The organism is Streptomyces sp. NPDC002676 (assembly GCF_053592455.1).
The window spans coordinates 275123-332793 of sequence record NZ_JBSFVT010000007.1 but is presented as its reverse complement, the minus strand read 5'-3'; the positions used below and the strand labels follow the sequence as shown (position 1 = coordinate 332793).

The following is a 57671-nucleotide window of genomic DNA, read 5'->3' as shown; positions in this document are numbered from 1 at the left end:
AAGCTGCTCCGGCGGGACTCCTTCGCCCCCGCCGCCCCCCGGCCCGTTCTCGCTGCTCACGCTTGCATTCTTACCAAACACCACTGACAAACGACCCTGGGAGCGGCGCCCGGGCACACGAGACGCCGAGGCCCGGCCCCCCGAAGGGAAGCCGGGCCTCGGTGAGAGATCCGTGTGGGGCCTACAGGCCCACGGCCTTGCGCAGGGCGTCCACGCGCTCCGTGCGCTCCCAGGTGAAGTCCGGCAGCTCACGGCCGAAGTGGCCGTACGCGGCGGTCTGGGAGTAGATCGGGCGCAGCAGGTCGAGGTCGCGGATGATCGCGGCCGGACGCAGGTCGAAGACCTCGTCGATGGCCTTCTCGATCTTCTCGGTCTCGACCTTGTTGGTGCCGAAGGTCTCGACGAACAGGCCGACCGGCTCGGCCTTGCCGATGGCGTAGGCGACCTGGACCTCGCAGCGGGCGGCCAGGCCGGCCGCGACGACGTTCTTGGCGACCCAGCGCATCGCGTAGGCGGCCGAGCGGTCCACCTTGGACGGGTCCTTGCCGGAGAAGGCGCCGCCACCGTGGCGGGCCATGCCGCCGTAGGTGTCGATGATGATCTTGCGGCCGGTGAGGCCGGCGTCACCCATCGGGCCGCCGATCTCGAAGCGGCCGGTCGGGTTGACCAGCAGGCGGTAGCCCTCGGTGTCCAGCTTGATGCCCTCGTCGAGGAGCGCCTTCAGCTCCGGCTCCACGACGAACTCGCGGATGTCGGGGGCCAGGAGGGACTCCAGGTCGATGTCCGAGGCGTGCTGGGAGGACACGACCACGGTGTCGAGGCGGACGGCCTTGTCGCCGTCGTACTCGATGGTGACCTGCGTCTTGCCGTCCGGACGCAGGTAGGGGATGGTGCCGTTCTTGCGGACCTCGGACAGGCGCGCCGACAGGCGGTGCGCCAGGAAGATCGGGAGCGGCATGAGCGTCGGGGTCTCGTCCGTCGCGTAGCCGAACATCAGGCCCTGGTCGCCCGCGCCCTGCCGGTCCAGCTCGTCTTCGTCGCCCTCGACGCGGGACTCGTACGCCGTGTCGACACCCTGCGCGATGTCCGGGGACTGCGCGCCGATGGACACCGAGACGCCGCAGGAGGCGCCGTCGAAGCCCTTCTTCGAGGAGTCGTAGCCGATCTCCAGGATCTTGTTGCGGACCAGGGTGGCGATGTCTGCGTAGGCCTTGGTCGTGACCTCGCCGGCCACGTGCACCAGGCCGGTGGTGATCAGCGTCTCCACGGCGACCCGGGAAGTCGGGTCCTCACGCAGAAGCGCGTCGAGAATCGTGTCGCTGATCTGGTCAGCGATCTTGTCGGGGTGACCTTCGGTCACGGACTCCGAGGTGAACAGGCGACGGGACACAACGCTCCCTGGGGTTGCAGCGGCTGCTGGCTGATCATTGACGGACGACACGGGGGGCTGCGCCCGGCGTCGTCCGGGAACAGTTTATCGGTCGCACACGGCCGCCGGCCCACGTGTCTCGCCTCTTGGGAGCGCTGTGACCTGCGGCACGGGCATTCTGCACAATCGCGAGGGGCCTTGGCCAGAGCTACTACGCGACATTGCCTGGCGCAAAAGAGAGGCCGAATGGCCGGGAAAACGCGACCCGGACGGCTGGACCGCGTCAGCCCAGGCGGGCGACGACGAGGTCCCAGACGATGTCGGCAAGCGCTTCCTTCGGGCCGTGCGGCACGGGCGTGTCGCTGCCGTCGGCGCCGAGCACGACCGCCTCGTTCTCCTCGGCACCGAAGGTCTTGCGCTCGCCCACCTCGTTGACCACGAGCAGGTCGCAGCCCTTGCGGGCGAGCTTGGCCCGGCCGTTGGCGAGGACGTCGTCGGTCTCGGCGGCGAAGCCGACGACGACCTGCCCGGGGCGGGCGCGCTCGGCCGAGATCTCCGCGAGGACGTCCGGATTCCGTATCAGCACGATCGGGGCGGGATCCTCGCCGTCCTTCTTCTTGATCTTCCCGGTCGCGTACGTCTCCGGGCGGAAATCGGCCACGGCCGCGGCCATGACGACGGCGTCGGCGTCCGCCGCGGCCTTGAGGACGGCCTCGCGGAGCTGGACGGCGGTGCCGACCGGGACGACGTCCACGCCGGCCGGGTCGGGCAGCGTGGTGTTGGCCGCGATCAGCGTCACCCGGGCACCGCGGGCCGCGGCCGTGCGGGCGAGGGCGTAGCCCTGCTTGCCGGAGGAGCGGTTGCCGAGGAAGCGGACCGGATCGAGGGGCTCGCGGGTGCCGCCCGCGGAGACGACGACGTGGCGGCCGGCGAGGTCGGGCGTGGTGACGCCGCGGGCCAGCACGCGGCGGCAGACCTCGAAGATCTCCGCCGGGTCGGGGAGCCGGCCCTTGCCGGTGTCGACGCCGGTGAGACGGCCGACCGCGGGCTCGATGACGACCGCGCCGCGCCGGCGCAGGGTGGCCACGTTCTCCTGGGTGGCCGGGTGCTCCCACATCTCCGTGTGCATCGCAGGCGCGAAGACGACCGGGCAGCGGGCCGTGAGGAGGGTGTTGGTCAGCAGGTCGTCCGCGAGGCCGTGCGCCGCCTTGGCGAGCATGTCGGCGGTCGCCGGGGCGACCACGACCAGGTCCGCGTGCTGCCCGATGCGGACGTGCGGGACCTCGTGGACGTCGTCCCAGACCTCGCTGGAGACCGGGTTGCCGGACAGCGCGGACCAGGTGGCGGCGCCGACGAAGTGCAGGGCGGAGGCGGTGGGCACCACGCGCACGTCGTGGCCCGACTCCGTGAACCTTCTCAGCAGCTCACAGGCCTTGTACGCGGCGATGCCGCCACTGACCCCCAGAACGACCCTCGGCTTGTCCACCGTCTCTCCCCGGACTCGAAAACCTGGCACACCCATGAGACACCACAGGCCCGGCAACCTGCTGCCGGGCCTGTGGATAAGTCAACCGCGATCCGAAAGTACTACTGCGCGGGGCCCTCGATGGCCTCGGACGTCAGCAGACCCGCGTTGATCTCGCGCAGGGCGATCGAGAGCGGCTTCTCGTGGACGTGGGTGTCGACGAGCGGACCGACGTACTCAAGGAGGCCCTCGCCGAGCTGCGAGTAGTACGCGTTGATCTGGCGGGCCCGCTTGGCCGCGTAGATCACGAGGCTGTACTTGGAGTCGGTGGCCTCAAGCAACTCGTCGATCGGCGGGTTGATGATGCCCTCGGGCGCGGTGATGGAAGAGGACACGCTCTACCTTCCGAAAGAGGGGAAAAGATCAGACACAATCACACAACGTCCATCAAGGCTAGCAGCTCGCGAGCCACGCCCTCGACGGAGGTGTTGACCAAGGTCACGTCGAACTCCGGCTCGGCCGCCAGCTCGGTCCTGGCCGCCTCCAGGCGACGCTCGATGACCTCGGGCGGCTCGGTGCCCCGGCCGGTGAGCCTGCGCACCAGCTCGTCCCAGGAGGGAGGAGCCAGGAACACCAGCTGGGCGTCGGCCATGGACTCACGGACCTGCCGGGCGCCCTGGAGGTCGATCTCCAGCAGGACGGGCTCGCCGTTCTCCAGCCGCTCCAGCACGGCCGCGCGGGGCGTCCCGTAACGGTTGCCGGCGAACTCCGCCCACTCCAGCAGCTCACCGTTGGCGATCAGCTTGTCCATCTCCTCGTCGGTGACGAAGAAGTAGTGGATCCCGTTCCGTTCGCCGGGGCGGGGCTTGCGGGTGGTGGCCGACACCGAGAGCCAGACCTCGGGGTGTTCCTTGCGCATATGGGCGACGACCGTGCTCTTGCCGACCCCCGAAGGGCCGGAGAGCACGGTCAGCCGCGGACGTTCACTCATGCAGCGATTATTCCAGCAATCCCGGAGTGCCCGGGACTCCAGGTCCGGCGGGACCCGGACTCAGGAGCTGGCGCCGCCGAACTCACGCTCCAGGGAAGCGATCTGGTTGGAACCGAGACCGCGCACACGGCGGCTCTCGGAGATGCCCAGACGCTCCATGATCTGCTTGGCGCGGACCTTGCCCACGCCCGGCAGGGACTCCAGCAGGGCGGAGACCTTCATCTTGCCGATGACGTCGTTCTCCTGGCCCTGCTTGATGACCTCGTGCAGGGAGGCGCCGGAGTGCTTGAGTCGATTCTTGACCTCGGCCCGCTCCCGGCGAGCCGCGGCGGCCTTTTCGAGCGCGGCTGCGCGCTGTTCAGGGGTAAGGGGCGGAAGAGCCACGCCTACGTCACCTCGGATGTCGAACTGTCGGATACGGACCGGTGAGGAACCTAGTCGCCCCACACCTGGTGAGCCACGAGCAACACGCTTCGCCCGTTCTCTGCTCGGAGACTAGCGGGCAAGTGCGCCAGAGTCAGCGAGAACAGCGGAAAAGTCCTGGTCAGCCTCCGTCAGGCCGGACATTTCAGACATACTGCCCTCGATTTGAGAATGTATTCACCCTCAAGTCACTCCCGCAGGTCGCCCCGCGCGGACTCAGGCCGCGCCGACGGCGGTCCGGATCTCCTCGGCGAAGCGCTCGGTGGCCGCGCGCAGCGCCCCGACCTCGGGACCGTGACGCAGCACACCCCGGCTGACGTTCGGAACGACGTTGCGCACCGCCGACCCGAAGACCTTGGGCAGATCGGCCGCCGTCGCCCCCTGCGCCCCGACGCCGGGAGCGAGGAGCGGACCGTTGATGCCGAGGTCGTACGACGACAGGTCGCCGACCGTGGCGCCCACGACCGCCCCGAAGGAGCCCAGCGGCTCCTCCCCCGCGTTCTCGACGGCCAGGTGGGCCAGCATGGTCGCGCCCACGTTCCGGCCGTCCGCGCGGACGGCGTGCTGGACCTCGGGACCCTCCGGGTTCGAGGTCAGGGCCAGCACGAACAGCCCCGCACCGCTCTCCCGGGCCAGCGCGACGGCCGGGCTGAGCGAGCCGTAGCCGAGGTAGGGCGAGACGGTGAGGGCGTCGGAGAAGAGCGGGGCGCCCGGGCGCAGGAAGGCCTCGGCGTAGCCGGCCATGGTCGAGCCGATGTCGCCGCGCTTGGCGTCCATCACGACCAGCGTGCCGGCCTCGCGCGCCTCCTGGACCGCCTTCTCCAGGACGGCGACGCCGCGCGAGCCGAACCGCTCGAAGAAGGCCATCTGCGGCTTCATGACGGCGACCCGGTCGGCCACCGCCTCGACGACCGTGCGGCTGAACCGCTCCAGACCGGCCACGTCGTCGTTCAGGCCCCACTCGGCGAGCAGGGAGGCGTGCGGGTCGATGCCGACGCACAGCGGGCCGCGCTCGTCCATGGCGCGGCGCAGCCGGGCGCCGAAAGGCTCCAGGGCGCTCATGCGGTCTTCCTCACGTCGGCGCCGACCGCGTCGGCGAGGGTGGCGTACGGGCTGGTGCGCAGACGCGCGGCGAGGCCCTTGTGGATCGCGCGGGACCAGAAGGGGCCCTCGTAGATGAAGGCGCTGTAGCCCTGCACCAGCGTGGCACCGGCCAGGATGCGCTGCCAGGCGTCCTCGGCGGTCTCGATGCCGCCGACGCCCACCAGGGTGATCCGGTCGCCCACGCGCGCGTACAGGCGGCGCAACACCTCCAGGGAGCGCTCCTTGAGCGGGGCGCCGGAGAGACCGCCGGTCTCCTGCACCAGCGAAGGTCCGGATTTCAAACCGAGGCCCTCGCGCGCGATGGTGGTGTTGGTGGCGATGATGCCGTCCAGGCCCAGCTCCACCGCCAGGTCGGCGACGGCGTCGATGTCCTCGTCGGCGAGGTCCGGGGCGATCTTCACCAGGAGCGGGACGCGGCGGTTCAGGACCGTACGGTCGGCGGCGTCGCGGACGCCGCTCAGCAGCGGGCGCAGGGCCTCGGTGGCCTGGAGGTTGCGCAGGCCGGGCGTGTTCGGCGAGGAGACGTTGACGACCATGTAGTCGGCGTACGGCGCGAGCCGCTCGGCGGACTTCACGTAGTCGAGGACGGCCTCGGCCTCCGGAACGACCTTGGTCTTGCCGATGTTGACGCCGACGACCGTCTTGAAGACGGGCTCGCGGGTGGCCAGACGCGCGGCGACCGCGAGCGAGCCCTCGTTGTTGAAGCCCATGCGGTTGATCAGGGCCCGGTCCGCGACCAGCCGGAACAGCCGCTTCTTGGGGTTGCCGGGCTGTGCCTCACCGGTGACCGTGCCGATCTCGACGTGGTCGAAGCCCAGCATCGACATCCCGTCGATCGCGACGGCGTTCTTGTCGAAGCCTGCGGCGAGCCCGAAGGGACCGTGCATGCGCAGCCCGAAGGCCTCCGTACGCAGCTCCTTGTAGCGGGGCGCGAGCACGGCGGCGACGAACGTGCGCAGCACGGGGATGCGGACGGCCAGGCGGATCCAGCGGAAGGCCAGGTAGTGGGCCTGCTCAGGGTCCATCCGTTTGAAAACCAGGCGGAAGAACAGCTTGTACATCTCGAAAGTCCTCAGGGGTCCTCATGACGAGGGGGACACCGTTTCCGGTGTCCCCCTCAGGGCTGCTAGTCGCGGGCCGATGTCAGGTGTTCCGCGTGTTCCTGGAGCGAACGGACGCCCACGTCACCGTGGTTGAGGGCGTCGATGCCCTGGACCGCCGCGGCGAGCGCCTGGACGGTCGTCAGGCACGGCACCGAGCGCGCCACGGCCGCCGTACGGATGTCGTAGCCGTCGAGGCGGCCACCGGTGCCGTACGGGGTGTTGACGATGAGGTCGACCTCGCCGTCGTGGATGAGCTGGACGATGGTCCGCTCGCCGTTCGGGCCGGGGCCCTCGGACTGCTTGCGCACGACGGCGGCGTTGATGCCGTTCCGCTTGAGGACCTCGGCCGTGCCGGAGGTGGCGAGCAGCTCGAAACCGTGGGCGACCAGCTCGCGCGCCGGGAAGATCATCGAGCGCTTGTCCCGGTTGGCGACCGAGATGAACGCGCGGCCCTTCGTCGGCAGCGGGCCGTAGGCGCCCGCCTGCGACTTGGCGTACGCCGTGCCGAAGACGGAGTCGATGCCCATGACCTCGCCGGTGGAGCGCATCTCCGGGCCGAGGACGGTGTCGACGCCGCGGCCGTGGATGTCGCGGAAGCGGGTCCACGGCATGACGGCCTCCTTGACGGAGATCGGCGCGTCCAGCGGCAGTTCGCCGCCGTCGCCGTTCGCCGGGAGCAGGCCCTCCGCGCGCAACTGGGCGATGGTGGCGCCCAGGGAGATGCGGGCGGCGGCCTTGGCCAGCGGCACCGCGGTCGCCTTGGAGGTGAAGGGGACCGTACGGGAGGCGCGCGGGTTGGCCTCCAGGACGTAGAGGATGTCGCCCGCCATCGCGAACTGGATGTTGATCAGGCCGCGCACCCCGACACCGCGCGCGATGGCCTCGGTGGAGGCACGCAGGCGCTTGATGTCGAAGCCGCCGAGGGTGATCGGGGGCAGGGCGCACGCCGAGTCGCCGGAGTGGATGCCGGCCTCCTCGATGTGCTCCATGACGCCGCCGAGGTACAGCTCCTCGCCGTCGTAGAGCGCGTCGACGTCGATCTCGATGGCGTCGTCCAGGAAGCGGTCGACGAGGACCGGCCGGGAGGGGCTGATCTCGGTCGACTCGGCGATGTAGGAGGCGAGGCGGGTCTCGTCGTAGACGATCTCCATGCCGCGTCCGCCGAGGACGTAGGACGGCCGGACGAGGACCGGGTAGCCGATCTCGTCGGCGATGGCCTTGGCGCCCTCGAAGGTGGTGGCGGTGCCGTGCTTGGGCGCGGGCAGACCGGCCTCCGCGAGCACGCGGCCGAAGGCGCCGCGGTCCTCGGCGGCGTGGATCGCCTCCGGCGAGGTGCCGACGACCGGCACGCCGTTGTCCTTCAGGGCCTGCGCGAGGCCCAGCGGGGTCTGGCCGCCCAGCTGGACGATGACGCCCGCGATCGGGCCGGCGAGGGACTCCGCGTGGACGATCTCCAGCACGTCTTCCAGCGTCAGCGGCTCGAAGTACAGGCGGTCGGAGGTGTCGTAGTCCGTGGAGACGGTCTCCGGGTTGCAGTTGACCATCACGGTCTCGTACCCGGCGTCGGACAGCGCGAAGGAGGCGTGGACACAGGAGTAGTCGAACTCGATGCCCTGGCCGATGCGGTTCGGGCCGGAGCCCAGGATGATCACCGCGGGCTTCTCGCGGGGCGCGACCTCGGTCTCCTCGTCGTAGGAGGAGTAGAAGTACGGCGTCTTCGCGGCGAACTCGGCGGCGCAGGTGTCGACCGTCTTGTAGACCGGGCGGATGCCGAGGGCGTGCCGGACCTCGCGGACGACGTCCTCGCGCAGGCCGCGGATCTCGGCGAGCTGGTGGTCGGAGAAGCCGTGCCGCTTGGCCTCGGCGAGCAGCTCCGCGGTCAGCTCGGGCGCCTCGGCCAGCTCGTCCGCGACCTCCTTGATCAGGAAGAGCTGGTCGACGAACCACGGGTCGATCTTGGTGGCCTCGAAGACCTCCTCGGGCGTGGCGCCCGCGCGGATGGCCTGCATGACCGTGTTGATGCGGCCGTCGGTGGGCCGTACGGCCTCGCCCAGCAGCGTGTCCTTGTCGCCGGGGTCGCCGACGAAGGTGAACTGGCTGCCCTTCTTCTCCAGCGAGCGCAGCGCCTTCTGGAAGGCCTCGGTGAAGTTCCGGCCGATGGCCATGGCCTCGCCGACCGACTTCATGGTGGTGGTCAGCGTGGAGTCGGCCTGCGGGAACTTCTCGAAGGCGAAGCGCGGGGCCTTGACGACCACGTAGTCGAGCGTGGGCTCGAAGGAGGCCGGGGTCTCCTGGGTGATGTCGTTCGGGATCTCGTCCAGCGTGTAGCCGACGGCGAGCTTGGCGGCGATCTTGGCGATCGGGAAGCCGGTCGCCTTGGAGGCGAGCGCCGAGGACCGCGACACGCGCGGGTTCATCTCGATGACGATGACGCGGCCGTCGACCGGGTTCACCGCGAACTGGATGTTGCAGCCGCCGGTGTCGACGCCGACCTCGCGGATGACGGCGATGCCGATGTCGCGCAGGATCTGGTACTCGCGGTCGGTCAGCGTCATCGAGGGCGCGACGGTGATCGAGTCGCCCGTGTGCACGCCCATGGGGTCGAAGTTCTCGATGGAGCAGACGACCACGACGTTGTCGTGCTTGTCGCGCATCAGCTCCAGCTCGTACTCCTTCCAGCCGAGGATGGACTCCTCCAGGAGCACCTCGGTGGTCGGGGAGAGCGTGAGGCCCTGCCCGGCGATACGGCGCAGCTCGTCCTCGTCGTGGGCGAAGCCGGAGCCGGCGCCGCCCATGGTGAAGGAGGGGCGGACGACGACGGGGTAGCCGCCGAGGGTCTCGACGCCCTTGAGGACGTCGTCCATGGAGTGGCAGATCACCGAGCGGGCGGACTCGCCGTGGCCGATCTTGGCGTTGACGGCCTCGACCACGGCCTTGAACAGTTCCCGGTCCTCGCCCTTGTGGATCGCCTCGGGCTTGGCGCCGATCAGCTCGACGCCGTACTTCTCCAGCGTGCCGTTGTCGTGCAGCGAGATGGCGGTGTTGAGCGCCGTCTGGCCGCCCAGGGTGGGCAGCAGGGCGTCGGGGCGCTCCTTGGCGATGATCTTCTCGACGAACTCGGGGGTGATCGGCTCGACGTAGGTGGCGTCGGCGATCTCCGGGTCCGTCATGATCGTCGCCGGGTTGGAGTTGACGAGGACGACGCGCAGGCCCTCGGCCTTGAGCACGCGGCACGCCTGGGTGCCGGAGTAGTCGAACTCGGCGGCCTGGCCGATGACGATCGGGCCGGAGCCGATGACCAGGACGGACTGGATATCGGTGCGCTTAGGCACGCTGGCCCTCCATCAGGGAAACGAAGCGGTCGAACAGGTAGGCGGCGTCGTGGGGGCCCGCTGCCGCTTCGGGGTGGTACTGGACGGAGAAGGCCGGCTGGTCGAGCAGCTGCAGCCCCTCCACGACGTCGTCGTTCAGACAGACGTGCGAGACCTCGGCGCGGCCGAACTTCGTCTCGCTGACCTTGTCGAGCGGCGCGTCCACGGCGAAGCCGTGGTTGTGCGCGGTGACCTCGACCTTGCCGGTCGTACGGTCCTGGACCGGCTGGTTGATGCCGCGGTGGCCGTACTTCAGCTTGTAGGTGCCGAAGCCGAGGGCGCGGCCGAGGATCTGGTTGCCGAAGCAGATGCCGAAGAGCGGCGTCCTGCGCTCCAGGACGGCGGTCATGAGTGCGACCGGGCCGTCGGCCGTGGCGGGGTCGCCGGGGCCGTTGGAGAAGAACACGCCGTCCGGGTTGACGGCATAGATGTCCTGCGCGGTCGCCGTCGCGGGCAGGACGTGCACCTCTATGCCGCGCTCGGCCATGCGGTGCGGGGTCATGCCCTTGATGCCGAGGTCGACGGCGGCGACGGTGAAGCGCTTCTCGCCGATCGCGGGGACGACGTACGCCTCCTTGGTCGCGACCTCCTCGTACAGGCTCAGGCCCTTCATGCGGGGCTGGGCCTGCACGCGCTCCAGCAGCTCGGCCTCGGGGGCGATCGCCTCGCCGGAGAAGATGCCGGCGCGCATGGAGCCGCGCTCGCGCAGATGGCGGGTGAGGGCGCGGGTGTCGATGCCGGAGATGCCGACGACGCCCTGCCGCTCCAGCTCGTCGTCCAGGGAGCGCTTGGCGCGCCAGTTGGACGGCACGCGCGCGGGGTCGCGCACGACGTAGCCGGAGACCCAGATGCGGCTCGACTCGTCGTCCTCGTCGTTCCAGCCGGTGTTGCCGATCTGCGGCGCGGTCGCGACGACGATCTGACGGTCGTACGACGGGTCGGTCAGGGTCTCCTGGTAGCCGGTCATGCCGGTGGAGAACACGGCCTCGCCGAAGGTCTCCCCCACGGCCCCGTAGGCACGGCCGCGGAAGCTGCGGCCGTCCTCCAGGACGAGTACGGCGGGAAGCGCCTTGTTCCTCTGAGAGGAGCTTCCCCTGGTGGAGGTCGTCATCGTGCGCCTTCCGTGTCGTTGATCATGTCGTTCAGGGTGTCGACCCAGGCGGTGTGCTCCGCCGCGCGGTCGGAGCGGAAACCGGAGTCGATCAGCTTGTCGCCGTGTGCCCAGGTGACCACCAGCAGGCCGCCCTCGGTCAGCACCTTGCCGGCGATGCCCTTGTCCAGCCGGGCCTCGCGCAGCTGTGCGGCCGGGACGAAGAAGTCGGTCGCCCCGGGGCGTTCGACGTTCAGACCGGCCTCCGTGAGGGTCAGCTCGGCACGGCTGCGGGTGCCGAGGCCGTGGGCCACGATGCGGTCCAGCCACTGACCGGCGGTGGTGGAGCCGTGGTAGCGGCCACTCATGGTCAGTTTCGCCTCGCCCGGCTCGTCCGGCGCGTCGGGCAGCTGGGGCAGGTCGCCCTGGAGCGTGCCGCGCCACTTCCAGCCCTCGCGCATCAGCCAGTAGACGAGCGCGACGAACAGGGCGAGTCCGACCAGCCAGCCGATGCGGGCGCCCCAGTGGGTCACCGCGGCCGACTTCTTCTCGGCCTCCGCCAGTTCCGTGGCGATTCCGGCTGCCAGCACAGTTGCAGATGTCACGTGAGCTTCCCGTCGACGAGGGTGGCCTTCCCCCGCAGCCAAGTGTGGGTCACACGGCCCGGCAGCTCGCGTCCCTCGTAGGGGGTGTTTCGGCTGCGCGAGGCGAAGCCCGCGGGGTCCACTGAGCCACGGTATGCCGTGTCGACGAGCGTGAGGTTGGCGGGCTCGCCCACGGCGACGGGGCGGCCGTGCCCGGTGGCCTGTCCGATCCGCGCGGGCTTGAAGGACATGCGGTCGGCGACGCCGGCCCAGTCCAGCAGGCCCGTGTCGACCATGGTCTCCTGGACCACCGACAGCGCGGTCTCCAGGCCGACCATGCCCATGGCTGCGGCGGCCCACTCGCAGTCCTTGTCCTCGTGCGGGTGCGGGGCGTGGTCGGTGGCGACGATGTCGATCGTGCCGTCGGCGAGCGCCTCGCGCAGGGCCATCACGTCGCGCTCGGTGCGCAGCGGCGGGTTGACCTTGTAGACGGGGTTGTAGGTGCGCACCAGTTCGTCGGTGAGCAGCAGGTGGTGAGGGGTGACCTCGGCGGTGACCTGGATGCCGCGGGACTTGGCCCAGCGGACGATCTCCACGGAGCCGGCGGTCGACAGATGGCAGATGTGGACGCGCGAGCCGACGTGGTCGGCGAGCAGCACGTCCCGCGCGATGACCGACTCCTCGGCGACGGCCGGCCAGCCGCCCAGGCCCAGCTCGGCGGAGACGACGCCCTCGTTCATCTGGGCGCCCTCGGTCAGCCGCGGCTCCTGCGCGTGCTGGGCGACGACGCCGCCGAAGGCCTTCACGTACTCCAGGGCGCGGCGCATGATCACGGCGTCGTCGACGCACTTGCCGTCGTCGGAGAAGACGGTGACGCCGGCGGCGGACTCGTGCATGGCGCCCAGCTCGGCGAGCTTGCGGCCTTCCAGGCCGACGGTGACGGCGCCGATGGGCTGCACGTCGCAGTAGCCGTGCTCGCGGCCGAGCCGCCAGACCTGCTCGACCACGCCGGCGGTGTCGGCGACCGGGAAGGTGTTGGCCATGGCGAAGACGGCCGTGTAGCCGCCGGACGCGGCGGCGCGGGTGCCGGTGAGGACGGTCTCGGAGTCCTCGCGGCCGGGCTCGCGCAGGTGGGTGTGCAGGTCGACCAGGCCCGGCAGGAGGACCTTGCCCGCCGCCTCGACGACCTCGGCGCCCTCGGCGCCGAGTCCGGTGCCCACCTCGGCGATCGTCTCGCCGTCGATCAGGACGTCCTGCGGCTCGCCGCCGAGCACCTTCGCACCACGGATCAGGATCTTGCTCATGGGGGTTACTTCTCCTCGGAACCGGTGGGGCGGGTGTGGGTGACGGCGGGTTCGTTGCCGCCCAGCAGCAGGTAGAGCACGGCCATCCGGATGGAGACTCCGTTGGCGACCTGCTCGATGGCGGTGCAGCGGTCGGAGTCGGCGACCTCGGCGGTGATCTCCATGCCTCGGACCATCGGGCCGGGGTGCATCACGATGGCGTGCTCGGGCAGCCGGGCCATGCGGTCGCCGTCGAGGCCGTAGCGCCGCGAGTACTCGCGCTCGGTCGGGAAGAAGGCGGCGTTCATCCGCTCGCGCTGGACGCGCAGCATCATCACCGCGTCGCTCTTGGGCAGCGTGCTGTCCAGGTCGTACGAGACCGCGCAGGGCCAGTTCTCGACGCCGACCGGCACCAGCGTGGGCGGGGCGACCAGGGTGACCTCGGCGCCGAGGGTGTGCAGCAGGTCGACGTTGGAGCGGGCGACCCGGCTGTGCAGGACGTCGCCGACGATCGTGATGCGCTTTCCGGCCAGGTCCTGCCCTATCCCGGCGTCCCGGCCGACCAGGCGGCGGCGCATGGTGAAGGCGTCCAGCAGGGCCTGGGTGGGGTGCTGGTGGGTGCCGTCGCCGGCGTTGATGACGGCGGCGTCGATCCAGCCGGAGTTGGCCAGGCGGTAGGGGGCGCCGGAGGCGCCGTGCCGGATGACGACGGCGTCGACGCCCATCGCCTCCAGGGTCTGGGCGGTGTCCTTCAGGGACTCGCCCTTGGACACGCTGGACCCCTTGGCGGTGAAGTTGATGACGTCCGCGGACAGTCGCTTCTCGGCGGCTTCGAAGGAGATCCGGGTGCGGGTGGAGTCCTCGAAGAAGAGGTTGACGACGGTGCGGCCGCGCAGGGTCGGCAGCTTCTTGATCGGCCGGTCGGCGACCCGGGCCATCTCCTCGGCGGTGTCGAGGATCAGGACGGCGTCGTCGCGGGTGAGGTCGGCGGCCGAGATGAGATGACGCTGCATCTGTCAGGCTCCGTAAGGCAGTTCAGGTTCGGGAGATTCTGGGCAAACCGGCGCGTGAGTGGGCGCGTTGGAGCGGCTGTACCGTGCGCCCGGCTTGCTACTGGCCGGCCGGCTTCACACCGAGCAGCACGGTGTCGCGACCGTCCTCCTCGGCGAGCTGGACCTTGACCGTCTCCCGCAACGACGTGGGGAGGTTCTTGCCGACATAGTCGGCGCGGATGGGCAGTTCGCGGTGGCCTCGGTCGACCAGGACCGCGAGCTGGACCGCGCGCGGGCGCCCGATGTCGTTCAGGGCGTCGAGGGCGGCGCGGATGGTGCGGCCGGAGAAGAGCACGTCGTCGACCAGGACGACCAGGCGGCCGTCGATGCCGTCACCGGGGATCTCGGTGCGGGCCAGCGCACGCGGCGGGTGCATGCGCAGGTCGTCGCGGTACATGGTGATGTCGAGCGAGCCGACCGGGACCTTGCGGTCGGTGATCTGCTCCAGCTTGACGGCGAGCCGCTGGGCGAGGAAGACGCCCCGGGTCGGAATGCCGAGAAGCACCACGTCGTCGGCGCCCTTGGCGCGCTCGACGATCTCGTGGGCGATGCGGGTCAGTACCCGCGCGATGTCGGGGCCTTCGAGAACGGGCCTCGCATCGGACGCCTGCTGATTCGCGTGCGTGTCCTGCTTGTCCATACGAAACGGACCTCCTTCTCCGCCTCACGGGACGGACCTTAAAGGACGTCGGAATTGCGCCATCAACGGTAGCAGGTCATGGAGAGGCCCCTGATCACCCCCTTGGCCCAAGCGGGCGGCGCCACCACGGAAGAGTCGGTGTGGACCATTCGGCTTGACGCAGAAGAGTCACGCTGCGTAACCTCACAGTGAGTTACCAGCCGCGCGGCGGGACAACAGCCGGCCGCGTTGACACAGTGTCCGGGGAGCTATATGTCCAGCGAATACGCCAAACAGCTCGGGGCCAAGCTCCGGGCCATCCGCACCCAGCAGGGCCTTTCCCTCCACGGTGTCGAGGAGAAGTCCCAGGGTCGCTGGAAGGCCGTCGTGGTCGGTTCGTACGAGCGCGGCGACCGCGCCGTCACCGTGCAGCGCCTTGCCGAGCTGGCCGATTTCTATGGCGTTCCTGTGCAGGAGCTGCTGCCGGGCACCACGCCGGGCGGGGCCGCCGAGCCGCCGCCGAAGCTGGTGCTCGACCTGGAGCGCCTGGCCACCGTGCCGGCCGAGAAGGCAGGCCCCCTTCAGCGCTACGCGGCGACCATCCAGTCCCAGCGCGGCGACTACAACGGCAAGGTGCTGTCGATCCGCCAGGACGACCTGCGCACACTCGCCGTCATCTACGACCAGTCCCCCTCGGTCCTCACCGAGCAGCTGATCAGCTGGGGTGTCCTGGACGCGGATGCGCGCCGCGCGGTGGCCACGCACGAAGAGGCCTGACCGCCTGCATCAGCTGAGCAGAAACGTGCCGCCGGGGTGGCCGGAACTTTGCGGTTCCGGCCACCCCGGCGGCTTTCTGCGCGCCTCGTGGGGCGCGGAGGTACGGATACGCCGGAGGGCCCGCAGCAGTCGCACTGCGGGCCCTCCGGCGTTTTCTCGTACCGCGCTCGTACCGCTTACGCCTGGTCCCGGCGCAGCTGCGGCTTCAGCTCCTTGAGCCGGCCCAGCAGGCCGTTGACGAACGAGGGCGACTCGTCGGTCGAGAACTCCTTCGCCAGCTGCACCATCTCGTCCAGGACGACGGCGTCCGGGGTCTCGTCCACCCAGATCAGCTCGTAGGCGCCCAGGCGCAGGATGTTGCGGTCGACGACCGGCATCCGGTCGAGCGTCCAGCCGACCGCGTACTGGGCGATCAGCTCGTCGATGCGCTTCGCGCGCACCGCGTAGCCCTCGACCAGCTGCATCGTGTACTCGCTGACCGGAGGCTGCCGGGTGTCGGACCGGGACAGCCGGATCCAGTCCGCGAGGACCGTCAGGACGTCGGCGCCGCGCTGATCGCCCTCGAAGAGGATCTGGAAGGCGCGCTTGCGAGCCGTGTTACGGGCAGCCACGGTTAGCTGCTCACCCGGCCGAGGTAGTCGCTCGTGCGCGTGTCGACCTTGATCTTCTCGCCGGTCGTGATGAAGAGCGGGACCTGGATCTGGTGGCCGGTCTCCAGGATGGCGGGCTTGGTGCCACCGGTGGAGCGGTCGCCCTGGACGCCGGGCTCGGTCTCCTGGATGGTCAGCTCGACGGCGGCGGGGAGCTCGACGAAGAGCACCTCGCCCTCGTGCTGGGCGACGACGGCCGTGAAGCCCTCGATCAGGAAGTTCGCGGCGTCGCCGACGGTCTTCCGGTCGATGTGCAGCTGGTCGTACGTGTCCATGTCCATGAACACGAAGTACTCGCCGTCCATGTACGAGAACTGCATGTCGCGCTTGTCGACAGTGGCCGTCTCGACCTTGACGCCGGCGTTGAAGGTCTTGTCGACCACCTTGCCGGACAGCACGTTCTTGAGCTTGGTGCGCACGAAAGCGGGGCCCTTGCCGGGCTTGACGTGCTGGAACTCGACGACGGACCAGAGCTGGCCGCCTTCGAGCTTGAGCACCATGCCGTTCTTGAGGTCGTTCGTGGAAGCCACGGTTGCGGAATCTCCTGGACTGACGTACGACCCCGGGGCACGCACCTTCCTAGAGGGCGAGCAGCTCCTTGGTCGTGATGGTGAGTAGCTCGGGTCCGCCGTCCGCCTCGGGGCGTACGACGAGCGTGTCATCGATCCGGACGCCGCCCCGGCCCGGGAGGTGGACCCCCGGTTCGACGGTGACCGGCACGCAAGCGTCCAGTTTACCCATGGCTGCGGGCGCCAGCTGCGGGTCCTCGTCGATTTCGAGTCCGACACCGTGTCCGGTGAGCGGTGGCAGGCCCTCCGCATAGCCCGCGGAGTCCAGCACCTGGCGTGCCGCCCGGTCCACGTCCCGGCAGGCCGTACCGGGCGCCAGGGACTCGCGTCCGGCGCGCTGGGCGGCGAAGACCAGGTCGTACAGCTCGATCTGCCAGTCGGCGGGCGAGGTGCCGATGACGAAGGTACGGCCGATCTCGCAGCGGTAGCCGCGGTAGGTGGCGCCGAGACAGACGGAGAGGAAGTCGCCCTCCTCCACGCGCCGGTCGGTGGGACGGTGGCCGCGGCGGCCGGAGTTCGGCCCGGTGGCCACGGAGGTGGGGAACGCGGGCCCGTCGGCGCCGTGGTCGACCAGGCGCCGCTCCAGCTCCAGCGCGAGGTGCCGTTCGGTGCGGCCGACCAGGATGGACTCCAGCAGCTCGCCGAGGGCCTGGTCGGCGATCTCGGCGCCGATGCGCAGACAGGAGATCTCCTCCTCGTCCTTGACCACCCTCAGCTGCTCCACGGCCGCGCCGAGGTCGGCGAGGCGTAGGCGGGGGGCGACGGAGGCCATGGCCCGGTAGCGGGTGACCGTGAGGTGGTGCTCCTCCAGGGCGAGGGCGTCGGCGTCCTGGGCCGCGGCGAGGCCGGCTGCCGCGACGGCGGGGTCGCCGCCGGGTTTCGGCAGCACGTGCAGCCGCAGGCGCTCGTCCGGCCGCCCCTCGGCGGGGCGGTCCTCGGGCGGGCCGGCGCAGACGAGCAGGTCCTCGCGTCTGCCGAGGAGCAGGACGGAGCCCCGCGGGGCGGCGCCCGCCAGGTACCGCACGTTGGCAGGGCGGGACACCAGGGCAGCGGGGGAACCGGACGCGTTGCAGCGCTCTCTCAGCCGGGATCGGCGAGTCGCGTACACCTCTGACATGAGATGAGCGTAGGAGTTTTGCCCGGGTTGTGACGATTTTTACGGGCCGAGTGGGGTGGGGTGCGGCCTACCAGCTCGGGGGGCTCGCTATCGCCCTCGCCAGGACCTCGTCCAGGACTCTCGCCGTGCCCGGCACGTCCAGTTGCGAGTTGTCGATGATCGGCAGGCCCGAGCCGTACCAGCCCGCCATGCGGCCGTGGATGCGGGCCACCTCCTCGTCGGTGAGGCGGCGGTTGCCGGAGCGCTGTGCGTTGCGCTCCAGGACGATCTCCAGGCCCGGGAGCAGGACGACCGGGAGCAGTCCGGGGCCCACGTGGCGCTTCCAGCCGCCGAGGCCCACGACCGGGCGGTCAGGGAAGACCGCGTCGTCGAGGATGCAGGAGATGCCGTTGGCGAGGAAGTTCCGCGCGGCGAAGCCGCAGGTGCGGCGGGCCAGGCGGTACTGGGCCTCGGAGTTGTCGTTCCAGCCGGACTGGGGGTCGGCGAAGCCCGAGCGGACCCATTCGCGGACGTCGTCCAGGCTGATGTGGGCGGTGGGCACCCGGCGGTGGTCCGCCCAGTACTTGGCCACGCTGGTCTTGCCGGCCCCGGCCGGGCCGATCAGCAGCACGGCCAGGGTGGTGGCCGCCGGGTCCGGGACCGTGACTGCGGCGGGAGGCGCGGCGGGGACGCCGACCGGGCCGCCGGGCGGCAGCGGGACATGGCCGGTGGTATCGGGAGCCGGCGGTACCTGGGGCGGCGGGGGCACGGAGGCCTGGCCCTGTGGGACTCCCGCGGGCGGGCCCGGGTGGTGTGCGGCCGACGCCCAGCCGGCGTGCGGCCCCCGCCCCGGCTGGTGGGGCGGCGGCAGCGGAGACCCCACTGCGTGCTGCATCCGTTGCCACTCCGTCTCGTGCATTGCGTTCGTGCCAAAGCGGGGGCGAGCCCCGCTCCGCACCGAACGGTACCGTCCCCGGTCGTCGTTTGCTGAAACGACCGGGGGCGGTCCGAAGTGCCCGTTCCGCAAAGGAAGTCGGGCGAACACAGCGGTGAGGGGCCTACTGGCCCACTTCTCCGTACGCGGCGAGCAGGACGGCCGGGTCCGGGCCCTCCAGGACGGTCGGCTTGGCCAGGCCGTCGAGGACGATGAAGCGCAGCAGGTTGCCGCGGGACTTCTTGTCGACCTTCATCGTCTCCAGCAGCTTGGGCCACTGGTCGTAGCGGTAGCTCAGCGGGAGGCCGACCGATTCGAGGATCGTCCGGTGCCTGTCCGCCGTCGCGTCGTCCAACCGGCCCGCCAGGCGGCCGAGTTCGGCGGCGAAGTGCATGCCGACCGCGACCGCGGCGCCGTGCCGCCACTTGTAGCGCTCGTTCTTCTCGATGGCGTGGCCGAGCGTGTGGCCGTAGTTGAGGATCTCACGCAGGCCGGACTCCTTCAGGTCCGAGGAGACGACCTCGGCCTTCACGCGGATCGAGCGCTCGATGAGCTCGGCCGTGTGCGGGCCCGCCGGGGTCCGGGCGGCCTCGGGGTCTGCCTCGATGAGGTCGAGGATCACCGGGTCGGCGATGAAGCCGGCCTTGATGATCTCGGCGAGTCCGGAGACGTAGTCGTTGACCGGGAGGGAGTCCAGCGCGGCCAGGTCGGCGAGGACGCCGGCCGGCGGGTGGAAGGCGCCGACGAGGTTCTTGCCCTCGGCGGTGTTGATGCCGGTCTTGCCGCCGACCGCCGCGTCCACCATGGCCAGCACGGTGGTGGGGACGGCGATCCAGCGCACCCCGCGCAGCCAGGTCGCGGCGACGAAACCGGCAAGGTCCGTGGTCGCGCCGCCGCCGACGCCGACGATGACGTCGGTGCGGGTGAAGCCGGACTGGCCGAGCGCCTTCCAGCAGTAGGCGGCGACCTCGGCGGTCTTGGCCTCCTCGGCGTTGGGCACCTGGATGGCGACGGCCTCGAAGCCCTGCTCGGCCAGGTCGGCGCGGAGCGCGTCGCCGGTCTCGGCCAGCGCCTCCGGATGGATCACGGCCACGCGCTTGGCCTTCTGGCCGATCAGCGCGGCCAGCTCGCCCAGGAGTTGGCGGCCGACCAGCACCTCGTACGGGTCGGTGCCCGCGGTGCCGGCGACCTGGATCCGGGTGACTGCCTCGCTCATGCTTCCTTCAACTCCAAAGCGTCCAGCGCGTGTTGGGTGACCTCTTCGGGAGTGCGCCCGTCCGTCGCGACGACGACGGTGGCGACCTCCTCGTACAGGTGCCGCCGGGCCTCCATCAGCTCGCGCCACTGCTTGCGCGGGTTGACGGCGAGCAGCGGCCGGGCCACGTTCAGGCCGGTGCGCTTGACGGCCTCCTCGACGTCCATCGAGAGGTAGACCACGCGGTGCCCGGCGAGCAGCGCGCGGGTGTCCGCGTCGAGGACCGCCCCGCCGCCGAGCGAGAGGACACCCTCGAACTCGGCGAGCGCGGTGCGCACGGCCTGCTTCTCGATCGCGCGGAAGGCGGGCTCGCCCTCGTCCACGAAGATGTCGGCGATGGTGCGGCCCTCGGCCTCGACGATGTCGTCGTCTGTGTCGCGGTAGCCGACGCCCAGCCGCTCGGCCAGCAGCCGGCCGACGGTGGACTTGCCGACGCCCATCGGTCCGACGAGTACGACCGCAGGCACGGCGCTCACCGGATGTGGAGGTTGTCGAGGTACGACTGCACGTTGCGGCGGGTCTCGGGGACGGAGTCGCCGCCGAACTTCTCGGCGACCGCGTCCGCGAGGACGAGCGCGACCATGGCCTCGGCGACGATGCCCGCGGCCGGCACGGCGGAGACGTCGGAACGCTGGTGGTGGGCCTGGGCGACCTCGCCCGTGGCGACGTCCACGGTCTTCAGGGCGCGCGGCACGGTCGCGATCGGCTTCATCGCGGCCCGCACCCGCAGCAGTTCGCCGGTGCTCAGGCCGCCCTCGGTGCCGCCGGAACGGCCGGAGACGCGCCGGATGCCCTCGGGCGTGCCGACGATCTCGTCGTGCGCCTTGGAGCCGGGCACCCGGGCCAGCTCGAAGCCGTCGCCGACCTCGACGCCCTTGATCGCCTGGATGCCCATCAGGGCACCGGCGAGCCGGGCGTCCAGCCGGCGGTCCCAGTGCACGTGCGAGCCGAGGCCGACCGGAACGCCGTACGCCAGCACCTCGACCACGCCGCCGAGCGTGTCGCCGTCCTTGTGGGCCTGGTCGACCTCCGCGACCATCGCCTTGGAGGCGTCCGCGTCCAGGACGCGCAGCGGGTCGGCGTCCAGCTTCTCGACATCGGCCGGGGTGGGGTACACGCCCTGCGGAGCCTTCACGGAGCACAGCTCGACGACGTGCGAGACGATCTCGATGCCCGTCGTCTCCTTCAGGTACGACCTGGCGACCGCGCCGAGCGCCACGCGGGCGGCGGTCTCGCGGGCGGAGGCGCGCTCCAGGATCGGGCGGGCCTCGTCGAAGCCGTACTTCTGCATGCCGGCGAGGTCGGCGTGGCCGGGCCGGGGGCGGGTCAGCGGAGCGTTGCGGGCCAGACCCTCCAGGATCTCGGGGTCGACCGGGTCGGCCGCCATGACCTGGTCCCACTTGGGCCACTCGGTGTTGCCCACCATGATCGCGACCGGGGAGCCGAGGGTGAGTCCGTGCCGGACGCCGCCCAGGAAGGTGACCTCGTCGCGCTCGAACTTCATCCGGGCGCCGCGGCCATAGCCGAGCCGCCGCCGAGCAAGGTGGTCGGCCACCATCTCCGTGGTGATCGGCACGCCGGCGGGAAGGCCCTCCAGCGTCGCGACAAGTGCGGGACCGTGGGACTCCCCCGCGGTCAGCCAACGCAGCCTGCTCAACGAAGCTCCTCAGTGTTCGCGCCCGGTACTGCCCTGCGCACGCGTCCCTTCGCGTACGGCGACGGCGCAACCGGATGCGCGGCCCCGGCCCGCCATACCCGATCCTCCCACGTCCGGGAAGAGGATCCGGCGGGCGGTCCAGCAGACGGACGCGGAATCTCGAGTTCAGCGCGCCGCGAGCGCCACCTCACCGGCGTGCCGCATGGCCTCCAGGGGAGCCGGGCTGCAGCCGGTCATCTGCTCGACCTGCAGGACGGCCTGGTGGACCAGCAGGTCGAGGCCGCTGACGACGGCACCGCCGAACATGGACCAGCGGGCCGCCAGCTCGGTCGGCCAGGGCTCGTAGAGCACGTCGAAGAGGGTGGCCGGGCGCTCCGGGACGGCGGTGACGAGGGCGTCGGTCGTGCCGGCGGGCGTGGTGGCGATCACCAGCGGGGCGCGCAGCGCCTGCGTGGCGTCGGACCAGTCGGCCGTGCGGACGTCGACGTCGAGCCGTTCGCCCCACTGGCGCATCTCGGCGGCGCGGGCCTCGCTGCGGACGTAGGCGACTACCTCGCCGGTGCAGATCCGGGCGAGCGCGGCGAGCGCGGAGGAGGCGGTGGCACCGGCACCGAGGATCGCGGCGGAGTCGACCTGCTCGATGCCGTGTTCGCGCAGGGCGGCCACCATGCCCGGGATGTCGGTGTTGTCTCCGAGGCGGCGGCCGTCCTCGGTGAAGACGACCGTGTTGACCGCGTCGACGGAGGCGGCCGTGTCGCTGATCCCGTCCAGCAGCGGGATGACCGCCCGCTTGAGCGGCATGGTCAGCGACAGCCCCGCCCACTCCGGCCCGAGCTTCTCGACGAAGCCGGGCAGCGCGGCCTCGTCGACCTCGAAGCGGTCGTACGACCAGCCGGTGAGCCCGAGGGCGTCGTACGCGGCCCGGTGCAGCACCGGGGAGAGGGAGTGGGCGATGGGCGATCCGAGCACGGCGGCCCGGCGGGCGTCAGTTGCCCGAGCTGGCATTGAATTTGTCCTTGAGCTGCTTGAATTCGGCGTACGTCTTGGCGAATTCGGTGTTGGTCGTACCGTCGGTCGCCACGAAATAGATCCAGCCGTCGTGGGTCGGATTCAGTGCCGCCTTCAGCGCGTCGTCGCCGGGATTGCCGATCGGACCGGGCGGAAGGCCCTTGTGGGTATAGGTGTTGTACGGGTTCCGGTTGCCGTTGATCTCCTTCTCGGAGATATGGATGTTGCTGGTCCCCTTGAGGTAGTTGTAGGTCGAGTCGAACTGGAGGAGCTGGTTGGTCTCCGTATTCGTCGGCTTGAGGCGGTTGTAGACCACTTCCGCCATCTTGCGGAAGTCGTCGTGCGTCTTGCCCTCGGCCTGGACCAGGCTCGCGACCGTGACGAGCTGGAAGGCGTTGTCGAGCCCCAGGGCCTTGGCCTTCGCCGACAGGTCGTAGGCCGCGTACTTCTCCTTGGCCTGGGTGACCATCTGCTTGAGGACCGCGTCCGGCTTCATGCCCTTGGCGGCCGGATAGGTGCCCGGGAAGAAGAAGCCCTCCAGCGGGTCCTTGACGCCGCTGTTGTTCTGTGCCCAGCTCGGCATGCCGAGGCTCTTGTACTGGGCCTGGGCTACCTTCTGCGTGGTTCCGGATGAAAGCTGGAGTTTCTTGTCGATGTCCGCGTAGACGCGTGCGTTCCGCTCGCCCGGGGTGACCATCACGTTGTTCTGGCTCTTCGGGTCGAGCATCATCTGCACGGCGCTGGCGGCGGACATCTCCTTTTTCAGGAGATAGGCGCCGGCCTGAATGGTGTCGCCCTTCGAGTTCTGCCCCTGGGCGTGCACGAAGGCCTCGGCGCTCTTGACGACGCCGGCCTCCTTCAGCCGGCGGCCGATCTCCCAGCCGCCCGCGCCCTTGGGGATCTCGACGGTCACCGTCTCGCTGCTGCCGGCGCCCGCGTAGTCCGGAGCCGCGCCGAAACGATTTTGGTAGAACTTGTAGCCGAAATACCCGACTCCGCCCAGGCCGCCCCCGAACACCAGGACGACCACCATGCAGGCGCAGCCGGTACGGCGCTTCTTGCTCTTGACCGGTTTCCGGCCCTTGCCGCGCCGGTCCCCCCGGCCACGGCGGCTCTCGGACTCGTCCTCGTCCTCGTCGTCCTCGCCGCCCGCGAAGAAGGCGTGCTCGCCCTGGTCCTCCCCCGGGTCCCAGCCGGTCTCCGGGTCGGGGTCCGGGCCCGGCTCCGGGCGCCTGCGGCCGGGCGGCACCGGCGGCGGGTAGGCGTCGTCGGTGCCGTAGAAGTCTGGCTGCTCCCCGCCATAGGCCGTCGGACTCTGGCCGTACGGGTCACCGGGGTCTGCGGCGTACGGCACATGGCCGTGGGTGCCGGTCGCGTCCCAGCCGCCCTGGTACTGCTGCTGGTACTGCTGCTGGTGCTGCTGCTGGGTCTGACCCGGAACCTGCGGGTCGTACTGCTGCCGGCCCTGTCCGTCGTGGTACGGGTACTGCTGCCCGCCGTACCCCGGTTGCTGCTGCTGAGACCAGTCGCCGTACTGGGGCTGCTGCGGCTGCTGCGGGTACTGCTGCTGCTGGCCGCCGTAGGGCTGCTGACCCGCGTGGGTCTGCTGCCCTCCCCATCCGCCGTCCCCGTACAACGGGTCCTCCGGATGCCACGGTTCGGAGCCTGGGCCCCGGCCATACTCAGTCATCGATCCCCTAGAGCCGCGAGGCCGACCGGTCACCGGCCCGTCGGCCCGCTTCCGTTCCGCCTCTTGCTGTGCCCCGGCTGTTCGAACACCGGCGCATCGCGCGGAACGTTACCGTATCGCGATCAGATGACCACTTCGACGCCCTCGCCGGGTGGTTTACCTGACACCCGTTCGGATTCGAGGGCCTGTTGCAGGATGATGACGGCCGCGGCCTGGTCGATCACGGAGCGGCCCTTCTTGGATTTCACGCCCGAGGCGCGCAGTCCCTGACTGGCCGTCACGGTCGTCATCCGCTCGTCCACCAGGCGGACCGGGACCGGATTGATACCCTTCGCCAACTCCTGGGCAAAGGCCCGGACCTTGACGGCGGCCGGGCCCTCGCCCCCCTTGAGGGAGCGAGGGAGCCCGACGACGACCTCGATCGGTTCGTACTCCTCCACCAGCTGCCGCAGGCGGCGGTGGGCGGCCGGGATGTCCCGGCCAGGGACGGTCTCCACGGGGGTGGCGAGGATCCCGTCGGGGTCGCACGAGGCGACCCCGATGCGGGCGTCCCCGACGTCGATCGCGAGCCGACGTCCTCTGCGCATGTTCTCGGCCGTTTCTTACGTGTCGTCTTACTTGGCGGTCTCGGCGACCAGGCGCTCGACGGCCTCGACGGCCTCACCGACGGCGGCAGGGTTCTGACCGCCGCCCTGGGCGACGTCGGGCTTGCCGCCACCGCCGCCGCCGAGCGTCTTGGCGGCCGTACGGACCAGGTCACCGGCCTTGAGGCCACGCTCGCGGGCGGCCTCGTTGGTGGCGATGACCGTCAGCGGCTTGCCGTTGTTCACCGTGAACAGGGCGACCACCGCGGCCCGGCCGCCCTGGATCCGGCCGCGCACGTCGAGGACCAGCTTGCGCAGGTCGTCCGGCGTGGTGCCGTCCGGGACCCGGCCCGTGACAACGGCCACACCGTGCACGTCCTTGGCGGACGCGGCGAGACCGGCGGCGGCCTGGAGCACCTTCTCGGCGCGGAACTTCTCGATCTCCTTCTCGGCGTCCTTCAGCTTGCCGAGCATCGCGGAGACCTTCTCCGGCAGCTCCTCCGGACGGCCCTTGATCAGCTCCTGGAGCTGGGCGACCACCGTGTGCTCGCGGGCGAGGAAGTTGTAGGCGTCGACGCCGACGAGGGCCTCGATACGGCGCACGCCCGAACCGATGGACGACTCGCCGAGCAGCTTCACCAGGCCCAGCTGGGCGGTGTTGTGCACGTGCGTTCCGCCGCACAGCTCCTTGGAGAAGTCGCCGATGGTCACGACGCGCACGCGCTCGCCGTACTTCTCGCCGAACTCGGCGATGGCGCCCTGCTTCTTGGCCTCGTCGATGCCCATGATCTCGGCGTGCACGTCGAGGTCGCGGGCGAGCACCTCGTTGATCTTCTGCTCGACGTCGGTCATCACGGCCGTCGGAACGGCCGACGGGGAGCCGAAGTCGAAGCGGAAGCGGCCGGGCTGGTTCTCGGAACCGGCCTGGGCGGCCGTCGGGCCGAGGGCGTCGCGCAAGGCCTGGTGGGTGAGGTGGGTGGCCGAGTGGGCGCGGGCGATGGCCTTGCGGCGGCGGGCGTCGATCGAGGCCTGGGCCTTGGCACCGACCGTGACCTCGCCGACCTGGACGACGCCCTTGTGGACGTAGACCCCCGGAACCGGCTTCTGGCAGTCGCGGACCTCGATGACGGCACCGGAGTCGACCTTGATCCGGCCGGTGTCGCCGATCTGGCCGCCGCCCTCGGCGTAGAACGGGGTGCGGTCCAGGACGATCTCGACCTCGTCGCCCTCGGTGGCGGCCGGGGAGGAGACGCCGTCCACCAGGATGCCGACGATCGTGGTCTCGCCCTCGGTGTCGGAGTAGCCGATGAAGTCGGTCTCGCCGGCGGCGTCCGCGATCTCGCGGTAGGCGCCCATGTCGGCGTGGCCGGTCTTCTTGGCCTGGGCGTCGGCCTTGGCGCGCTCCCGCTGCTCCTTCATCAGGCGGCGGAAGCCGTCCTCGTCCACGGACAGCCCCTGCTCGGCGGCCATCTCCAGGGTGAGGTCGATCGGGAAGCCCCAGGTGTCGTGGAGCAGGAACGCCTTGTCGCCGGGCAGGATCGTGGAACCGGACTGCTTGGTCTCGGTGACGGCGGTGTCGAGGATGTTCGTGCCGGCCTTCAGCGTCTTCAGGAAGGCGTTCTCCTCGGCGAGGGCGACCTTCTCGATGCGCTCGCGATCGGTGACCAGTTCGGGGTACTGCTGGCCCATCATCCGGATCACGGTGTCGATCAGGTCGAGGACGACCGGGCCGGTGGCGCCCAGCAGGCGCATGTTGCGGATGGCGCGGCGCATGATGCGGCGCAGGACGTAGCCGCGGCCCTCGTTGCCGGGGGTGACGCCGTCGCCGATGAGCATGGTGGCGGTGCGCATGTGGTCGGTGACCACGCGCAGGGAGACGTCCGAGGCGTGGGCGTCGCCGTAGCGGACGCCGGTCAGCTCGGTGGCCTTGTCGATGACGGCCATGGAGGTGTCGATCTCGTACATGTTCTGCACGCCCTGCAGAATCATGGCGAGGCGCTCCATGCCGAGGCCCGTGTCGATGTTCTTGCTCGGCAGGTCCCCGAGGATCTCGAAGTTGTCCTTGCCGATGCCCTCGCCCCGCTCGTACTGCATGAAGACGAGGTTCCAGATCTCCACGTACCGCTCGTCGTTGACGGCGGGGCCGCCCTCGACGCCGAACTCGGGGCCGCGGTCGTAGTTGATCTCGGAGCAGGGGCCGCAGGGGCCGGGGACGCCCATGGACCAGTAGTTGTCCTTCATGCCCAGGCGCTGGATGCGCTCCTTGGGTACGCCGACGACCTCGTGCCAGATGCGCTCGGCCTCGTCGTCGTCCTTGTAGACGGTGATCCAGAGCTTCTCCGGCTCCAGGCCGTAACCGCCCTTGTCCTGGGGGCTGGTGAGCAGCTCCCAGGCGAGCTTGATGGCGCCTTCCTTGAAGTAGTCGCCGAAGGAGAAGTTGCCGCACATCTGGAAGAACGTGCCGTGACGCGTGGTCTTGCCGACCTCTTCGATGTCGGGCGTGCGCACGCACTTCTGCACGCTGGTGGCGCGCGGGAACGGCGGCTTGACCTCACCCAGGAAGTAGGGCTTGAAGGGCACCATGCCGGCCGGGACGAGGAGCAGAGTCGGGTCGTCCGCGATGAGCGACGCCGAAGGGACGACGGTGTGCCCGCGCTCCTCGAAGAAGCTCAGCCAGCGGCGGCGAATCTCGGCCGACTCCATCAGTGGTCCTCATTCCGGTTGTACGAGTACTTCGTTGGCGAAGAGATCGACGTTTCGATGTACTTCGGTGTGTTGGGGTTGTTGATGTTCTCGATGACGGCATGCCGCCGGGGCGCCGGGAGTTCGGGGTTCTCGTGGATCCCGAGAACCTCCTCCAGCTCGGCCTCCCGCTGGGCCATGTTGTCGCGCACGTCGAGCGCGAAGCCGACCGCGCGGCCCTTCAGGCGCTGACCGGTCTCCAGCGCCTTGTTCGCCGCGGTCGCGGCGAGGCTCTCGGGGGTCAGCTGCTTCAGCTTGCGGTTGACCTTGGTGGTGGCCCACACACCCGCGGCGACACCTGTGGTGAACCAGAACGTTCGGCGGAACATCGCTCGGTCTCAGTCCTTCTCTCCGCGCAGGTTTCGCTTGCTCCGCCGCGCGGCCGGGACGGTCCGGCCCACGATCACGGTACGCCTGGCTGCCCGCGCGGGCACGTCCTCCTTGCGACCGCCGAGGGCCCGCCGCACGCCGTAGCCGAAGGCGGCGACCTTGACCAGCGGGCCGCCGAAGGTGGAGGCGACGGTGGTCGACAGCGCGGAGGCGTTCGACGTGACCTCCTGGACGTCGGAGGCGATCGCGTCGACCCGGTCGATCTGCGTCTGCGCGGACCGCACGGCCGCGGAGGCGTCGGCCAGCAGCGGAACGGCCTGGTCGGTCACGTCCGCCACGAGCTTGGTGGTCGCCTTGAGCGTCTGGGCCAGCCTCGCCAGTGCCACGGCGAGGAAGGAGACCAGGATCGCCCAGAAGACGGCCACCAGGATCCCGGCCACCTCTCCACCGGACACTGTGCGCACCCGCTCCCTGAAACGTGCTCTGACATCGCAACCATGAAAAAAGCAGTGCTCCGAGCCTATCGCGCCGGGACTGGCGCTCCATACCGGATTCCGGTGCGCCGGAGGCGGAGTTGCGGGAAGCGATTGTACGGACTGAACATGGTTCAGTACGCTCCGTGTCCCATGCGAGGTCCTCAGCACCCCGGCCCCTGCGCGGACGGCAGTCCGCCCCTTCACCTGACCGCTTTCGTCGGACGCTCGGCGGAACTCGCCGCGCTGGCCACGGCGCTCGAGGAGACCCGGCTGGTGACCGTGACCGGCGTCGGCGGGGTGGGCAAGTCCCGGCTGGCGGCCCGGGCAGCGGCCGACCGGGCGGCGGCCGGGCCGCAGTCCCCCACCGGCTGGGTCGAGCTGGCGGCGGTGCACGATCCGCAGTTCGTGGAGTACGCGGTCGTGGAGGCGCTGGGGCTGACCGACCACACCACGCGGATGCCCAGGGAGATGCTGCTGGAGCATCTCGCCGGGCGGCGGCTGCTGTTGGTGCTCGACGGCTTCGAGCACCTGGTGGAGGAGTGCGCCGGCCTGGTGGCGGAGCTGCTGCGGAAGCTGCCGGGGCTGCGGGTGCTGGCGGCGGGGCGGCGCCCGCTGGGCGTCGCGGGCGAGCGGCTGTTCCCGCTGGGGCCGCTCGGCGAGGACGAGGCCGTGGAGCTGTTCGCCGACCGGGCCCGGCAGCACGGTCTGGAGCTGTGCGACCGCGCCGACGTACGGGAGGTGTGCCGGCGCCTGGAGGGCATCCCGCTGGCGCTGGAGCTGGCCGCGGGGCGGCTGCGCACCCTGTCCCCCGCGCAGCTGCTGCAGCGGCTGGACGACCGGTTCCGGCTGCTGACCGGCGGCGGCCGGGACGCTCTGCCCCGGCACCAGACGCTGCGCACCGCGATCGGCTGGAGCCATGAGCTGTGCACGCCCGCCGAGCGGCTGCTGTGGGCGCGGCTCTCGGTGTTTGCGCAGACCTTCGACCTGGAGGCCGCCGAGTACGTGTGCAGCGGGGAGGGGCTGCCCGCCGAGGACGTCCTGGACCTGCTCTCGGAACTGCTCGCCCAGTCGGTCCTGGCCCGCGAGGAGGCCGCGACGGGATCCCGCTACCGGATGCTGGACACGGTCCGGGCCTACGGCGCCGACTGGCTGGAGGCGACCGGGGACGCGGCCCGGCTGCGCCGGCGGCACCGCGACTGGTATCTGGGCCTGGCCACCTGGTGCGAGCTGGAGTGGTTCTCGCCGCGGCAGCGGGAGGTGGCCGCGCGGGTCGAGGCCGAGCTGCCGAATCTGCGCGCCGCGCTGGAGTTCGGCCTGACCGAGCCGGAGGAGACGCATCTCGGCCAGTACCTGGCGGGCTCGCTGTGGTTCTGCTGGGCGGGCTGCGGGCGGCTGGCGGAGGGGCGGCGCTGGCTGGAGCGCAGCGTGGAGCTGGAATCGGAGTACGAGCAGTCCCGGCTGAAGGCGCTGTGGGTGCTCGGCTATGTGGCGATCCTGCAGGGCGACACCGTGCCCGCGCTCAAGGCGCTGCAGGAGTGCCGGGAGCAGGCCGAGCGGTCCGCCGACGCGACGGCGGTGGCGTACGCCGAGCACCGCACGGGCTGTCTGGCTCTCGTCACGGATGACATGAACCGCGCAGAAACGCTGCTGCGTTCGGCGCTGGAGCGCTACCGGGAGATCGGCGAACTCAACAGCAACGTCCTGATGGGCCAGGTGGAGCTGGCCATGACGCAGGCCTTCCAGGGCGATCTGCCGGACGCGGTCCGGCTGTGCGAGGACGTGCGCCAGATCTGCGAGGACCACGGGGAGCAGTGGACTCGGTCGTACGCGCTGTACGTCCTGGCGTACGCGGCCTGGCGCGAGGGGGATCCGGCGCGGGCCCGGGAGCTGCTGACGGACGGCCTCGGCAAGGTGCACGCCTTCCACGACCTGCTCGGCTCGGTGCTGACGATCGAGCTGCTGGCGCTGGTGACGGCGACCGAGGGCGATCCGGCCGAGGCGGCGGTGCTCCAGGGCGCGGCGGCCCGGTTGTGGCCCTCGGTGGGGCTGCCGCTGTTCGGCTCGGCGTACTACAACGCGCCGCACGAGCTGTGCGAGGCGACCGCCCGCCGGATGCTGGGCGACGCGCGGTACGAGGAGTGCCTGCGGGAGGGGGCGGCCCTGGACCGGGAGGCGGTGGTGGCCCGGGCGCTGGGCCACGAGGAGCTACGGCCGCTGCGGGCCATGCCGGCACCGCGCGGGCCGGTGCCGTACGGCGACCAGGACGCCCAGAAACGCGAACCCGCCGCCTCGCCCACCCGCAAGGGTGGGGAGACGGCGGGCTGAAGTGCTGCGCCGGGGCTGGGGTCAGCGGGCGTAGTACTCGACGACGAGCTGCTCGTCGCAGATCACCGGGATCTCCTTGCGGTTCGGCTCGCGGTCCAGGCGGAACGCCAGGGCCTTGAGGTTCACCTGGAGGTAGCGCGGGGTCTCACCGTCGGCGGCGAAGCCACCCTCACGGGCGATCGTGAAGAGCGTCTTGTCCTTGGAGCGGTCGCGGACCTGCACGACGTCGTCCGGGCGGACGCGGAAGGACGGCTTGTCGACCTTCTGGCCGTTGACCTGGATGTGGCCGTGAACGACCATCTGGCGGGCCTGGTAGATCGTGCGGGCGATGCCCGAACGCAGGACCAGCGCGTCGAGACGACGCTCCAGCTCGACGATGAGGGCCTCACCGGTCTTGCCCTGCACCTTGGAGGCACGCTCGTAGGCGCGGACCAGCTGACGCTCGGAGATGTCGTACTGCGCGCGCAGACGCTGCTTCTCGAGCAGACGGACCTTGTAGTCCGAGGTCTGCTTGCGGCCACGGCCGTGCTCACCCGGCGGGTACGGACGGGCCTCGAAGTACTTGACGGCCTTCGGGGTCAGCGCGATGCCGAGGGCACGCGACTTCTTGACCTTGGGGCGGGACTGGTTCGCCACTGTCTTTCGTCTCTTTCGTAGTGTTCGGCTCGTCAGGGTTAGGGAGGTCGCATCCGCAGCCGGGAAAACCCGTCGGTCCCGAGGGGACCTGCCGGGCAGCCGCTTCCCTGGTCTGGGCACATACGTGCAGCACGCGAGTGGCCCACCGACCGTCCCGGAACCCCGGGTGGTGGTGGGCTGCCCGCGACACCGTTCGACGGTGCGCGACGCTCCTGGAGCCGGTCCACGAAGGACCGGATCTCCGGCTGGCTGTCCCGCTCTGACGGCACGGGACTCAGCACTTCAGAGCAGTCTACAGGCTGCTCAGGAGCGCTTGCGACCGAGGTGCTTCCTGGTCCACTCGACCGCGTCGGCGTACCGGGCCTCCGTGCCGTGCCGGGTCGGGGTGTAGTAGGTGCGGTCCTTCAGGGCGTCCGGGGCGTACTGCTGCTCGGCGATGCCCTCGGGCAGGTCGTGCGGGTACACGTAGCCCTGGGCGTGGCCGAGCTTGGCGGCGCCCTTGTAGTGCCCGTCGCGCAGGTGCGGCGGCACCGGGCCGGCCAGCCCCTTGCGTACGTCCTCCAGGGCGGCGCCGATCGCGGTCGTCGCGGAGTTGGACTTCGGGGCGAGCGCCAGGGCGATGGTGGCGTGGCTGAGGGTGAGGGCGGCCTCTGGGAAGCCGATCATGGCGACGGCCTGGGCGGCGGCGACCGCGATGGGCAGGGCGCCCGGGTCGGCCAGACCGATGTCCTCGCTGGCGGAGATCATCAGGCGGCGGGCGATGAAGCGGGGGTCCTCGCCGGCCTCGATCATGCGGGCCAGGTAGTGCAGGGCGGCGTCGACGTCGGAGCCGCGGATGGACTTGATGAGGGCGCTGGCGACGTCGTAGTGCTGGTCGCCGTCGCGGTCGTACTTCACCGCGGCCCGGTCGACGGTCTGCTCCAGTGTCTGGAGGCTGATCTCGGTCTCGCCCTGGTCGAGGGCGGCCCCGGCGGCGGCCTCCAGGGCGGTCAGGGCGCGGCGGGCGTCGCCGCCGGCGATCCGCAGCAGGTGCTCCTCGGTGTCCTCGGGAAGAGTGACGGCGTTCTTCAGCCCGCGGTCGTCGGCGAGGGCCCGCCTCAGCAGGCCCCGGACGTCGTCGTCGGTGAGGGGTTCGAGGGTGAGGAGGAGGGAGCGCGAGAGCAGCGGGGAGATCACCGAGAAGTACGGGTTCTCCGTGGTCGCCGCGATCAGGGTCACCCAGCGGTTCTCGACCGCGGGGAGCAGGGAGTCCTGCTGGGCCTTGCTGAAGCGGTGGATCTCGTCCAGGAAGAGGACGGTCTCCTTGCCGTAGCCACCGGTGGCGCGGCGGGCGCCGTCGATGACCGCGCGGACCTCCTTGACGCCGGCGGTGATCGCGGACAGCTCCACGAAGCGCTTGTCGGTGGCCTTGGAGACGACGTACGCGAGGGTCGTCTTGCCGGTGCCGGGCGGGCCCCACAGGATCACCGAGGACGGTCCGGCCGGGCCGCCGTTGCCCTCGCCGACCAGTCTGCGCAGCGGGGATCCCGGCCCCAGCAGGTGCTGCTGGCCCACCACCTCGTCGAGGGTGCGCGGGCGCATGCGGACCGCCAGGGGACTGCCGGCCGGGTCCTTCTCCTGGCGGTCCTCTGCTGCGGCGGTGAACAGGTCGGGTTCCACGCTGAAACCCTAAGACACGGCACTGACAGTCCCGCCCGGGCCGTCGGCCGGTACGGACCTCAGCTGGTCCAGAAGTCCCACCAGCGGGTCAGGATCAGCATCCCGATGATGCCGGTGTGCAGGACCGGCAGCACCCAGGTGAACTCGCCGAAGAAGGACTTCAGCGGGCGCGGGGCCGGCAGGAGGCCGCCCCGGATGTTGAAGGAGGTGACGGACCAGAACATGGTGATCGTGGCGACCCAGGCCAGCGAGCACCACAGGCACAGCGCGTTGATCCGGTACAGGGACTGGAACTGCAGCCAGGTGCAGAAGGCGACGCCGAAGAGCGTGCCGAAGTTGAGGGTGAGCCAGTACCAGCGCGGGAAGCGGGCGCGGGTCAGCAGGCTGACGCCGACGCAGACGACGATGCCGTAGCAGACCAGGCCGAGCATCGGGTTCGGGAAGCCGAAGGCGGCGGCCTGCTTGCTCTCCATGACGCTGCCGCAGGAGACGACCGGGTTGAGGCTGCACCCGGGCGTGAAGGTCTTGCCCGCGACCTTCGCTTCCAGGATCTTGAACTTGTCGATCGTGATGACCCAGGAGGCGAGGAGTCCGGCCGCGCCGGTGATCACCAGCAGCAGGGCGAAGGCGCGGCTGCCGCCCACCGCGCCGGGCGCGTCGGCGGTGCGCTCGGAACGGGGCTTCGTGGAGAGGTCGGTGACTGTCGTCTTGCTCATCACGCCGATTCCGTCACTGGGGAGTTGGACCAACTTCGGGCAGGCGCTCATTGTGCCGCACACACCTGTGTATCCACCGTTTGCCGGGCACAAGTCCGCCGAACGAGAAAGGGCGCCGGGGTTTGGCCGGCGCCCCTCGCTCTGCTGTCCGAGCCGAACTAGCCGAGCCGGGACCGAAGTTCCGCCACGATCTCGTCCACGCCGACCGCCGTCTGCTCGCCGGACTCCATGTCCTTGAGCTGGACGACGCCCTCGGCGAGGTCGCGTTCACCGGCGACGAGCGCGTAGCGCGCGCCGCTGCGGTTGGCGTTCTTCATGGCGCCCTTCAGGCCCTTGCCGCCGTACGCGAAGTCCGTCGCGACACCCTGCTTGCGCAGTTCGGTGACCTTGGCGAACAGGACGCGGCGGGCCTCCTCGCCGAGCGGGACGGCGTAGACGCTGGTGGTGGACGGGATGTCCAGTTCGACGCCCTCCGCCTCCAGGGCCAGCACCGTGCGGTCGACGCCGAGGGCCCAGCCGACGGACGGCAGCGCGGGGCCGCCGATCATCTCGGACAGGCCGTCGTAGCGACCGCCGCCGCCCACCGCGGACTGGGAGCCCAGCCCGTCGTGCACGAACTCGAAGGTGGTGCGGGTGTAGTAGTCGAGGCCGCGCACCAGCTTCGGGTCGTCCTCGAAGGAGACGCCCGCCGCGGAGATCAGCTCGCGGACCTCCTCGTGGTACGTCTTGCACGCGTCGCACAGGTAGTCACGCAGCAGCGGCGCGCCCGTCAGCTGCTTCTGGACCGACTCGCGCTTGTCGTCGAGGACGCGCAGCGGGTTGATGTCGACACGGCGGCGCGTGTCCTCGTCCAGGTCGAGCCCGCGCAGGAACTCCTGGAGCGCGGCCCGGTACACCGGACGGCACTCCTTGTCGCCCAGCGAGTTCAGCAGGACGCGGAAGTTGCTGAGGCCCAGCGAGCGGTACGCCTGGTCGGCCAGGATGATCAGCTCGGCGTCGAGGGCCGGGTCCTCCGCGCCGATCGCCTCGGCTCCGACCTGGGAGAAGTGGCGGTAACGGCCCTTCTGGGGGCGCTCGTAGCGGTAGTACGAGCCGGAGTACCAGAGCTTGACCGGGAGGTTGCCGCTCTTGTGCAGGTTGGCCTCCAGCGCCGCGCGCAGCACGGACGCCGTGCCCTCGGGACGCAGGGCCAGCCTGTCGCCGCCCTTCGTCTCGAAGGCGTACATCTCCTTGGTCACGATGTCGGTGGACTCGCCGACACCGCGCGCGAACAGTTCGACGTTCTCGAAGCCGGGGGTCTCGATGTAGCCGTAGCCGGAGTTGCGCAGCGGGGCGGCGATGGCCTCGCGGACCGCCAGGTACTTGGCCGAGTCCGGCGGGATCAGGTCGTACGTGCCCTTGGGGGCCTGGAAGGTACTCACGGAAGGTCTCTCGTCACATTCCTCGTCGGGGAGCCTGCGAGGCTCCCTGGCCGGCGGCCACCTGCCGCAGATAGGGGTTGGTGGCGCGCTCCTGGCCGATGGTCGTCTGGGGGCCGTGTCCGGACAGCACCACGGTGGAGTCGTCGAGCGGCAGGCACACGCGGGCCAGCGAGTCGAGCATGTCCTCCATGGAGCCACCGGGCAGATCGGTGCGTCCGATGGAGCCGGCGAACAGCAGATCCCCGGAGAAGAACACCGGCGGGATGTCGGCGGTCTCGGGCATCCGGAAGGTCACCGACCCCTTGGTATGGCCCGGTGCGTGGGCCACGGAGAACTCCAGCCCGGCAAGCGGAAGCTTGGTGCCGTCGGCCAGCTCCTTGACATCGTCCGGCTCCCCCACGGTCAGCTCGCCCATCAGCGGCATGCCGATCGACCGGCCGAGCGCCTTCTCGGGGTCGCTCATCATGTACCGGTCCTCGGGGTGGATCCAGGCGGGCACGTCGTGCGCGCCGCACACGGGGACGACCGAGGCCACGTGATCGATGTGGCCGTGGGTGAGGACGACGGCGACGGGCTTGAGCCGATGCTTCTTGAGTGCTTCCTCGACGCCTTCGGCGGCCTGGTGGCCGGGGTCGATGATCACGCACTCCTCACCGGGGGCGGGGGCGACGAGATAACAGTTCGTCCCCCAGGCCCCGGCGGGGAACCCGGCAATGAGCACGATCGTCCTTCGTTGTGTCGATTACAGGCTGCTGCAGATGCAGTCAGAGCCTACCGGCGCTGCCGTTTCCACAGCGAACCCATATACGGTACGGGGCTACACGCAGCGATCGGCTCACAGGACGCACGCGTACCGCTCGAAACACGTCGACACACGACACGCATGAGGAGAGAACCCGGTGGTCAGCCAGGAGCAGCGGCGGCGTCAGCTCGCCCGGGAGAAGTTCTTGCGGCAGCAGCAGCGGCGCACCCAGTCGCGGCGCAAGGCGCGCATGCGGAACTCCGTCATCGCGTCGGTGCTCGGCGTGGTCGTGATCGGCAGTCTCGCGCTGTACACGACCGGGGTACTGAAGAACGACGACGACAAGAAGTCGAACGCGAGCGCCGAGGTCACGCCGAGCGCGTCCCCGACCAGCAAGGCTCCGGACCCGTGCGCGAAGCCGGCGGCCGGCTCGGTGAAGCGGCTGAGCTGGAAGAAGGAGCCGGCGATGACGATCGACACGTCGGCGAAGTACACGATGAAGCTCGCGACGACGTGCGGTGACATCGGCATCGCGCTGAAGACGGCGGCGGCGCCGCACACGGTGAACTCCTTCGCCTTCCTCACGGGCAAGGGCTTCCTCGACCACACGAAGTGCCACCGGCTCACCACCGAGGGCATCTTCGTCCTCCAGTGCGGCGACCCGCAGGGCACGGGCATGGGCGGACCGGGCTACACCATCCCGGACGAGAACCTGAAGGACACGAGCCTGAAGGGCAACAAGTACCCGGCCGGCACGGTGGCGATGGCCAACACGGGCCAGAAGCACAGCGGCGGCAGCCAGTTCTTCCTCGTGTACAAGGACAGCCCGCTGCCGCCGAGCTACACGCCGTTCGGCACGGTCGACGCGGCCGGCATGAAGGTCCTGCAGAAGATCGCGAACGCGGGCGCGCAGCCGGCCGACCCGACCAGTGGCAACACCGCGCCGAACGCGACCGTGGTGATCAACAAGGCGACGGTCACCAAATCCTGATGCTCAGGGCGGCCGGCGGCGGAATTTCGGTCGCGCTGGATGCGGACAGGCAACCCGCTGGTCGCCTATGTTGGCCGTGACGAAACTGTGGACGATGCCCGGGGGTGCTGAGGCCCTCCGCAGGCATCATGTGGAGGAGGCGCTGTGAGCAGCGACCCGTGGGGCCGCGTCGACGAGACGGGGACCGTGTACGTGCGTACGGCCGACGGCGAGCAGGTCGTCGGTTCCTGGCAGGCCGGCTCCCCCGAGGAGGCGCTGGCCTACTTCGAGCGCAAGTACGAGGGCCTGGTTGTCGAGATCGGCCTCCTCGAAAAGCGAGTGCAGACCACCGACCTGTCGGCGAAGGACGCCCAGGCCGCGATCGACCACCTGCGCGAGCAGGTGGTGGCGCACCACGCGGTCGGCGACCTGGACGCGCTGCGGACCCGGCTGGACAAGCTGGTGGCGACCGTCGAGTCCCGGCGCGAGGAGCGCAAGCAGCAGCGGGCCAAGCAGTCCGACGAGGCCCGCAAGGCCAAGGAGGACCTGGTCACCGAGGCCGAGCAGCTGGCGCAGTCCGACCAGTGGCGGGCCGCCGGTGAGCGGCTGCGCGCCCTGGTGGACACCTGGAAGGGGCTGCCGCGGCTGGACCGCAAGTCGGACGACGAGCTGTGGCACCGCTTCTCGCACGCCCGGTCGGCGTTCTCCAAGCGCCGCAAGGCGCACTTCGCGCAGCTCGACGCGCAGCGCGAGGACGCCCGTAAGGCCAAGGAGCGGCTGGTCGCGGAGGCCGAGTCGCTGTCCGGCTCGACGGACTGGGGTCCGACGGCGGCCCGCTACCGCGAGCTGATGGCGGAGTGGAAGGCCGCCGGCCGCGCCCAGCGCGAGCACGAGGACGACCTGTGGAACCGCTTCCGCGGCGCCCAGGACGTGTTCTTCGCCGCCCGCAGCTCGGTCTTCGCCGAGCGGGACGCGGAGCAGTCGGAGAACCTGAAGCTCAAGGAGGGGCTGGCCGAGGAGGCCGAGAAGCTCCTGCCCGTCGACGACCTGAAGAGCGCGCGGGCCGCCTTCCGCTCGATCAACGAGCGCTGGGAGGCCATCGGCCACGTGCCGCGGGACGCGCGTCCCAAGGTCGAGGGCCGGATGCACGCGGTCGAGCGGGCCATCCAGGAGGCCGAGGAGGCCGAGTGGCGCCGGACGAACCCGGAGGCACGCGCGCGTGCCGCGGGTCTGACCGGTCAGCTGCAGGCCGCGGTGGACAAGCTGAAGGCGCAGATCGAGCAGGCGCGCGCCCAGGGCAACAACGCCAAGGCCGACAAGCTGGAGAGGGAGCTGGAGGGCCGCCAGGCGCTCCTGGACCAGGCTCTGAAGGGCCTGGAGGAGTTCGGCGGCTGACAAACCCGCTCACGCATGTGAAAGGCCCCGTACGGCGCGTACGGGGCCTTTCACATGCGCGTTTGTCGGCTGTCGGTCCCTACTACGGCCGGCCGCGCCCCGGCTACGACCGGGTGCGTCCCGACGTCACCCGGTACACGTCGTACACGCCCTCCACTCCCCGCACGGCCTTCAGGACGTGGCCGAGGTGCTTCGGGTCGCCCATCTCGAAGGTGAACCGGGACGTGGCGACCCGGTCGCGGGAGGTCTGGACGGCGGCGGAGAGGATGTTGACGTGCTGGTCGGACAGGACGCGGGTGACGTCCGACAGCAGCCGGGAGCGGTCCAGCGCCTCGACCTGGATGGCGACGAGGAACACCGAGGACTGGGTGGGCGCCCACTCGACGTCGAGGATGCGCTCCGGCTCGCGGGACAGCGACTCGACGTTCACGCAGTCGCTGCGGTGCACCGACACGCCGCTGCCGCGGGTGACGAAGCCGATGATCGGGTCGCCGGGGACGGGCGTGCAGCAGCGGGCCAGCTTGACCCACACGTCGTCGACGCCCTTGACGACGACGCCGGGGTCGGCGCTGCGCCGCTTGCGCCCGCGCGTGCGGCTCGGCGGGACCGTCTCGCCCATCTCCTCGGTGGCCGCCTCCTCGCCGCCGAGGGCCTGGACGAGCTTCTGCACGATGTGCTGTGCGGAGACGTGCCCCTCGCCGATCGCCGCGTACAGCGCGGAGATGTCCGAGTAGCGCATCTCGTGCGCGAGCGTGACCAGGGAGTCGCCGGTGAGGATGCGCTGGATCGGCAGGTTCTGCTTGCGCATGGCCCGCACGATGGCGTCCTTGCCCTGCTCGATCGCCTCGTCGCGGCGCTCCTTGGAGAACCAGGCCCGGATCTTGTTGCGCGCCCGGGGCGACTTGACGAATCCGAGCCAGTCGCGCGAGGGGCCCGCGCCGGCCGCCTTGGAGGTGAAGACCTCCACCAGGTCGCCGTTGTCCAGAGTGGATTCGAGCGGTACGAGGCGGCCGTTGACCCGCGCCCCTATGGTGCGGTGGCCGACCTCGGTGTGGACGGCGTACGCGAAGTCCACCGGGGTGGCCCCGGCCGGCAGCGCTATGACGTCGCCCTTGGGCGTGAAGACGAAGACCTCGTTGCGCGAGAGGTCGAAGCGCAGGGACTCCAGGAACTCGCCGGGGTCCTCGGTCTCCTTCTGCCAGTCCAGCAGCTGCCGCAGCCACGCCATGTCGTTGATGGCGTCCTTGTCCTTGGCGGACGACTTGGGCGCGTCGGTGCGGACCTTGGAGGCACCGGCGACGGCCTCCTGCTTGTACTTCCAGTGCGCGGCGATGCCGTACTCCGCGCGCCGGTGCATGTCGAAGGTGCGGATCTGGAGTTCGACGGGCTTGCCGTTGGGCCCGATGACCGTCGTGTGCAGCGACTGGTACATGTTGAACTTGGGCATCGCGATGTAGTCCTTGAACCGGCCGGGGACCGGGTTCCATCGCGCGTGCACGGTGCCGAGGGCGGCGTAGCAGTCACGGACGGTGTCGACCAGGACGCGGATGCCCACCAGGTCGTAGATCTCCGCGAAGTCACGGCCGCGGACGATCATCTTCTGGTAGACGCTGTAGTAGTGCTTCGGGCGGCCGGTGACGGTCGCCTTGATGCGGGCGGCGCGCAGGTCGGACTGGACCTCGTCGGTCACTATGGCCAGGTATTCGTCACGCTTCGGCGCCCGCTCGGCCACCAGCCGTACGATCTCGTCGTACATCTTGGGGTAGAGGATCGCGAAGGCGAGGTCCTCCAGCTCCCACTTGATGGTGTTCATGCCGAGGCGGTGGGCGAGCGGCGCGTAGATCTCCAGCGTCTCGCGCGCCTTCTTCTCCTGCTTCTCGCGCTTGAGGTAGCGCATGGTGCGCATGTTGTGCAGGCGGTCGGCGAGCTTGATGACGAGGACGCGGGGGTCCTTGGCCATGGCGACGACCATCTTGCGCACGGTCTCGGCCTGCGCGGCCTCGCCGAACTTGACCTTGTCCAGCTTGGTGACGCCGTCGACGAGCAGGGTGACGACGTCGCCGAAGTCACGGCGCAGGTCCTCCAGGCCGTACTCGGTGTCCTCGACGGTGTCGTGCAGCAGTCCCGCCATGAGCGTGGCCGGGTCCATGCCCAGCTCGGCGAGGATGGTGGTGACGGCGAGCGGGTGCGTGATGTACGGGTCGCCGCTCTTGCGCTTCTGCCCCCGGTGCCAGCGCTCGGCGACCTGGTAGGCGCGCTCGATCTGGCGCAGCGTCGAGTTCTCGATCTTAGGGTCGTTGCTGCGCACTATCCGCAGCAGCGGCTCCAGCACCGGGTTGTAGGGGTTCGCGCGCTGCACACCGAGGCGGGCCAGGCGGGCGCGGACGCGGTTGGAGGAGCCGCTGCGGGCGGACTGGGATGCGGGGCGCAGGGGGGCCGCCGGTTTGGGGCGCGCGGCCTCGGCGGTCTTCTCGACGGGCGCGGACTGGGCGTGCTCGACCGTCCCGCGGGCGTCGTTCTTCGCGTTGGACGCGTTCGGCGCGGGCTTGGCCGCGGCGGCCGAGGCGTGCTCGGGCTTGGCGGCGGTCAGTGGCTGGGCCTCGTCTGGCAAGAGGGCTCCTCGTGCGCGATCCGGGTCCCCCGGTCAGGCTCCGGAGACCCCATGGTAGCGATCCTGCGCCTCGTCATCGCCTTCAGGCCGGAGCGAGGACCGTCTACTGGTGAAACGCGAGAGGCGCCCGCCGGATTCCAGGAGGTGGATTCGGGGTGATGTCCGGGGGCGCGGAGGGTGTCCGAACGGCGACGGCCGCCCCGGCGCGGTGCCGGGGCGGCCGTACGGTGATCAGCCGGCTCAGACCTGGAGCAGTGCCTCCAGCGGCGAGCCCTTCAGGGACGCCTCCAGTCGGGCACGGCCGCCGAGGAAGCCCAGCTCCATGAGGACGGCGAGGCCCGAGACCTCGGCGCCGGCCCGCTGGATGAGCTGGATCGCGGCCTCGGCGGTTCCGCCCGTGGCGAGGACGTCGTCCACGATCAGCACGCGGTCGCCGGGGGTCAGGTCCTCGGCGTGGACCTCGATCTCGGCCGAGCCGTACTCCAGGTCGTAGGCCTGTCGCAGGGTCGCGCCGGGCAGCTTGCCGGCCTTGCGGACCGGGATGAAGCCCAGGCCCGCGCGGACGGCGACCGGGGCGCCCAGGATGAAGCCCCGGGCCTCCAGGCCGACGACCTTGGTCGAGCCGGTGCTCACGGCGATCTCGGCCAGCGCGTCGGTGAGCGCCGTGAACGCCGCCGGGTCCGCGAGCAGCGGGGTGATGTCCTTGAACATCACGCCCGGCTCGGGGTAGTCGGCCACGTCACGGATACGGCTGGCCAGCAGCGTCGTGAGGTCTGTGAGCTCGGTCATCGGCGCTTCCCGGAGGCCCGGCCACGGCCCCGGCCGCGGGACGTGGGCTGGTTGCGCGGGCCGACGACTGCGGGCGTGGCGTCCTCCGGCCCGTCCTCGCCGGCGGCACGGGCCTCCGCGAGGTCTTCCTCGGCGGCGGCCTGGGCGCGCTTGGCCAGGACCCGCTTGCGCAGGGCCTTCATCGCGGGCTCGCGCTCCTTGAGGTCGGCGACGAGCGGCGTGGCGATGAAGATCGAGGAGTACGCACCGGCCGCGAGGCCGACGAACAGCGACAGCGAGATGTCGTTCAGCGTGCCGGCGCCGAGGAAGCCGCCGCCGATGAACAGCAGGCCCGCGACCGGCAGCAGCGCCACCACGGTGGTGTTGATCGAACGGACCAGGGTGCCGTTGATCGACATGTTGGCGATGTCGCTGTACGTCAGGCGCGTCTGCTTGGTGATGTCCTTCGTCTGCTCCTTGAGGCTGTCGAAGACGACGACCGTGTCATAGAGCGAGTAACCGAGGATCGTCAGCAGACCGATGACCGTACCGGGCGTGACCTCGAAGCCGACGAGGGCGTAGATGCCGGTCGTGATGGTGATGTCGTGGATCAGCGCGACCAGGGCCGCGATGGCCATGCGCCACTCGAAGGCGATCGCCAGGTAGATCACCACGAGGACCATGAAGATCGCCAGGCCCTTCCAGGCCTTGCCGGCGATCTGCTCACCCCAGCTCGGGCCGACCAGGTCGGCGGCGAGCTTCTCCGGGTTGAGGTTCAGGTCCTTGGCCAGGGTCTGCTTGATCTGGTCGGACTTGTCCGTCTCGATGCCGGCGATCTGGATGCGCAGGCTGCCGTTGCCGAGCTTCTGGACGATCGCCTCGTGCCCGGAGGCGTCCTTCGCGTACTCCTCGGCCTTGGCCACCGAGGTGCTCATGTGCGTCGGGGTCGTGAAGACCGCGCCGCCACGGAACTCGATGCCCATGTTCAGGCCGCGCACCGCCAGGCCGAGGATGGCCGTGATGGTGATCAGGATCGAGATGCCGTACCAGATCTTGCGCTTGCCGACGAAGTCGTAGCTGATCTCACCACGGTGCAGTCGGGCGCCGAGGCTGCCGAGTTTCGACATCGCTCACGCTTCCTTCGGGTCGACAGAGCCGGTGGCGGGACCGGCGGGACGGCGGGTGCGGCGCAGCGGCGGCTTGGCGCCCAGGCCCTTCGGGTCGAGCCCGGACCACTTGTGGCCGTTCGCGAAGAACTTGCGGCGGGCGAGGATCGTCATCAGCGGCTTGGTGAAGAAGAAGACGACGACCACATCGAGCACGGTGGTCAGGCCGAGCGTGAACGCGAAGCCCTGCACCTTGCCGACGGTGACGATGAACAGCACCGCGGCGGCGAGGAACGACACGAAGTCGGAGACCAGGATCGTGCGACGGGCGCGCGGCCAGGCGCGCTCGACGGCGGGGCGCAGCGAGCGGCCCTCGCGGATCTCGTCCCTTATGCGCTCGAAGTACACGATGAACGAGTCGGCGGTGATACCGATGGCCACGATGGCACCGCAGACCGCCGGCAGGTTCAGCGCGAAGCCGATGGCCGGGCCGAGCAGCGACATGATCACGTAGGTGAGGATCGCGGAGACCAGGAGGGAGGCCATCGCCACGATCGACAGGCCGCGGTAGTAGGCGATCAGGTAGATCACGACCAGGGCGAGACCGATCGCGCCGGCGAGCAGACCGGCGTGCAGCTGCTCACCGCCGAGCGCGGCGGTCACCGTGGTGACGGTGTCCTCCTTGAAGGACAGCGGCAGGGCGCCGTACGACAGCATGTTGGCGAGGTTCTGCGCCTCCTGCTGCGTGAAGCGGCCGGAGATCTCCGCCTGGCCGCCGGTGATGGCGGTGCTCACGTACGGGCTGGAGACGACCTGGCCGTCGAGGACGATGCCGAACTCGTTCTGCGGGCTCTGGTTCTTGGCCAGCTGGCCGGTGATGTTCGCGAACTTCGTGGACCCCTTGGAGCTGAAGTTCATCTGAACCTGCCAGCCGGCGGCGGTCTGCGTGTCGAAGACGGCGCGGGCCTTCTTGACCTCGGTGCCGTCCACGGCGGCCGGGCCGAGCACGTACTTGTACCAGACCTTGTTGATCTTGCCGCAGGCCACGGTGGGCTCACTGGGCTTGGCGCTGGTGCCGGCCTTGGCGCGCTCGGCAGGCTTGGTGCAGTCCAGGACGGCGTACTGGGCCTGGAGCCGGCTGGTGGAGGGGGTGCCGGTCGCGGACGCGGACGGGCTGGCGGAGGGCTTGCCGCTGGACGAGGCGCTCGGCGAAGCGCTCGAGGAGGCGGACGGCGACGCAGTGGCGTCGGCCTTCAGCGCGTCGGTGACCGCGCGGCCCTGCGAGGTCGCGGTGGCGCTCGGGGACGCGGTGGAGGACGAGGGCGAGGACGCCTTCGGCTTGGACGACCCGCTCGCGGACGGGCTCGGCGAAGCGCTTCCGCCGGGGGAGGCGCTCGGCGAAGGGGTCTTCGCGGCCGGGCCGCTGGGGGTGCTGGCGAGCACCGGGCGGAAGTACAGCTTTGCGGTGGTGCCGACCTGCTCCTGGGCCTGCTTGGAGTTGGTGCCCTTGGGGATGTTGACGATGATGTGGTCGTTCCCCTGGGTCTGCACCTCCGCCTCGGAGACGCCCAGGCCGTTGACACGGCGGTTCATGATGTCGACCGCGGTGTCCATGTTGGCCTTGTTGATCGCCGACCCCTGGTCGGCCTTCGCCTTGAGCGTGATGCTCGTACCACCGGCAAGGTCGATGCCGAGACGCGGAGTGGTGTTACCGGAGGCGAACATCCCCCCGGTGAGCGCCACGATGGCGATCAGGATGAGGGCCAGCGAGCGCCCTGGCTTGCTCTGGGCGCTCGCGCTCCGGCCCCTCTTAGGTGCTGCCACCTTCTCGTACTCCCTCTCGGGCCGCCCGAACGCCTGGTCGGCGCGGTCGGCCATGACATGGTCGGGTCCCGTGCGGGACACAGATGCGCCCGGGGCGCGCGGGGCCCGTCATGCCTGCCCGCGACGCCCCGGGGCGTGACTACTTCGCGTCGGTGTCGCCGTCGGTCTTCTTCGGCTCTTCGTCCGACTTGGCCTCGGCGGCCTTGGTCTCGGGGGCCTCGGCCGCGTCGGTCTCGTCCTCGGCGGCGTCCTTCTTACCGAGGTCGACGCTCTTGTCGTCGGAGGCGGCGGCAGGCTCGTCGGTCTTGTCGCCCTCGGTGAGGGAGGACGCGTCGTCCGGGACGATGTCGGCGTCGGACTTCAGGTCGTGCTCGATGCCGTGGACGATGCGGTTGTACTCGTCGTCCGTGAGGACGGCGCCGATCGCGTTCTTCGCGAAGAGGAGCTCGACGCCCGGACCGGCGTCGAGGAGGACCGTGTCCTCGTGGACCTCCTTGACCGTCGCGTACATCCCCCCGATCGTGCGGACACCGGAGCCGGGCTGCATCTCGTTGCGCATGGAGGCGGCCTGCTGCTGCTTCTTCTTGGCCGAGCGCGTCATCAGGAACATGGCCGCGATGAGCACGATGAAGGGGAGGAGAGTGATGGTCTTCACGGGACGGGGTTTCCTTCGCGCGACCGCGACGGAGAGCGGCCTGTTGATGGGGGTGTGGGTCGGCGCCGCCCGCAAGGGTGGCATCGGCGGAGTCTAAGCGAGTCCGCATGCATGGAACAACGCTCAGCATGGCACCTGGGTTCCTGCTCCCGCCATTGCCCTCGCCGTCACGCCCGCGTCTGGCAGCCGTCAGCTCCGCTTCTCGCCGTCGTCACGCCCCGAACAGGTTCTGTTGTCCGTTTCCTGCAGCTCCTGCGGCTCCCCCGGCCGCCGGGCCGGACGGGGTGAGACCGAGATGGGCCCACGCCGCGGGCGTTGCGACCCGGCCGCGCGGGGTGCGGGCGAGCAGTCCCTCGCGGACGAGGAACGGTTCGGCGACCTCCTCGACGGTCTCCCGCTCCTCCCCCACCGCGACGGCGAGCGTCGACAGCCCGACCGGCCCGCCGCCGAACAGCTTCAGCAGCGCTTCCAGGACCGCGCGGTCGAGCCGGTCGAGGCCGCGCGCGTCGACCTCGTAGACCTTGAGGGCCGCTGCGGCGATCTCGCGGGTGACCACGCCGTCCGCCTTGACCTGGGCGTAGTCGCGGACACGGCGCAGCAGGCGGTTGGCGATGCGGGGCGTGCCGCGCGAGCGGCCGGCGATCTCGGCGGCGCCGTCCGGCTCGATCCCGACGTCGAGCAGGTTCGCCGAGCGGTGCACGACCCGCTCCAGCTCGTGCGGCTCGTAGAACTCCATGTGCGCGGTGAAGCCGAAGCGGTCGCGCAGCGGCGGCGGCAGCAGGCCCGCGCGCGTGGTGGCGCCGACCAGGGTGAAGGGGGGCAGCTCCAGCGGGATGGCGGTGGCGCCGGGGCCCTTGCCGACGATGACGTCGACGCGGAAGTCCTCCATGGCCATGTACAGCATCTCCTCGGCGGGCCGGGACATGCGGTGGATCTCGTCGAGGAAGAGGACCTCGCCCTCCTGGAGGGAGGAGAGGATCGCGGCGAGGTCGCCGGCGTGCTGGATGGCGGGGCCGGAGGTGATGCGGATGGGGGCGCCCATCTCGGCCGCGATGATCATCGACAGTGTGGTCTTGCCGAGGCCGGGCGCGCCGGAGAGCAGCACGTGGTCGGCGGTGGCCCCCCGCGCGCGGGCGGCGCGCAGGACGAGGTCGAGCTGCTCGCGCACCTTCTCCTGGCCGATGAACTCGCCGAGGTCCTTGGGCCGCAGGGCGGCCTCGACGGCCTGGTCCTCCCGGTCGGCGGACGCACCGACGAGCCGCTCCGCGGCGGAGGTGTCGGTCGTGTCGTCCCAGTTCACTGAAGTCTCCTAGCAGTGTGGCGCAGGTCAGCGGGCGCGGTTCAGGGTCTGCAGGGCGGCCTTGAGCAGCTGACCCACCTGGGGTGTGCCACCGGCGGCCTCGGCCTGCGGGGCCACGGCGGAGACGGCCTCGTCCGCCTCTCGGGTGGCGTAGCCGAGGCCGATGAGGGCCGCGTGCAGCTGGTCGCGCCAGCCCTGGGTGACCGGCGCGCCGATCGCGGGGGCGCCGACGGGCTCGCCGAGGCGGTCCTTCAGCTCCAGCAGCAGCTTCTGCGCGCCCTTCTTGCCGATGCCGGGGACGGCGGTGAGGGCCTTCTCGTCACCGGTGGCGACGGCGCGGCGCAGCGCGTCCGGGGTGTGCACGGCGAGCATGGCCTGGGCCAGGCGCGGACCGACGCCGCTCGCGGTCTGCAGCAGCTCGAAGACCTGGCGCTCGTCGTCGTCGGCGAAGCCGTACAGGGTCAGCGAGTCCTCGCGGACGACGAGGGAGGTGTGCAGCTTGGCGGGCTGTCCCATGCGGAGCGTCGACAGCGTGTTCGGCGTGCACTGGACGGCCATGCCGACGCCGCCGACCTCGACGACCGCTGCGTCGGGGGCGAGTGCGGCGACCGTGCCGCTGACGAAGGCGATCATGCCGTACGGCCTTTCGTTGCGTGAGCTGCGTGAGCTGCGTTGGCGTTGTGCAGGGCGACGGCCTGCTGGAGCCGGTTCTGGGCGGGGGCGCGCCAGATGTGGCAGATGGCGAGCGCGAGGGCGTCGGCGGCGTCGGCCGGCTTCGGTGGGGCGCTGAGCCGCAGCAGCCGGGTGACCATGGCGCCGACCTGCGCCTTGTCGGCGCGTCCGCTTCCGGTGACGGCGGCCTTGACCTCGCTGGGGGTGTGCAGGGCGACCGGGATGCCGCGGCGGGCGGCGCAGAGCATGGCGACGGCGCTGGCCTGGGCGGTTCCCATGACGGTGCGCACGTTGTGCTGGCTGAAGACGCGCTCGACGGCCACGAACTCGGGCCGGTGCTCGTCCAGCCACTGCTCGATGCCCTGCTCGACGGCGAGCAGCCGACCGCTGAGTTCGGCGTCCGCGGGCGTCCGTACGACACCGACGCCGAGCATGGTCAACGGGCGGCCCGCGACCCCCTCGACGACGCCGACACCGCACCGCGTCAGTCCGGGGTCCACCCCCAGTACGCGCACCGGCGCCCCTCCCTTCGCTCGCCTGTTTGTGCAGGCTATCGGGTGCCACTGACAACGCGACGGGCCGACGGGGTGTGTCCCGTCGGCCCGTTGGGTTCGCGTCGGCGTCAGGCGTCGACCTTCTCCATGACCTCGTCGCTCACGTCGAAGTTCGCGAAGACGTTCTGCACGTCGTCGCTGTCCTCCAGCGCGTCGATCAGCTTGAAGATCTTCTTCGCGCCTTCCTCGTCCAGCTCGACCTGGACGGACGGCACGAAGCTCGACTCGGCGGAGTCGTAGTCGATGCCGGCCTCCTGGAGCGCGGTGCGGACCGCGACCAGGTCGGTGGCCTCGCTGATGACCTCGAAGCTCTCGCCGAGGTCGTTGACCTCCTCGGCACCGGCGTCCAGGACGGCGCCCAGGACGTCGTCCTCGCTCAGCTCGCCCTTGGGGACGATGATGACGCCCTTGCGGCTGAACATGTACGACACGGAGCCCGGGTCGGCCATGTTGCCGCCGTTGCGGGTCATGGCGACGCGCACGTCGGAGGCGGCGCGGTTGCGGTTGTCGGTGAGGCACTCGATGAGCACCGCGACACCGTTCGGGCCGTAGCCCTCGTACATGATCGTCTCGTAGTCGGCGCCGCCCGCCTCGAGACCGCCACCGCGCTTGATCGCGGAGTCGATGTTCTTGTTCGGGACCGACTGCTTCTTGGCCTTCTGGACGGCGTCGTAGAGCGTCGGGTTGCCGTCGAGGTCGACACCGCCCATACGCGCCGCGACCTCGATGTTCTTGATCAGCTTCGCGAAGAGCTTGCCGCGCTTGGCGTCGATCACGGCCTTCTTGTGCTTAGTCGTGGCCCATTTAGAGTGGCCGGACATCTGCCTGTCTCCTTCGCGTAACCCATCTATGAACGAACTCCCCAGACCTGAACGGCTGGGGGACCCCCAGAGATCCTACAAGGACTCCGGTGTCCGGTTGGCGCGCACCATGTCGACGAACAAGGAGTGCACGCGGTGGTCGCCGGTCAGTTCAGGGTGGAACGACGTGGCGAGCACATTGCCCTGGCGGACCGCGACGATGTGGCCCTCGTGCTCGGCGAGCACCTCCACCTCGGCCCCGACGGACTCGACCCAGGGGGCGCGGATGAAAACGCCCTCTACAGGATCGCCGTCGATCCCACGGACGTCGACCTGCGCCTCGAACGACTCGTTCTGCCGGCCGAAGGCGTTGCGGCGCACGATCATGTCGATGCCGCCGACGGTCTCCTGGCCCGAGCGCGGGTCGAGGATCTTGTCGGCGAGCATGATCATGCCCGCGCAGGTTCCGTAGACCGGCATGCCGTCCCGCACGCGCGCGCGGAGGGGCTCCATCACTCCGAAGAGGATGGCCAGCTTGGAGATGGTGGTGGACTCACCGCCGGGCAGGACGAGACCGTCCACCTCGGCGAGTTCCTCGGGGCGCCGCACCGGCCTGGCCACGGCGTCGGCCGCGGCCAGGGCGATGAGGTGCTCCCGTACGTCGCCCTGGAGGGCCAGGACGCCTATGACGGGGGTGTTCATGTGTGTTCCGGTGCCTTACCAGCCGCGCTTCGCGTAGCGCTCGGCCTCGGGGAGGGTGTCACAGTTGATGCCGACCATGGCCTCGCCCAGGTTGCGGGAGGCGTCCGCGATGATCTTCGGGTCGTCGTAGAAGGTGGTGGCCTTCACGATGGCGGCGGCGCGCTTGGCCGGGTCGCCGGACTTGAAGATGCCGGAGCCGACGAACACGCCCTCGGCGCCGAGCTGGCGCATCAGGGCCGCGTCGGCCGGGGTGGCCACGCCACCGGCGGAGAAGAGGACCACCGGGAGCTTGCCCAGCTCGGCGACCTCCTTGACCAGCTCGTACGGGGCGCGCAGCTCCTTGGCGGCGGCGTACAGCTCGTGGTTGTCGAAGCCGCGCAGCTTGGCGATCTCGTTCTTGATCTGGCGCAGGTGGCGGACGGCCTCCACGACGTTGCCGGTGCCGGCCTCGCCCTTGGAGCGGATCATCGCGGCGCCCTCGGCGATGCGGCGCAGGGCCTCGCCCAGGTTGGTGGCGCCACAGACGAAGGGGGTGGTGAACGCCCACTTGTCGGAGTGGTTGACCTCGTCGGCCGGGGTGAGGACCTCGGACTCGTCGATGTAGTCCACGCCGAGGGACTGCAGGACCTGGGCCTCGACGAAGTGGCCGATGCGGGACTTCGCCATGACCGGGATGGAGACGGCGTTGATGATGCCCTCGATCATGTCCGGGTCGGACATACGGGCCACGCCGCCGTCCTTGCGGATGTCGGCCGGGACCCGCTCCAGCGCCATGACGGCGACGGCGCCCGCGTCCTCGGCGATCTTCGCCTGCTCCGGCGTGACGACGTCCATGATCACGCCGCCCTTGAGCTGTTCGGCCATGCCGCGCTTCACGCGGGCGGTGCCGGTCTCGGGAGCCTGGTTCTCGGTGGTGGACACGGGTGACCTCACTGGAAGAAAAAGAGGGATTCTGCAACAGCCGCAGAGACTGCTCCGACGAGGAAACGTGAGTGGACCAGGCCACAGCAAGGGCCAATGGGAAGCCGGTGGATCCTTTTCGTCCACCTGACGTTCAGGAGGCCCTCTCCACCAGGGCCGCCGGCGGCTCGTCGTCCATCTCGAAGGCCAGCGGGAACGGGGCGTGGCCGGCCAGCCGGAACCAGCGCACCTTGCGGTGCTCGCGGAGCCTGCGGGCGGCCCCCACGGCGTCGTTGTGGAAGCGGCGGGCCATCGGCACCCGGCGCACCGCCTCGGCCAGCTCACGGGCTGCCTGCTCGCCTCCGGGGGCGGCGCGCACGCCCTCGACCTGCTGGGGGTCCTCGAAGACCGCTCGCAGGGCCTGGCTCAGCTCGCTCTCGGCGACCTCCCGCTGCTCCTCCTCGGCCTGCCGGGCCGCGTGGGCGGCCTCGTACAGCACGATCGAGGCGGCGGGGTCCAGCACGCCCGAGGTGGCCAGCTCCTGCGCCACGGACGCCCGCCGCAGCAGCTGCGCGTCGAGCGCGGCCCGGGCGGCGTCCATCCGCGCGTGCAGCCGGTCCAGCCGGCCGGCCGTCCAGCTCAGGTAGAGGCCGATGGCGACGAGCGCGACGAGGATCCAGATGAGTGTTGCGGTCACGGGCGAAGGCTATCGGTGGGCCCTGGCCCCGCCCGCATCCCGCTCGCTCCGGTCTCCCGCATCCCGCTCGGTTCGGGTCGCCTCCAGCCGTCGCGGCCGGTCGCGGCCCGTTCCGGCCGGTTGCCGGTCAGTCGCGTGCCAGCCCGAACCGCGCCAGCAGCCCCGAGCGCTCGTCCGTGGCCACCGCCGCCGTGCCCGTCGTGACCGTCTCGTAGACGGACAGGATGTCGGCGCCCACCGTCGACCAGTCGAAGCGGCGGACGTGCACGCTGCCGCGTTCGCGCAGCTCTTCGCGGCGGTCCGGGTCGGCCAGGAGCCGTACGGCGGCCTCGGCCAGCGCGTCCGCGTCCTCGTTGGCGAAGACCTCGCCCGCCTTGCCCTGGTCGAGGACCTGCACGAAGGCGTCCAGGTCGGAGGCGAGGACGGGGGCCCCCGCCGACATGGCTTCCACGAGGATGATGCCGAAGCTCTCGCCGCCGGTGTTGGGCGCGAGGTACAGGTCGACGCTGCGCAGCAGGCGCGCCTTGTCCTCGTCGCTGATCATGCCGAGGAACTCGACGCGGGAGCGCAGTTCCTTCGGCAGGTCGGCCACGGCCGCGTCCTCGTCGCCGCGCCCGGCGATCAGCAGCCGGGTCTGCGGCCGGGCGGCGAGGATCTTCGGCAGCGCCTCCATGAGTACCGGCAGACCCTTGCGGGGCTCGTCGATACGGCCGATGAAGCCGATGGTGTCCCCCTGCCACTCGGGCTCGGGCTCGGCCTTGGCGAAGAAGTCGACGTCGACGCCGTTGGGGATCACCACCGCGTCCCCGCCCAGGTGTTCGACGAGGGTGCGGCGGGCGTACTCGCTGACCGCGATCCGCGCGCTGATCTTCTCCAGGGCGGCCTGGAGGATGGCGTACGCGGCGATCATCGCGCGCGAGCGCGGGTTGGAGGTGTGGAAGGTCGCGACGATGGGCCCCTGGGCGGCCCAGCAGGTCAGCAGGCCGAGCGACGGGGACGTCGGCTCGTGGATGTGCACCACGTCGAAGCCGCCCTCGTGCAGCCACCGGCGGACCCGGGCGGCGGACAGGAACCCGAAGTTCAGGCGGGCCACCGAGCCGTTGTACGGCACCGGAACCGCGCGGCCGGCCGAGACGACGTACGGCGGCAGCGGGGTGTCGTCGTCGGCAGGGGCGAGCACGGACACCTCGTGGCCGAGCCGGATGAAGTACTCGGCCAGGTCACGGATGTGGAACTGGACGCCACCCGGGACGTCCCAGGAGTACGGGCAGACGATCCCGATTCTCACGAGGGCCCCTTCGCGGGGTCGAGGTCGGCGAGCCACAGCCGCTGGAGCATGTGCCAGTCCTCCGGATGGTCGGCGATCCCGGTGGCGAAGGCGTCGGCCAGCGCCTGTGTCATGACAGACGTCTTCTCGGCCCGCGAACCTGGCTCCGGTACCTCGATCGGGGCATGCACCTGGCCCCGCATGACCGGCGAGTCGTCGTACCAGAGCGTGACGGGCAGCAGCAGCGCACCGGTCTGCTGGGCGAGCAGGGCGGGGCCCGCGGGCATCCGCGTCCTCTCGCCGAAGAAGTCGACCTCGACGCCGGACGCGGACAGGTCGCGCTCGGCGACCAGGCAGACCAGGCCGCCGTCGCGCAGCCGCCGGGCCAGCGTGCCGAAGGCGCTGCCGCCGGTGTGCGGCAGGACCTCCATGCCGAGGCCCTCGCGGTAGGCGACGAAGCGGTCGTAGAGCGTCTCCGGCTTCAGCCGCTCGGCGACCGTGGTGAACGGCGTCTGCAGCTTCGTGGTGACCCAGGCGCCGGCCAGGTCCCAGTTGGCCATGTGCGGCAGCGCGAGGATGACACCGCGGTCGGAGGCGATCCCGTCGGTCAGGTAGTGCACGTCCTTGGGGTCGAAGCCGGACTTCACGCGCTCCGCGCTCCAGGCCGGCAGCCGGAAGGACTCCATCCAGTAGCGCAGGTACGAGCGCATGCCCGCGCGGGAGAGCTCGGCCAGGCGCTCAGGGGTGGCATCGGGCACCACGCGCGAGTAGTTGGCCTCCAGCCGTCGTACGCCCTTGCCGCGCCGCTTCCAGGCGAGGTCGGCGATGGTGCGGCCGAGGCGGACCGCGACGGGTTCGGGCAGCTTCTTGACGGTGCTCCAGCCGAACCCGTACAGCGCGTCGGTCAGCCGTTCGCCGGTGCTCACTTCGCCGCCTCGCTCCCCTGGGACGCATCCTCGCGGGCGGCTGCGGCGTCCGCCTCGGCGGACTCGCGGCGGACGGTGACGACCCGCTGGATCAGGGTGACGAGGCTGCCCGCGGCGACGATCCACAGTGCGATCGGCAGCAGCCACTGGATGCCCGGCACGCCGAACTTGTGGAGGCCCGCGAAACCGGCCGCGACCAGCGAGATCACCAGTCGCTCGGCGCGTTCGACCAGCCCGTTGACGGCCACCGGGAGCCCGATCGACTCGCCGCGCGCCTTCGTGTACGACACCACCTGGCCGCTGGCCAGGCAGAAGATGGAGACCGCGCACAGCACATTGTTGTCGCCCCGACCCGCGTACCACAGGGCGAAGCCGCCGAAGATCGCGCCGTCGGCGACCCGGTCGAGCGTGGAGTCCAGGAAGGCGCCCCAGCGGCTGGAGCGGCCCAGCTGGCGGGCCATGTTGCCGTCGACCAGGTCGGAGAAGACGAACAGCGTGATCACGACCGTGCCCCAGAAGAACTCGCCCATGGGGTAGAAGACCAGCGCACCGGCGACCACCCCGGCCGTACCGATGAGCGTGACCGTGTCGGGGCTCACGCCCCTCCGGATGAGGAACGCGGCGAACGGTGTGAGGACACGCGTGAAAAAAGCACGCGCGTACTTGTTCAGCATGGTCTTCCCGACGGTTGGTGTCGCCGCGGCCCTGGTGGCCGCCGGCTGGCCCATCGTAGCCACGCGCGTGCGTGCGTGACGGCCGGGCGCCCGCACCCGTCCCTGGGAGCGCCGCACGCCCCCGCGCGGTGCGCGTGTGGCGCGATCGGCGTCCGTCGTATGGACGCAACGTGACCGGAGTGGAAAGCTCGAAGGACCGCGGGCGTCGCAGGAGCCGCCAGTGCACGCGGTGCCGCGTGTCCGCGCCCACAGTGACCTCACCGTGCACGGGAGGCAGGATCATGGGCGACAAGGTACAGACAAACCCTGGGGCCGCCGGCAGGGCTATGGCGGCCGACCAACCCGCGTCCGTACGGAACGTGGTGCTGGTCGGCCACTCCGGGGCGGGCAAGACGACTCTGGTGGAGGCCCTTGCGCTGACCACCGGGGCGGTGAACCGGGCGGGCCGCGTGGAGGAGGGCGGCACCGTCTCCGACTACGACGAGATCGAGCACCGGCAGCAGCGCTCGGTGCAGCTCTCGCTGGCGCCCGTCGAATGGAACGGCATCAAGATCAACCTCCTCGACACCCCCGGATACGCCGACTTCGTCGGCGAGCTGAGGGCCGGGCTGCGCGCCGCGGACGCGGCTCTTTTCGTCGTCTCGGCCTCGGACGGGGTGGACGGCTCGACGCGGATGGTGTGGGAGGAGTGCGCGGCCGTCGGCATGCCCCGGGCGATCGTGATCACGCACCTGGAGGCCGCCCGCGCGGACTTCGAGGAGATGACCCGCAGCTGCGCGGAGGCCTTCGGCGGCGACGACCCCGACGCCGTACTGCCCCTGTATCTGCCGCTGCACGGTCCCGAGGGCACCGACGGGCACGCGCCCGTGACCGGACTGATCGGGCTGCTGTCCCAGAAGGTGTTCGACTACGCCACCGGGGAGCGCAAGGAGTCCGAGCCCGGCGCGGACCAGCTGCCGGACATCGAGGCGGCCCGCAACCGGCTGATCGAGGGGATCATCGCCGAGAGCGAGGACGAGACCCTCATGGACCGCTACCTCGGCGGCGAGCAGGTCGACGTCAAGACGCTGATCCAGGACCTGGAGCGGGCCGTGGCACGCGGCACGTTCTACCCGGTCCTGGCCGCCGCCCCGGCCACCGACGGCGGCCGGCAGGGCCTCGGCACGGTGGAGCTGCTGGAGCTGGTCACCGGCGGGTTCCCGACCCCGTTCGAGCACCCCATGCCCGGGGTCAGCACGATCGACGGCAAGCCGCGCGAGCTGAAGGCGTGCGACACCGCCGGTCCCCTGGTCGCCGAGGTCGTCAAGACCGCCTCCGACCCCTACGTCGGCCGGATCTCCCTGGTCCGCCTCTTCTCCGGCACCCTGCGCCCCGACCAGACGGTGCACGTCTCCGGGCACGGGCTGACCGACCGCGGCCACGAGGACCACGACGTCGACGAGAAGGTCGGCGCCCTGTCCATGCCCTTCGGCAAACAGCAGCGCCCGGTGACGCACGCCGTCGCGGGCGACCTGGTGTGCGTGGCGAAGCTCGGCCGCGCGGAGACCGGCGACACGCTCTCCGCCAAGGACGACCCGCTGCTCATGGAGCCCTGGCAGATGCCCGACCCGCTGCTGCCGCTCGCCATCCAGGCACACAGCAAACCCGACGAGGACAAGCTCTCCCAGGGCCTGTCCCGGCTGGTCGCCGAGGATCCCACGATGCGCCTGGAGCAGAACCAGGACACCCACCAGGTCGTCCTGTGGTGCCTGGGCGAGGCCCACGCGGACGTGGCCCTGGAGCGGCTGCGCAGCCGCTACGGCGTCCAGGTCGACGTCGTCCCGCACAAGGTCTCCCTCCGGGAGACGTTCGCGAACAAGGCCGCCGGGCGCGGGCGGCACGTGAAGCAGTCCGGCGGGCACGGGCAGTACGCCATCTGCGAGATCGAGGTGGAACCGCTGCCGGGCGGCTCGGGCATCGAGTTCGTGGACAAGGTCGTCGGCGGGGCGGTGCCCCGGCAGTTCATCCCGTCCGTCGAGAAGGGCGTACGGGCGCAGGCCGCCAAGGGGGTCGCCGCCGGCTATCCGCTCGTGGACGTGCGGATCACCCTGCTGGACGGCAAGGCGCACTCGGTGGACTCCTCCGACGCCGCGTTCCAGACCGCGGGCGCGCTCGCGCTGCGCGAGGCCGCCGCCGACGCGAGGATCCATCTGCTGGAGCCGGTCGCCGAGGTGACCGTGCTGGTCGGCGACGACTACGTGGGCGCCGTGATGAGCGACCTGTCGAGCCGCCGCGGCCGGGTGCTCGGCACCGAACAGGTGGGCTCCGGACGGACCCTGGTGCGCGCCGAGGTGCCCGAGTTCGAGATCGGCCGGTACGCCGTCGACCTGCGCTCGCTGTCGCACGGCACGGCCCGCTTCGACCGCACCTATGTACGGCACGAGCCGATGCCGCCCCAGGTCGCCGAACGGATCCGCGAACAGGCGGGCGAGACGACGTAGCTCACTGTGGCTCAACTCCATGCGCAGGCGGGCGGCTTGGGCCGTCCGCCTACGCGGTGTCGGTGGCGGCGGATACGCTGATCGCCTGATCGCTTCGTGCCGCGACCGGACGGTACAGGCCCGTTTTCGGCATGAAGGCCTGTTCAACAGGTGTGCGGGGCAAGGAAGTCGGGAAGGCCGCAGAAGCGACACGGCGGCGATGGGGGCGGGAATGTCGGTGGGAACGGAGTGGGACGGGCCGCAGGTGCCCGTCGCCGGCGACGGCGGCCAGGCGGCGACCTTCGCGCTGGCTTCGGCGGCCTACCGGGACGACGAGATCGAGACGATCAAGAAGGCCGACAACGACTGGCACCAGTCGACCGTCAAGCCCGGCCGGATCGCCCTGTTCAAGCCGAAACTCGGCGAGGCCTTCTCGCGGGCCGTCGTCGACCGCCTGCTCGCCCCCGGCCGCAAGCCGCTCATCCAGTCCTTCGGTGTCGAACCCCAGGTCGTCGTCGAGCACTGCCTGGCGGCCAACAACATCCGCCGGGAACGCGACAACCTCCTGTCCCTCGTCATGGTGGTGTGCGGGCTGATCTTCCTGCCCGGCCTCATCGCCTGGCTGCTCGTCTTCCAGCTGCGCACGTACGTCGCCAAGCGCGACGACAAGCGGGCCGGAACGTTCGCCACCGCCCTGCTCCTGGCCGTCGGCGTGGTCGCCGCGCTCTTCCTGCTCAAGATGCCGCTCAGCGGATTCTGGGCCTGGTACGCGCGCGGGGCCGTCGTCGCCCCGGTCATCGGCTGGTTCTGGGCCAAGCAGATCTGCGAGCGCACCGCCAAGGACCTGCGGGCCCGCTGGAGCGGCCTGCTCTCCGGCAGCACCGTGGGCGCCAAGGTCCCGGAGACCGTGCCGCGCAGCCCCGGCGAGACCGCGGCCGAGGCGCTGCGCCAGTCCCTGGCCCGGCTCAGCGCCGAGCAGCAGTCCAACTCGGTCTTCTACGCCGGCCCCAAGGGCATACTCGGCATGGGCACCCGCTGGGGCGCCTGGCAGCTCGCCGAGGACCTGGTCCCCGCCGACCCCACCCGGGAGATCCACCCCTTCCGCAGCTGGGACGTCATACGCGCGATCCACGACCAGCTGAGCCTGCTGCAGCGCGGCCCGCTGCACACCGGCGGCTTCCCCAAGCCCTCGATACGGCACTGGATCGTCACCCCGATCGGCGAGGGGGCCACGGAGGTGTCCCGGCCCGAGGGCGCGGAGGTCGAGGCCTTCCAGATCAAGCCGCACGCGATACAGGACATCTGCAACAAGCAGCAGTTCGGCAGCGGCGACCGGCACTACCTCGGCGTGCAGTGGACGCTGTGGGACGGCCACCTCGTCATCACGATGATGATCACCGTGACCGTGCTGCACGAGACCCTGCGCATCGAGGTCACCGGACACGCGCTGGGCCCGGTGAACCCGCTGTTCAACGGCAAACCGGAGGCTCCGACGAAGCAGGTCGCCAAGTCGTTCAAGCCCTGGGAGACCCGCACCGTCAAGCTCCCGCTGATCACCACCGACGAGGTGGTACGGCTCGCCGCCCGCGCCCCGCTGACCTGGTACCCGCCGCTGCTCAACTGGCTCGGCGGCACGATCGCCCTGCCCGAGCCGTTCGGCCTGCGCCACG

Annotated in this window: 53 protein-coding genes (2 of these 53 running past the window's edge); 6 read left to right on the top strand and 47 right to left on the bottom strand. The window is 70.6% G+C overall.

Annotated elements, in window-relative coordinates; genetic code table 11:
* The 14 genes from ACWD3E_RS22285 to pyrR form a co-directional block, all read right to left on the bottom strand.
* On the bottom strand, nt 1–60 hold the 5' end (the start) of the coding sequence (locus tag ACWD3E_RS22285; RefSeq protein WP_451389270.1) for a primosomal protein N'. The gene continues 2094 nt to the left of window position 1, outside the view; only the first 60 of its 2154 coding nucleotides appear in the window; it begins with the start codon at nt 58–60; its stop codon lies off the left edge, out of view.
* 121 nt (nt 61–181) lie between these two features.
* On the bottom strand, nt 182–1390 hold the full coding sequence (gene metK, locus ACWD3E_RS22280) for a methionine adenosyltransferase (protein WP_451389269.1): 1209 nt from the start codon (nt 1388–1390) through the stop codon (nt 182–184).
* A gap of 262 nt (nt 1391–1652) precedes the next feature.
* The gene (coaBC, locus tag ACWD3E_RS22275; RefSeq protein ID WP_451389268.1) at nt 1653–2855 is read right to left on the bottom strand and encodes a bifunctional phosphopantothenoylcysteine decarboxylase/phosphopantothenate--cysteine ligase CoaBC; all 1203 of its coding nucleotides are present in this window, start codon (nt 2853–2855) and stop codon (nt 1653–1655) included.
* 101 nt (nt 2856–2956) lie between these two features.
* The gene (gene rpoZ / locus ACWD3E_RS22270) at nt 2957–3229 is read right to left on the bottom strand and encodes a DNA-directed RNA polymerase subunit omega (protein ID WP_005319902.1); all 273 of its coding nucleotides are present in this window, start codon (nt 3227–3229) and stop codon (nt 2957–2959) included.
* Nucleotides 3230–3267: 38 nt separating this feature from the next.
* Nucleotides 3268–3825 carry a guanylate kinase gene (gene gmk / locus ACWD3E_RS22265; protein WP_451389267.1) on the bottom strand — a complete coding sequence of 186 codons (558 nt, stop codon included), beginning with the start codon at nt 3823–3825 and terminating at the stop codon, nt 3268–3270.
* Nucleotides 3826–3885: 60 nt separating this feature from the next.
* Nucleotides 3886–4209, bottom strand: coding sequence for an integration host factor (locus ACWD3E_RS22260; protein ID WP_451349414.1), 324 nt, complete (start codon nt 4207–4209; stop codon nt 3886–3888).
* Between the two features lie 255 nt (nt 4210–4464).
* Nucleotides 4465–5310, bottom strand: coding sequence for an orotidine-5'-phosphate decarboxylase (gene pyrF / locus ACWD3E_RS22255; protein ID WP_451389266.1), 846 nt, complete (start codon nt 5308–5310; stop codon nt 4465–4467).
* Complete coding sequence (locus tag ACWD3E_RS22250) at nt 5307–6413, bottom strand: quinone-dependent dihydroorotate dehydrogenase (protein WP_451389265.1); 1107 nt, start codon at nt 6411–6413, stop codon at nt 5307–5309. The genes pyrF and ACWD3E_RS22250 overlap by 4 nt, the downstream gene beginning before the upstream one ends.
* A gap of 65 nt (nt 6414–6478) precedes the next feature.
* Nucleotides 6479–9787, bottom strand: a complete 3309-nt coding sequence (gene carB / locus ACWD3E_RS22245) for a carbamoyl-phosphate synthase large subunit (protein ID WP_451389264.1) — start codon at nt 9785–9787, stop codon at nt 6479–6481.
* A complete protein-coding gene (gene carA / locus ACWD3E_RS22240) occupies nt 9780–10937 on the bottom strand; it encodes a glutamine-hydrolyzing carbamoyl-phosphate synthase small subunit (RefSeq protein WP_451389263.1) in 1158 nt (385 codons plus the stop codon). Before carA ends, carB begins: the two co-directional genes overlap by 8 nt.
* Nucleotides 10934–11521 (bottom strand): PH-like domain-containing protein, encoded by a 588-nt coding sequence (locus ACWD3E_RS22235; RefSeq protein ID WP_451389262.1) that lies wholly within the window; start codon nt 11519–11521, stop codon nt 10934–10936. The genes carA and ACWD3E_RS22235 overlap by 4 nt, the downstream gene beginning before the upstream one ends.
* Complete coding sequence (locus ACWD3E_RS22230) at nt 11518–12804, bottom strand: dihydroorotase (protein WP_451389261.1); 1287 nt, start codon at nt 12802–12804, stop codon at nt 11518–11520. Before ACWD3E_RS22230 ends, ACWD3E_RS22235 begins: the two co-directional genes overlap by 4 nt.
* Before the next feature lie 5 nt (nt 12805–12809).
* Complete coding sequence (locus ACWD3E_RS22225) at nt 12810–13796, bottom strand: aspartate carbamoyltransferase catalytic subunit (protein ID WP_451349421.1); 987 nt, start codon at nt 13794–13796, stop codon at nt 12810–12812.
* A 97-nt stretch (nt 13797–13893) separates the two neighbouring features.
* Nucleotides 13894–14475: a bifunctional pyr operon transcriptional regulator/uracil phosphoribosyltransferase PyrR gene (gene pyrR / locus ACWD3E_RS22220; RefSeq protein WP_451389260.1), complete on the bottom strand. Its 582-nt coding sequence runs from the start codon at nt 14473–14475 to the stop codon at nt 13894–13896.
* Nucleotides 14476–14727: 252 nt separating this feature from the next.
* Here pyrR and bldD point away from each other — a divergent pair, with 252 nt between their 5' ends.
* Nucleotides 14728–15231: a transcriptional regulator BldD gene (gene bldD, locus ACWD3E_RS22215; protein ID WP_014671524.1), complete on the top strand. Its 504-nt coding sequence runs from the start codon at nt 14728–14730 to the stop codon at nt 15229–15231.
* A gap of 176 nt (nt 15232–15407) precedes the next feature.
* Here bldD and nusB read toward each other — a convergent pair whose 3' ends face one another.
* The 13 genes from nusB to ACWD3E_RS22150 all read right to left on the bottom strand — a co-directional run bounded on the left by nusB (nt 15408) and on the right by ACWD3E_RS22150 (nt 28210).
* Nucleotides 15408–15842, bottom strand: coding sequence for a transcription antitermination factor NusB (gene nusB, locus ACWD3E_RS22210; protein ID WP_451389259.1), 435 nt, complete (start codon nt 15840–15842; stop codon nt 15408–15410).
* Nucleotides 15843–15844: 2 nt separating this feature from the next.
* Complete coding sequence (efp, locus tag ACWD3E_RS22205) at nt 15845–16411, bottom strand: elongation factor P (RefSeq protein ID WP_451389258.1); 567 nt, start codon at nt 16409–16411, stop codon at nt 15845–15847.
* A gap of 49 nt (nt 16412–16460) precedes the next feature.
* Nucleotides 16461–17567 (bottom strand): aminopeptidase P family protein, encoded by a 1107-nt coding sequence (locus ACWD3E_RS22200; protein WP_451389257.1) that lies wholly within the window; start codon nt 17565–17567, stop codon nt 16461–16463.
* 67 nt (nt 17568–17634) lie between these two features.
* Nucleotides 17635–18441, bottom strand: coding sequence for a Pro-rich N-terminal domain-containing protein (locus ACWD3E_RS22195; RefSeq protein ID WP_451389256.1), 807 nt, complete (start codon nt 18439–18441; stop codon nt 17635–17637).
* Between the two features lie 163 nt (nt 18442–18604).
* The gene (gene aroB, locus ACWD3E_RS22190) at nt 18605–19696 is read right to left on the bottom strand and encodes a 3-dehydroquinate synthase (protein WP_451389255.1); all 1092 of its coding nucleotides are present in this window, start codon (nt 19694–19696) and stop codon (nt 18605–18607) included.
* Entirely contained in the window at nt 19693–20175 is a 483-nt protein-coding gene (locus tag ACWD3E_RS22185; RefSeq protein ID WP_451349702.1) for a shikimate kinase, read from the bottom strand. Before ACWD3E_RS22185 ends, aroB begins: the two co-directional genes overlap by 4 nt.
* Nucleotides 20176–20207: 32 nt before the next feature.
* Nucleotides 20208–21392: a chorismate synthase gene (aroC, locus tag ACWD3E_RS22180; protein ID WP_451389254.1), complete on the bottom strand. Its 1185-nt coding sequence runs from the start codon at nt 21390–21392 to the stop codon at nt 20208–20210.
* A 165-nt stretch (nt 21393–21557) separates the two neighbouring features.
* Nucleotides 21558–22397: a shikimate dehydrogenase gene (locus ACWD3E_RS22175; RefSeq protein ID WP_451389253.1), complete on the bottom strand. Its 840-nt coding sequence runs from the start codon at nt 22395–22397 to the stop codon at nt 21558–21560.
* The gene (gene mltG, locus ACWD3E_RS22170; protein ID WP_451389252.1) at nt 22378–24090 is read right to left on the bottom strand and encodes an endolytic transglycosylase MltG; all 1713 of its coding nucleotides are present in this window, start codon (nt 24088–24090) and stop codon (nt 22378–22380) included. Before mltG ends, ACWD3E_RS22175 begins: the two co-directional genes overlap by 20 nt.
* 122 nt (nt 24091–24212) lie before the next feature.
* The gene (gene ruvX / locus ACWD3E_RS22165) at nt 24213–24677 is read right to left on the bottom strand and encodes a Holliday junction resolvase RuvX (protein ID WP_451349431.1); all 465 of its coding nucleotides are present in this window, start codon (nt 24675–24677) and stop codon (nt 24213–24215) included.
* Between the two features lie 27 nt (nt 24678–24704).
* Entirely contained in the window at nt 24705–27377 is a 2673-nt protein-coding gene (gene alaS, locus ACWD3E_RS22160; protein WP_451389251.1) for an alanine--tRNA ligase, read from the bottom strand.
* Nucleotides 27377–27745: a hypothetical protein gene (locus tag ACWD3E_RS22155; RefSeq protein ID WP_451389250.1), complete on the bottom strand. Its 369-nt coding sequence runs from the start codon at nt 27743–27745 to the stop codon at nt 27377–27379. The genes alaS and ACWD3E_RS22155 overlap by 1 nt, the downstream gene beginning before the upstream one ends.
* A 9-nt stretch (nt 27746–27754) precedes the next feature.
* Complete coding sequence (locus ACWD3E_RS22150; protein WP_451389249.1) at nt 27755–28210, bottom strand: DUF948 domain-containing protein; 456 nt, start codon at nt 28208–28210, stop codon at nt 27755–27757.
* 162 nt (nt 28211–28372) lie between these two features.
* On the opposite strand from ACWD3E_RS22150, the gene ACWD3E_RS22145 reads away from it, so the two are divergent.
* On the top strand, nt 28373–30547 hold the full coding sequence (locus tag ACWD3E_RS22145) for an ATP-binding protein (protein ID WP_451389248.1): 2175 nt from the start codon (nt 28373–28375) through the stop codon (nt 30545–30547).
* 21 nt (nt 30548–30568) lie between these two features.
* On the opposite strand, the gene rpsD is transcribed toward ACWD3E_RS22145, so the two are convergent.
* The 5 genes from rpsD to ACWD3E_RS22120 all read right to left on the bottom strand — a co-directional run bounded on the left by rpsD (nt 30569) and on the right by ACWD3E_RS22120 (nt 35700).
* Entirely contained in the window at nt 30569–31183 is a 615-nt protein-coding gene (gene rpsD, locus ACWD3E_RS22140) for a 30S ribosomal protein S4 (RefSeq protein ID WP_225836760.1), read from the bottom strand.
* Between the two features lie 303 nt (nt 31184–31486).
* A complete protein-coding gene (locus tag ACWD3E_RS22135; protein WP_451389247.1) occupies nt 31487–32842 on the bottom strand; it encodes a replication-associated recombination protein A in 1356 nt (451 codons plus the stop codon).
* Between the two features lie 59 nt (nt 32843–32901).
* Nucleotides 32902–33558, bottom strand: coding sequence for a vitamin K epoxide reductase family protein (locus ACWD3E_RS22130; RefSeq protein WP_451389246.1), 657 nt, complete (start codon nt 33556–33558; stop codon nt 32902–32904).
* 158 nt (nt 33559–33716) lie between these two features.
* Nucleotides 33717–34979, bottom strand: a complete 1263-nt coding sequence (gene hisS / locus ACWD3E_RS22125; protein ID WP_451389245.1) for a histidine--tRNA ligase — start codon at nt 34977–34979, stop codon at nt 33717–33719.
* 13 nt (nt 34980–34992) lie between these two features.
* Nucleotides 34993–35700 (bottom strand): MBL fold metallo-hydrolase, encoded by a 708-nt coding sequence (locus ACWD3E_RS22120; RefSeq protein ID WP_451389244.1) that lies wholly within the window; start codon nt 35698–35700, stop codon nt 34993–34995.
* 178 nt (nt 35701–35878) lie between these two features.
* Here ACWD3E_RS22120 and ACWD3E_RS22115 point away from each other — a divergent pair, with 178 nt between their 5' ends.
* Together ACWD3E_RS22115 and ACWD3E_RS22110 are read left to right on the top strand one after the other, a co-directional pair.
* Nucleotides 35879–36712 (top strand): peptidylprolyl isomerase, encoded by an 834-nt coding sequence (locus ACWD3E_RS22115; RefSeq protein ID WP_451389243.1) that lies wholly within the window; start codon nt 35879–35881, stop codon nt 36710–36712.
* A gap of 144 nt (nt 36713–36856) precedes the next feature.
* The gene (locus ACWD3E_RS22110; protein WP_451389242.1) at nt 36857–38086 is read left to right on the top strand and encodes a DUF349 domain-containing protein; all 1230 of its coding nucleotides are present in this window, start codon (nt 36857–36859) and stop codon (nt 38084–38086) included.
* 103 nt (nt 38087–38189) lie between these two features.
* Here the strand turns inward: ACWD3E_RS22110 and ACWD3E_RS22105 are convergent, their stop codons facing one another.
* The 15 genes from ACWD3E_RS22105 to pgsA all read right to left on the bottom strand — a co-directional run bounded on the left by ACWD3E_RS22105 (nt 38190) and on the right by pgsA (nt 53596).
* Nucleotides 38190–40697, bottom strand: coding sequence for a RelA/SpoT family protein (locus ACWD3E_RS22105; protein ID WP_451389241.1), 2508 nt, complete (start codon nt 40695–40697; stop codon nt 38190–38192).
* A gap of 240 nt (nt 40698–40937) precedes the next feature.
* Nucleotides 40938–41486, bottom strand: a complete 549-nt coding sequence (locus tag ACWD3E_RS22100; protein WP_451389240.1) for an adenine phosphoribosyltransferase — start codon at nt 41484–41486, stop codon at nt 40938–40940.
* Nucleotides 41483–42592, bottom strand: coding sequence for a protein translocase subunit SecF (secF, locus tag ACWD3E_RS22095; RefSeq protein ID WP_451389239.1), 1110 nt, complete (start codon nt 42590–42592; stop codon nt 41483–41485). The genes ACWD3E_RS22100 and secF overlap by 4 nt, the downstream gene beginning before the upstream one ends.
* A gap of 3 nt (nt 42593–42595) precedes the next feature.
* On the bottom strand, nt 42596–44395 hold the full coding sequence (gene secD / locus ACWD3E_RS22090; RefSeq protein WP_451389376.1) for a protein translocase subunit SecD: 1800 nt from the start codon (nt 44393–44395) through the stop codon (nt 42596–42598).
* Nucleotides 44396–44534: 139 nt separating this feature from the next.
* The gene (gene yajC / locus ACWD3E_RS22085; protein WP_451389238.1) at nt 44535–45050 is read right to left on the bottom strand and encodes a preprotein translocase subunit YajC; all 516 of its coding nucleotides are present in this window, start codon (nt 45048–45050) and stop codon (nt 44535–44537) included.
* 211 nt (nt 45051–45261) lie between these two features.
* Entirely contained in the window at nt 45262–46350 is a 1089-nt protein-coding gene (gene ruvB / locus ACWD3E_RS22080; RefSeq protein ID WP_451389237.1) for a Holliday junction branch migration DNA helicase RuvB, read from the bottom strand.
* Between the two features lie 27 nt (nt 46351–46377).
* Entirely contained in the window at nt 46378–46983 is a 606-nt protein-coding gene (gene ruvA / locus ACWD3E_RS22075) for a Holliday junction branch migration protein RuvA (RefSeq protein WP_451389236.1), read from the bottom strand.
* Nucleotides 46980–47537 carry a crossover junction endodeoxyribonuclease RuvC gene (gene ruvC / locus ACWD3E_RS22070; RefSeq protein WP_451389235.1) on the bottom strand — a complete coding sequence of 186 codons (558 nt, stop codon included), beginning with the start codon at nt 47535–47537 and terminating at the stop codon, nt 46980–46982. The genes ruvA and ruvC overlap by 4 nt, the downstream gene beginning before the upstream one ends.
* Before the next feature lie 107 nt (nt 47538–47644).
* Nucleotides 47645–48397: a YebC/PmpR family DNA-binding transcriptional regulator gene (locus tag ACWD3E_RS22065; RefSeq protein WP_451389234.1), complete on the bottom strand. Its 753-nt coding sequence runs from the start codon at nt 48395–48397 to the stop codon at nt 47645–47647.
* Nucleotides 48398–48472: 75 nt separating this feature from the next.
* A complete protein-coding gene (pdxT, locus tag ACWD3E_RS22060) occupies nt 48473–49078 on the bottom strand; it encodes a pyridoxal 5'-phosphate synthase glutaminase subunit PdxT (protein ID WP_451389233.1) in 606 nt (201 codons plus the stop codon).
* 15 nt (nt 49079–49093) lie between these two features.
* The gene (gene pdxS, locus ACWD3E_RS22055) at nt 49094–49999 is read right to left on the bottom strand and encodes a pyridoxal 5'-phosphate synthase lyase subunit PdxS (protein ID WP_451389232.1); all 906 of its coding nucleotides are present in this window, start codon (nt 49997–49999) and stop codon (nt 49094–49096) included.
* Nucleotides 50000–50132: 133 nt separating this feature from the next.
* Entirely contained in the window at nt 50133–50675 is a 543-nt protein-coding gene (locus ACWD3E_RS22050) for a hypothetical protein (RefSeq protein WP_451389231.1), read from the bottom strand.
* A 127-nt stretch (nt 50676–50802) separates the two neighbouring features.
* Entirely contained in the window at nt 50803–51963 is a 1161-nt protein-coding gene (locus ACWD3E_RS22045) for a glycosyltransferase family 4 protein (RefSeq protein WP_451389230.1), read from the bottom strand.
* Nucleotides 51960–52868, bottom strand: coding sequence for a phosphatidylinositol mannoside acyltransferase (locus tag ACWD3E_RS22040; protein ID WP_451389229.1), 909 nt, complete (start codon nt 52866–52868; stop codon nt 51960–51962). The genes ACWD3E_RS22045 and ACWD3E_RS22040 overlap by 4 nt, the downstream gene beginning before the upstream one ends.
* A complete protein-coding gene (gene pgsA, locus ACWD3E_RS22035; protein WP_451389228.1) occupies nt 52865–53596 on the bottom strand; it encodes a phosphatidylinositol phosphate synthase in 732 nt (243 codons plus the stop codon). Before pgsA ends, ACWD3E_RS22040 begins: the two co-directional genes overlap by 4 nt.
* Before the next feature lie 227 nt (nt 53597–53823).
* Here pgsA and ACWD3E_RS22030 point away from each other — a divergent pair, with 227 nt between their 5' ends.
* A complete protein-coding gene (locus ACWD3E_RS22030; protein WP_451389227.1) occupies nt 53824–56022 on the top strand; it encodes an elongation factor G-like protein EF-G2 in 2199 nt (732 codons plus the stop codon).
* Nucleotides 56023–56233: 211 nt separating this feature from the next.
* Nucleotides 56234–57671 carry the 5' portion of a hypothetical protein gene (locus ACWD3E_RS22025; protein ID WP_451389226.1) on the top strand. It continues 209 nt past the right edge of the window, so only the first 1438 of its 1647 coding nucleotides appear in the window; it begins with the start codon at nt 56234–56236; the stop codon falls past the right edge of the window.

Excerpts from the sequence above, each read along its gene's own strand:
- gmk (WP_451389267.1), bottom strand. The coding sequence starts at position 3,825 with ATGAGTGAACGTCCGCGGCTGACCGTGCTCTCCGGCCCTTCGGGGGTC.
- pyrF (WP_451389266.1), bottom strand. The coding sequence starts at position 5,310 with ATGAGCGCCCTGGAGCCTTTCGGCGCCCGGCTGCGCCGCGCCATGGAC.
- ACWD3E_RS22250 (WP_451389265.1), bottom strand. The coding sequence starts at position 6,413 with ATGTACAAGCTGTTCTTCCGCCTGGTTTTCAAACGGATGGACCCTGAG.
- carA (WP_451389263.1), bottom strand. The coding sequence starts at position 10,937 with ATGACGACCTCCACCAGGGGAAGCTCCTCTCAGAGGAACAAGGCGCTT.
- ACWD3E_RS22230 (WP_451389261.1), bottom strand. The coding sequence starts at position 12,804 with ATGAGCAAGATCCTGATCCGTGGTGCGAAGGTGCTCGGCGGCGAGCCG.
- ACWD3E_RS22225 (WP_451349421.1), bottom strand. The coding sequence starts at position 13,796 with ATGCAGCGTCATCTCATCTCGGCCGCCGACCTCACCCGCGACGACGCC.
- pyrR (WP_451389260.1), bottom strand. The coding sequence starts at position 14,475 with ATGGACAAGCAGGACACGCACGCGAATCAGCAGGCGTCCGATGCGAGG.
- bldD (WP_014671524.1), top strand. The coding sequence starts at position 14,728 with ATGTCCAGCGAATACGCCAAACAGCTCGGGGCCAAGCTCCGGGCCATC.
- ACWD3E_RS22200 (WP_451389257.1), bottom strand. The coding sequence starts at position 17,567 with ATGTCAGAGGTGTACGCGACTCGCCGATCCCGGCTGAGAGAGCGCTGC.
- ACWD3E_RS22195 (WP_451389256.1), bottom strand. The coding sequence starts at position 18,441 with ATGCAGCACGCAGTGGGGTCTCCGCTGCCGCCGCCCCACCAGCCGGGG.
- aroB (WP_451389255.1), bottom strand. The coding sequence starts at position 19,696 with ATGAGCGAGGCAGTCACCCGGATCCAGGTCGCCGGCACCGCGGGCACC.
- ACWD3E_RS22185 (WP_451349702.1), bottom strand. The coding sequence starts at position 20,175 with ATGGGCGTCGGCAAGTCCACCGTCGGCCGGCTGCTGGCCGAGCGGCTG.
- ACWD3E_RS22175 (WP_451389253.1), bottom strand. The coding sequence starts at position 22,397 with ATGCCAGCTCGGGCAACTGACGCCCGCCGGGCCGCCGTGCTCGGATCG.
- mltG (WP_451389252.1), bottom strand. The coding sequence starts at position 24,090 with ATGACTGAGTATGGCCGGGGCCCAGGCTCCGAACCGTGGCATCCGGAG.
- ruvX (WP_451349431.1), bottom strand. The coding sequence starts at position 24,677 with ATGCGCAGAGGACGTCGGCTCGCGATCGACGTCGGGGACGCCCGCATC.
- alaS (WP_451389251.1), bottom strand. The coding sequence starts at position 27,377 with ATGGAGTCGGCCGAGATTCGCCGCCGCTGGCTGAGCTTCTTCGAGGAG.
- ACWD3E_RS22155 (WP_451389250.1), bottom strand. The coding sequence starts at position 27,745 with ATGTTCCGCCGAACGTTCTGGTTCACCACAGGTGTCGCCGCGGGTGTG.
- ACWD3E_RS22145 (WP_451389248.1), top strand. The coding sequence starts at position 28,373 with ATGCGAGGTCCTCAGCACCCCGGCCCCTGCGCGGACGGCAGTCCGCCC.
- ACWD3E_RS22130 (WP_451389246.1), bottom strand. The coding sequence starts at position 33,558 with ATGAGCAAGACGACAGTCACCGACCTCTCCACGAAGCCCCGTTCCGAG.
- ACWD3E_RS22100 (WP_451389240.1), bottom strand. The coding sequence starts at position 41,486 with ATGACCGAGCTCACAGACCTCACGACGCTGCTGGCCAGCCGTATCCGT.
- secF (WP_451389239.1), bottom strand. The coding sequence starts at position 42,592 with ATGTCGAAACTCGGCAGCCTCGGCGCCCGACTGCACCGTGGTGAGATC.
- ruvA (WP_451389236.1), bottom strand. The coding sequence starts at position 46,983 with ATGATCGCCTTCGTCAGCGGCACGGTCGCCGCACTCGCCCCCGACGCA.
- ACWD3E_RS22065 (WP_451389234.1), bottom strand. The coding sequence starts at position 48,397 with ATGTCCGGCCACTCTAAATGGGCCACGACTAAGCACAAGAAGGCCGTG.
- pdxT (WP_451389233.1), bottom strand. The coding sequence starts at position 49,078 with ATGAACACCCCCGTCATAGGCGTCCTGGCCCTCCAGGGCGACGTACGG.
- pgsA (WP_451389228.1), bottom strand. The coding sequence starts at position 53,596 with ATGGGCCAGCCGGCGGCCACCAGGGCCGCGGCGACACCAACCGTCGGG.
- ACWD3E_RS22030 (WP_451389227.1), top strand. The coding sequence starts at position 53,824 with ATGGGCGACAAGGTACAGACAAACCCTGGGGCCGCCGGCAGGGCTATG.